This window comes from Cryobacterium levicorallinum, assembly GCF_004402405.1.
Taxonomy (GTDB): Bacteria; Actinomycetota; Actinomycetes; order Actinomycetales; family Microbacteriaceae; genus Cryobacterium; species Cryobacterium levicorallinum.
Genome location: NZ_SOFE01000011.1, coordinates 112883 through 170553, shown reverse-complemented (window position 1 = coordinate 170553; position 57671 = coordinate 112883). Strand labels below are relative to the sequence as shown.

Below are 57671 nucleotides of genomic sequence, written 5' to 3'. Positions count from 1 at the left end.
GCCGTCGGTGCGACCGCGGATTCCGGCGGTCACGATGCCGAGCGCGAGCACTCCGAGGGTGAAGGCAACGCCGAGCAAAATTGCATCCTGCGACCAGACGCCGGTCGAGTACACACCGGCGGCAACCGCGCCCGTGGCCAGGGCCAGGCCCAGCACGATGGCGCTGTAGCCGGCGCCGGGACGGCGGGCACGCACCCGGGCACGGTGTGCAGCCTGGCGGGCGCGGTTCTGTTCCTGCCAGTCCCGATTCTGCTGCGAGCGGATGTTTCGGGCCGAGTCCGATGCGTACGGGTTGGCCGGCGGATAGGTTGCACCGACCGGGGCTGCGCCGGTGACGAACGGGTTCTGGGTCGAAGTCGGCGTGGCCGCGAAGGCGACGGTCGGGGCGGTTGCCGTTGCGGTGCTCGGGGCGCTGCTCTGGTCGGTTTCGGTGGACGTGCTGGTCGCTGTCGGCGGCGGGGCCGGGGCATCCGTTTGCGCGCTGTAGCCGGTGCCGGACGGCGGTTTCGGATCGTAGACACTGCCCGGGCCGAACGGGCCGGCCGGGGGAGCGAACGGGCCGAACCCGGGGCCAGTACTGCCGGGTTTCCTGGCGCGGCGCACCAGATACACGATCAGCCAGACGATGCCGGTCAGAACGGCCAGGCCCCAGCCGAAGGAGAAGATGCCGTTGAGCCAGTCGGGGACGGCCCAGAATCCGGTCGGGCCGTTCCACCACAAGCCGCGGAACAGCGGCACGACCGTGACCAGGAGCAGCGCTCCGATGGCGATCATGGCGGGCTGGAAGCGGCCGCGGAGGGCCTCTTCGGCGTAGATGCGGCCGGCGCCGCGCGGCATGAGCGCCCAGCCCACTGCGTAGGCGAAAACGACGGGGCCGCCGAGGATGGCGATCACGACGGCGATGCCGCGCACAATCAGTGGGTCGAGCCCGGTGCGGGCGGCGATGCCACCGCAGACGCCGGCGATCCAGCGGTCGCCGTCACGGTTGAGTCCACTTCCGCGAATCCAGTCGAAGAATCGGGTGATTTGGTCGGGGTGAGGTGTTTGGGCCCTCGGTGCGTCGGTCATGATTCGAGTCTGGCAGCGCGCCCAAACCGCGGCCATGGGGGATGACCCTGATTGAACCCTGATTGATTCTGCGCGGGTTCCGTCGTGTCGGTGGGGCGTGCTTGGATAAACACGTGAGAACAGAACGGATGACTCGGCCCCGGCTGCGCCTCGTGGGCGGCGTGTGCGCGGGGTTCGCCGAGCACACAGGTTTTCCGGTGGTCACCGTTCGTTTGCTGACCGTGCTGCTGAGCCTCTGCGGCGGTTTCGGCGTTCTGCTCTATGCGTGGCTCTGGGGCACGGTTCCGTCGGGCGGGGTGGCCGCCGACCCGCTGCCCAAGTCGAGCCTAGCCCGCTCAAGTCGCGTCTCGTCGACGTCACCCCGCGGCCTGGCGCCCCTGGCCAGCTCCGCCGCGGTTCCCGGTGTCGTGTCGCCCTATGTTGTGTCGCCCTATGCTATTTCACCCGGTGCCGTGTCACCCGGCGGCTCCCGGTTCGCCAGTCCCGTTGCGCCCGCCGTTAAAACGGATGCCGACTCCGCGCGCGCCGCGCCCGTCACTGAAATCCTGCTCGGGCTCGCCCTGCTGGCCGCCGGCGGTGCCCTCGTAGCGAGCCGCCTCGGCGCCGACATTCCGCTCGCCGTGGTGGTTCCCGCGATTGTCGTACTCGCCGGAACCGCGCTGGCCTGGCGCCAGTTCGCTGACATTCGCAGTGGTGCGGCGCAGCAATCCTCGGCGTTGCTCGTGCGCATTCTCGGGGCGCTCGTGCTGGTCGCCGTCGGCATTCTGCTATTTTTCGTGACCGGCACCAACCCGAACGCGTGGACGGTTATTTTGGCGGCGGCATCCGTTTTGCTGGGAGTGGCAGTGGTCACCGCTCCGTGGCTGCTGCGCCTGTGGAGCGACCTCGCCGACGAACGCGCCGCGCGGGCGCGAGAGGCCGAGCGGGCCGACATTGCCGCGCACCTGCACGACTCCGTGCTGCAGACTCTCGCGCTCATTCAGCAGAAGGCTGGCCCGCACAGTGACGTCGCGCGGCTCGCTCGGGCTCAGGAACGCGAACTGCGCGAGTGGCTGTTCACCGGAACTCGTGGCGGCAGCGGCGAACCGGCGACCGATCTTGCCACCGCGCTGCGCCGCATCGCGGGCGAGATCGAAGAGGACTTCGCAGTGCATTTCGAGGTGGTGACGGTCGGAGTGGGTATGGGCGTGGGGTCGGCCGGCAGCTCCGACTCGCCGTCTGCCGACACCCGAGAAGCACTCGCCGCCGCCGCCCGTGAGGCCATGCTCAATGCGGCCCGGCATGCCGGCGGAGCGGTGTCGGTGTATCTCGAGACGGGCGCCCGGGGCGTTCAACTCAGCGTGACCGACCGCGGGCCAGGCTTTCGGGTTGACCAGATTTCCAAAGATCGGCTCGGCGTGCGCGAATCCATTCTCGGGCGGATGCGCCGGGCTGGTGGCAACGCCGCCGTGCGCCCGGGCCCCGGCGGCACCGGAACCGAGATTCTGCTGACCCTGCCCGCTGCGGCCGCCACGCAGGCGAATGATGAGCAGCACACCGAAACGAGCGTGCGATGACCAACCATGACCCGAGCCAAAGCGGCCCTGCGGCCACAATGCCGGCCGCGGCATCCGCTGGCCTGCCCGTACTCATCGTCGACGATCACTCCATCTTCCGTTCGGGGCTGCGCGCCGAGCTCGACGCGAACATCGTCGTGCTTGGTGAGGCGGCGACGGTCGACGCCGCGATCGCGGCCGTGATCGAACTTCAGCCGCGAGTCGTACTGCTCGACGTGCACCTGCCCGGCGGCCGCGGCGGGGGCGGCACCGAAGTCATTCGCGAGGCGGCGCCGCACGCCCCGCACACCCTGTTTCTGGCGCTCAGCGTGTCGGATGCCGCCGACGACGTGGTGAGCGTCATTCGGGCCGGTGCCCGCGGCTACATCACCAAGAGCGCCTCCGGGGCCGAGGTCTCCGAGGCCGCCCGCCGCGTCGCCGAGGGTGATGCCGTGTTCTCGCCGCGCCTGGCCGGGTTCGTGCTCGACGCCTTCGGCGCCGTCGCCGGCGAGACCGCCGAAACCACGGAGGAACTCGACCGGCTCTCCGCCCGCGAGACCGAGGTGATGCGCCTCATCGCCCGCGGCTACAGCTACAAAGAAGTCGCGAGCACCCTCTTCATCGCCGCCAAGACCGTGGAAACCCACGTGTCGGCGGTACTGCGCAAATTGCAACTGTCCAGCCGCCACGAACTGACCGCCTGGGCGCTCGCGCGCAAACTGCTTTAGCGCCCGGGCCTCAGGCCAGGCTCACGCGTCGCGTCGAATCCAACGAAACGTCACCCGGCTCAGCACAAGCCCCAGCACCAGCCAGACGCCGAGGGCGCCGGCCACCCAAGGCAAATCCCAGGTGCCGCTCTGCTCGGCAGCAGCGAAGCTTTCCGGAAGGAAGACAGAACGCATGCCCTGCGCCATCCATTTGAGCGGAAAAATGCTCGCCAGGTTCTGCATCCACTCGGGCAGCGTCGTGAACTGCAGGTAGACGCCCGAGATGAACTGCAGCACGAGCACTACGGGAGCCACAACGGCCGTGGCGCTGCGCCCCGACCGAGGCACCGCCGACAGCGCGATGCCGAGAAACGCGCTCGTGATCACGCCGAACACAAACACCCAGGCGAAGGTTGCCCACTTCTCCGGTTCGCTCGGCAGCGCGATATCGAGCACCAGCCGCGCCACGAGAAGTAGGAGGCCGGCCTGAAGAATTGCGGTGACGAACACCTGTCCGATCTTGCCGAGGAAATAGCTCAGTGGGGACAGCGGGGTGCCGCCCAGGCGTTTGAGGGTGCCGTCGCTTTTCTCGCCGGCGATATCGACGGCGAGGTTCTGCACACCGGAGAGAAGCATGCCGGCGGCGAGCATTCCCGGCAGGTAGTAGGCGCCCACGCTGACGCCGCCGGTACCGTCGGGATTGGCACCGATATTTCCGGAGGAGCTGAACGCGGCGGTGAAAATGCCAAGCATGATGAAGGGGAAAAAGAACGTGAACAACAGGGTGTCGGGGGAGCGAAAGTACAGGCGTGTTTCATAGCCGATGCGGGACAGGCCGAGCGCGAGCGTGCTCGGAGCTGTGTGCTGCGGGCGGGTGCTCATTATCGTGGCGCTCATGCTCGCACGTCCTTGTCGGTGAGCCGGCTTGGATCGGGCCGAGCCTCAGGGGCGGACGTGGCAGCTTCGTTCCCGGCGGCCGTCGCTTCGTGACCGCGCACGAGGGACAGGTACACGTCTTCGAGGCTTGGTCGGATCACCTCAAGACCTTCGAGTTCGGCGCCCTTGCCGCTGGCGACTCGGTCCGCCACGACCTGCGCCGGGCGGCTCGTGCGCTCCTCGCGCACCAATCCGTTGCCGTCACGCCAGCGCACGACCGGAACGCGGGCATCCGCTCCGCCGATTGTGTCGAGCGGGCCGATGTCGATGAGCCGGCCACCGACGATGATTCCGGCACGGTCGCCGAGTTGCGCGGCCTCGTCGAGGTAGTGGGTTGTCAGCAGGATGGTGGTGCCTTCCGCCTTGAGTCCGCGAATCAGGTTCCAAAACTGATGCCGGGCCTCGGGGTCGAAGCCTGTGGTCGGTTCGTCGAGAAACAGCAGCTCGGGGCGTCCGATAATGCCGAGGGCGACATCCACTCGGCGGCGCTGCCCGCCGGAAAGCTTGCTGATGCGGGTTTTCGCCTTCTCGCGCAGACCCGCCGCGTCGATGACCTCGTCGACGTCGCGGGGATGGGGATAGAACCCGGCGAAGTGGCGCAGCTGCTCGGTCACGGTCGCATTGCCGCTCTCGTTGCTGGTCTGCAGCACAATGCCGATGCGGGCCTTCCAATCCAAGCCGCCGTGGTGCGGATCAATGCCAAGCACGCTCACCTCACCGCCGGAACGATCACGGTAGCCCTCGAGAATCTCGATCGTCGTGCTCTTGCCGGCGCCATTCGGGCCGAGCAGGGCGAAGGTTTCCCCGGCCTCGATCGAGAAGCTCACGCCGCGCACGGCCTCGACACTGCCATACGATTTCTGCAGGTCGCGCACCTGCACGACCGGGGGTGTGGCTGTCATGGATTCATGATCTCACTTCCGCGCCCCCGTACCTCCTCCGATGGTTGTCTCCCTCATCCATCAGTCGACGGATGCCGTACTAGGCGAACAGCCGCTGCAGGCGCTGGATTCCCTCGAGGAGGGCATCGTCGCCGAGCGCGTAGGACATGCGCAGGAACCCGCTCGGTCCGAAGGCCTCACCGGGAACGACCGCCACCTCGGCCTGATCGAGGATGAGGTCGGCCAGTTCGAGCGAGGACGTCGGTGTAGCTCCGCCCCACGAGCGGCCGAGCAGGCCGGTGACGTCGGGGTAGACGTAGAAGGCGCCCTGCGGGGTGGGGGTAACCACACCGGGGATCTTGTTCAGCTCGGCGACGATGAGCTTGCGGCGGCGATCGAAGGCAACGCGCATACCCTCAGCGGCCTCCTGGGGGCCGTTCAGCGCAGCGATGCCGGCGCGCTGCGAGATGTTCGACACGTTCGAGGAGAGATGCGACTGCAGGTTCGCCGCGGCCTTGATAGCGTCAGCGGGGCCAACCATCCAGCCCAGGCGCCAGCCGGTCATGGCGTAGGTCTTGGCGACCCCGTTAACCAGAATGGTGCGGTCGGCCAAGGCCGGAACAGCTTCGACGATCGAGACGGCACGCACGCCGTCATAGGTGAGGTTCTGGTAGATCTCGTCGGAGATGACCCAGAGCCCGTTGTCCTCGGCCCACTGACCGATGGCTCGGGTTTGCTCCGGGGAGTAGACCGCGCCGGTGGGGTTCGACGGTGAGACGAACAACAGCACCTTGCTGCGCGGGGTGCGCGCGGCCTCAAGCTGTTCGACGGTCACCAGGTAGCCCTGGTCGCTGCCGGCGAATACGTCGATCTGCACGCCACCGGCCAGGCGGATGGCCTCGGGGTAGGTGGTCCAGTACGGAGTCGGCACAATGACCTCGTCGCCCGGATCGAGCAGGGTGGCGAAGGCCTGATAGACGGCCTGCTTGCCTCCGTTGGTCACCACGACCTGGCTCGGCGATACCGCGAGTCCGCTGTCGCGCAGAGTTTTGGCGGCAATGGCCTCGCGCAAATCGGGCAGTCCGGCTGCCGGGGTGTAGCGGTAGTTCTTCGGGTCACGCACGGCGACCAAAGCGGCCTCGACGATGTGCTCGGGCGTCAGAAAGTCGGGTTCCCCCGCCGCGAAGCTGATCACCGGCCGTCCGGCCGCCTGTAACGCCTTGGCCTTGCCGTCGACCTTGAGGGTCGCCGACTCCGCGATCGAGCCGATGCGGGTAGAAATTCGCTTGAGTTCGTGAGCCACACGTTGAGTTTAGCTATCCCCTCCCGGGAGTCGGTCAGTGGGAGCACTCTTGGTCGGCCGATCCGCTCCTTCTGAGGTCCTGACGGGGCCGCGGTGCTGCTCGACCGTCGTTTCGGCGGGGCGGCGTGTGGCCTCGTAGCGAGATCTCTCGCCGAGCTAGCTAGAGTGAGAAAATGCTTACGCGCCTGGTTCAAATCTCCCGACCGGTGCTGTGGGTGAACACCATCGGCACGACCGTCATCGGAATGTGGCTCCTCGGCGATTTATGGCGCTGGGACGTGCTGCCCCTCCTACTCTGGGTGACCCTGCCGTTCAACCTGCTGATCTACGGCGTGAACGACATCTTCGACCAAGAAACGGATGCCCAGAACGCCCGCAAGGGTGGACACGAGGGTGCTCGAATCCTCGGCTCGGAGACCCGCCCGATCGTGCTCGGCGTCCTCCTGACCAACGTGCCCTTCCTAGTCTTTTTTCTGGTCACGCTGCCGCCTGCAGCGCTGGCCTGGATCGCGGCGTACTCGGTCATCTTCGTCTTCTACTCGATGCCCCCGCTGCGCTTCAAAGCTCGGCGCTACTTGGATTCGCTGAGTAACGCCGCGTATGCCTTTCCGCTGGTGTTCGTGCCGCTCGCCGTCGGTGAGCAGCCGATCTGGTCGGCGGCGATCGGGCTGATGGCCTGGAGCGTCGCCAAACACACCTACGACGCGGTGCAGGACATCGACGAGGACCGCGCTGCGCGTATTCACACCACTGCGGTGCATCTCGGCGCGCGCGGCGCCACGGTGTGGAGCGCCATCTGGTGGGCGCTGTCCACCGTCGGTTTCGCCCTCATCAACTGGCCGGTAGCGCTGGTGAACGCGCTCATCGCCGGCTGGCTGGTGTGGTCGTTGGGGCGTGACCCAACACCCGTCACGGCGCACAGACTTTATCGGTACTCAATCATCTTCCCCTACGTTGCTGGTTCCGTCGCCGGAGCCCAGGTCGTGGCCGCCATTCTGTTAGGAACGTATCCATGAAGCGATCCCGCATGCCATCGACTCCCCGGCGCATCGTCGTGCTCGGTGCCGGCATTGGTGGATTGACCGCCGCCGCTCTGCTGGCCCGCGCCGGGCACTCGGTGACCGTGCTGGAAGGATCCGACTGGATCGGAGGAAAGAGCCGACGCCTAGAGATCGACGGGCAGCGCGTGGATACCGGGCCGGCTCTGGTCACCTTCCCCCCGGTGTGGGAGGAATTGCTTGCCCGTTACGACGCCATCGGCGCCCGGCGGTCCGCTCCCGCCGAGGCCGCGGCGGTCGCCGCGCTGACCCTGAAGAAACTGCCCGAAGTCGGTCGGTATTTCTATGCCGGTGACAGCGTCACCCTGCCGGTGCCGCCGGGGCATCCGTGGCATGCGGCCTGGACCCGGTTCGAACGCGAGCACGGTGGGTTGGGACCCGAAGTCACGAGCATGCTCACCGCCGACCCAGCCAGCCCGGCGTCGCTCCCGGCCGTGCGCCGGGTATTCCGCCTCTACGGCAGACGGCTGACCACACGGGGCTTTCTCGATGGCTTGACCTGGATGCCCGACGGACTGCGTGAGGTCATCGCCATCCACACCCTCAACGCGGGCGTCTCGCCCCGGCAGACCCTCGCGCTGTATGCGAGCATGCCGGCCATCATGGCCACCGATGGCGTCTGGGTCCCCGAAGGCGGAGTCAATGAGCTTCCGCTGGCGCTGCATCGGCTGGCACTCCACGCGGGCGCACAGGTGCACACGGGCGAGCCCGTCACGGCTGTGCGCAACGGACTCGTGTCGACGACTTCGGCGACCTACCCGGCAGACGTGATCGTGAGCGGGCTTGACCGGGGCGTGCTCGACGAGCTCCTTGGACGGCCGAAAGCGCGACCGCGGTCGCTGTCCTGCTCCGGAGTGGCCGTCTACGCGTCACTCGCAGCGCCGCTGCCCGCAGGGACGGCCACCCATTCTGTGGTGCTGCCCGACGACCCGGCCGCGCTGCACCGCAGCCTGGACGCCGGCGTCGCTCCAGAGCAGACCATGGCGTTCCTGAACTATTACCGCCCGAACGAGATCTATCCCAACGATCGGCCGACGGTAGCCGTGCTCCTCACCGCGCCTGCCGACGGCCGACACTACGATCTCGACACTCCCTGGGTCGCCGACGAGATGGCCCGGGTCAGCTCCGCAGTGGGACTGGACCGGCCCATCACCGAGCTGTTCCGAGACCACGTCGTGCTCGACCCGCGCTACTTCGCCGGCTGGGGCTCCGCGGGGGGTGCGCTGTATGGCGCGACCAATCCACTTTGGCAGAGCGGCCCATTCCACCGACCCGGGTATACCAGCCGGGCGCACCCGTGGCTCTGGCGGGTGGGCGCCTCGGTACACCCCGGTGGCGGCATCCCGGCCGTGCTCGGGGGAGCCATGACCGCGATGCACAAGCTGATCGGCCGGCTGGACGGTCACTGACCCGTCGCCGGCCGCAATCCCGCCGACCGCGAGAGTGTGCCAAGCTAGCACTGAAACAAGGATCGTACTTCGGCGCGAACTCGTCTCAGCTTTACAGTGGCCGGTCCGTGACCTAGACTGGTTCAAGGTAGTTGAATTCTGCCATGCTTTTCTGCGCCTTTTTCTGAGTGGTAAATCGCCGGAGAACGTAGAACTGCAGGGTGAATTTACTTCCATAGGGTGGTGGCTCAATTGGTAGAGCAGCGGTCTCCAAAACCGCAGGTTGCAGGTTCGAGTCCTGTCCGCCCTGCACATCGGTGGTTAGTCCGCCGACCATGAGAGGTGTAAACAGGTGGCCCGAAAAGTTGTCGACGAACCCGGTGAGGAAATCGTCGCGAACGCACGAATGGCACGCGAGTCAAGTCGCGGACCTTTCGCTCGGCTGTCCCTGTTTATCAAGCAGGTCTTTGCAGAACTGCGCAAGGTGGTCACTCCGACTCGTAAAGAGCTGCTGAGCTACACCGGCGTCGTGCTCGTCTTCGTTGTCATCATGATGGGCATCGTGTCGCTCCTGGACTGGGTGTTCGGCCTCGCCGTTCTCTACGTCTTCGGAACGCCGGGATAACTCCCGCCACCGGCATCCGCTTTGATCGGACCGCCAAGCATTACTGGCACCCGTGCCCATACACACTTGAACACGTAGAACAAATAAGGATTGAGATTTAGTGACTGAGACGAAGCACGACGATGTCGACTGGGCCACTGCCGCTGAGCAGTCCTCCGAGGACGACGAAGCGCAAGAGGGCAACACCCTCGCGGCCGACGAAGACTCCGTAGAGGCCGCAGAGCAGGTTGCCCTGCACGTCATCGACGAGAACAACGACGTTGAGGTCAACCTCGACGCCGCTCTCGATGCCCTGGCCGAGTCCGCCGATCCCGAAGCTGACGCCATTGTCGACGGCGCCCTCGACATTGATTCCGCCGAAGAGGCCGACGCCTCCGTCGAAGCCGTCGAAGATGAAGGCAAGCTCGTCAACGCCGAAGATGCAGAAGACGACGCCGAGATCGACCCCTACGAAGCTTTCCGCAAGGAGCTGCGCTTTCTGCCGGGTAAGTGGTACGTCATTCACTCCTACGCCGGTTTCGAGCGTCGCGTGAAGTCGAACATTGAGAACCGCAAGCAGTCGATGGCGATGGAAGATTTCATCTACCAGTGCGAAGTTCCCATGGAAGATGTCGTCGAGATCAAGAATGGCCAGCGCAAGATGGTCACCCGTGTGCGCATCCCGGGCTACGTGCTCGTGCGCATGGACCTCGACGAAGACAGCTGGTCGGTTGTTCGCCACACCCCCGGTGTGACCGGCTTCGTCGGCAACGCCCACAACCCCACGCCGCTGCGCTTCGAAGAGGCCTTCGGCATGCTCAAGGGACTCGTCGAAATCGTCGAAGCCCCGACCAAAGCTGGGGGCGCCCCCGGAAAGTCGGCGCAGCGCGTCATCGCTGCTGAGGTCGACTACGAAATCGGCGAGACCATCACGATCAAGGAAGGCTCGTTCGCGGGCCTGCCCGGTTCGATCAGCGAGATCAAGCCGGAGAGCGGCAAGCTCATCGTGCTCGTTTCCCTGTTCGAGCGTGAGACGCCGGTCGAGCTCAGCTTCGACCAGGTCACCAAGCTCTAACCAGCACCTCTTACCGGCAGAACGGATGACCCGCGCGGGTCATCCACGCTAGGTTCCCAAACCACCGGGGCCCATCCGGGCCACCGGGAGAGCAGTCCTTCGGGGCAGCTCGCACATCAATACGAAGGACAACACAATGGCACCGAAGAAGAAGGTTACCGGTCTGATCAAGCTTCAGATCAAGGCCGGCGCAGCCAACCCCGCACCGCCCATCGGGCCGGCACTGGGTCAGCACGGCGTTAACATCATGGAGTTCTGCAAGGCCTACAACGCAGCGACCGAAGCCCAGCGCGGCAACGTCATCCCCGTTGAGATCACCGTCTATGACGACCGTTCGTTCACCTTCATCCTGAAGACCCCGCCCGCAGCGGAGCTCATCAAGAAGGCTGCCGGCGTCGCCAAGGGCAGCGGAACCCCGCACACCGTCAAGGTTGCCAACCTCACGCAGGCTCAGGTTCGCGAGATCGCTGAAGCGAAGATGGTTGACCTCAACGCCAACGACATCGACGCCGCCGCGAAGATCATCGCCGGAACCGCCCGTTCCATGGGCATCACGGTCAGCGCCTAGCACTAACAACTGCGCGAACACCCCCTCGCTTCTGCGCCACACGGCGCGTGAGCACCCTAAGCAATTAGTGGAAGAGCCTGCCAGGCTCGCACCACACTCTGAAGTACATACAGGAGATTTCACATGGCAACCAAGTCAAAGGCGTACCGCGCCTCCGCCGCGAAAATCGGCGAAGACAACTTCTACACGCCCGTCGAAGCCGTCACCCTCGCCAAGGAGACCGGCTCCGCGAAGTTCAACTCCACGGTTGAGGTCGCCCTCCGCCTCGGAGTCGACCCGCGCAAGGCCGACCAGATGGTTCGTGGAACCGTCATCCTCCCGCACGGCACCGGCCGCACCGCCCGCGTCATCGTCTTCGCAACCGGCCCCGCCGCCGAAGCGGCTATCGCAGCCGGCGCCGACGAGGTCGGTGGCGACGAGCTTATCGAGAAGGTAGCCGCTGGTTACACCTCGTTCGACTCCGCCGTTTCGACCCCCGAGCTCATGGGTAAGGTCGGTCGTCTCGGAAAGGTTCTCGGCCCGCGTGGCCTCATGCCGAACCCGAAGACCGGAACAGTGACGCCCGACGTCGCCAAGGCCGTGTCCGACATCAAGGGTGGAAAGATCGAATTCCGCGTCGACAAGCACTCCAACGTGCACTTCGTCGTTGGCAAGGCATCCTTCTCCGCCGAGCAGCTCAACGAGAACATCTCCGCAGCGCTCGAAGAGATTGTTCGCCTCAAGCCGAGCTCGTCCAAGGGCCGTTACATCACGAAGGGCGTCGTCTCGACCACCTTCGGTCCTGGCATCCAGCTCGATGTCAACAGCATCTAAGCATCCGCTTCACTGAAGCAGGGCCCGTCTTCGGACGGGCCCTGCTTCATTTAAACGGATGATGATGGCCGGGTTGGTTCTCCGTGGGTCGCGCTGGCAGGGAGCACTTGCTCCTCAGCTCCTCAGCTCAACACTCGACACCCCGCGAGCAACCCGCCGCCATCGCTTGTCTCGGCCGTGCCCAGTCGGGTACGCGCTCCGGTAGCTGTGGCGTAGCGCGCAGCCGTAGGGGGCGCGCGCATCCGCTGAGAAGCTGCCGCAGCGGACGGGTCAGCCGATGCGAATCATCTTTTTGTTGACGAATTCGTCGGCACCGAAACGGCCCAGTTCGCGCCCCGAGCCGGAACGTTTGACGCCACCGAAGGGCAGCTCGGCACCGTCGGCGCCGACCAAATTGATGAAGACCATGCCAGCCTCAATGCCGTCGGCCACGCGCAGTGCCTGCTCTGGGTCGGTCGTGAAGACGTAGGAACCCAGGCCAAACGGAGTGTTGTTGGCCAATGCTAGTGCTGCGGCCTCGTCGGGGACGCTGAAGATCTGTGCGACCGGGCCGAAGAATTCTTCGTGGAAGGCATCGGACCCGGGCAACACGTCGGTGAGCACGGTTGCGGCGAAGAAGTTGCCCTCAGCGGTTCCGCCCGTGACGAGGGTGGCACCCTGAGCCACCGCGCGCGCAACCTGCTCGGTCAGAGTCTCGGTGGCCTTTTTCGAGGAAAGCGGCCCGAGTCCGGTACCGTCTTTGGTCGGGTCGCCCAGCTCGACGGCATTGATTGCCGCCGTGAACTTTTCGAGGAAGGGCTGGTATAGCTCCTCGATGACGATGAAGCGCTTGGCAGCATTGCAGGCCTGGCCATTGTTGTCGATGCGAGCAGCCACGGCGGCACCGACGGTCTCATCCAGGTCGTCGGTGGACAGCAGGATGAACGGGTCGGAGCCGCCGAGCTCGAGCACGACCTTCTTCAAGTTGCGTCCGGCCAGCTCAGCAATCGCCGCTCCGGCGCGTTCCGAACCGGTGAGCGAGACACCCTGCAGGCGCTTGTCGGCGATGACCGTGGCGATCTGATCATGGGAAGCGTAGAGGTTGGTGTAAGCACCCTCGGGGAAACCGGCGTCGAGCATGATCTGCGCGATCGCGGCGGCCGATTCTGGGCACTGCTCGGCGTGCTTGAGCAGGATGGTGTTGCCGATGATCAGGTTTGGTCCGGCGAACCGGGCAACCTGGTAGTAAGGAAAGTTCCACGGCATGATTCCGAGCAGCACGCCGAGTGAGCTGCGACGCATAAGCGCCGAACCTTCGCCGGCGAGCAGGGTGATGGCTTCGTCTTTCAGCAGGTCCGTCGCGTTGTCGGCGTAATAGGCGTAAATATCGGCGCTGAAGTCGACCTCGCCGAGGGCCTGCTCCATGGGCTTACCCATTTCGCGCACGATGATCTCGGCAAGCTCCTGGCGGCGCTCGCGGTGCAGTTCGGCCACGCGGCGGATGAGCGCTGCGCGATCATCGACGCTGACGGAGCGCGACCAGGTGTGGGCGTCGTCTGCGGCGGTGATCGCGGTGGTGAGGTCGGCATCCGAGATTGTGTCGTAGGTCTTGACTGTCGCCCCGTTGGCCGGGTTGATGACTGCGTAGCTGGTCATAGGCTTATCCTTCACTGGTCAGGCACCAAATACCGGCGCCGATGCAAACTCTGGTTTGTCAAAGATATAGCAGCGGATGATTAAAGACGACGCAGCCGCAGAAGCTACAGCGCGGGGCTCCCTGGCCACTGATTCTGCTCCGCATGCAGCAGTTCGCGGGTATGCGGATGCTTTGGCGAGCCGAAGAGTTCGGCGACCGAGGCATATTCCACGATTGTGCCGGAACGAACAACGGCGACCCGCTGGCAGGTTAGCGCCGCCACGCTGATCGAGCGCGTGACCATGATCATCGTCAGCCCGTTGTCGCGCTGCAACATCCGCAGCAGGTCCAGAATGTCTGAGCTGTCTGACGCGTCCAGGGCGTCTGTGGGGTTATCGGCCACGACGAGGTCGGGCTTGCTCGCGAGTGAAGCGGCAATGTGTACGCGCTGGGCGACCACGTGCGACAGCTGGTGCGGGTAGGACATGAACGTGTCCTCCGGGCGCTCGACCCCAGCCTGATCCAGCAGGGCCAGCGAACGCTCATAGGCGGCCGTCTTGGCCAGGCCGAGGTAACGCAGCGGTGCGGTCAGCTTCGTTCCGACGGTCACTCCGTGGTCGAGACTGCCGAGTGGATCGCGCGGCAGGTAGGCGATCCTTGCGTCCCGCGGCCGGTCGCGCGGTCGCGGGGGCAGACCAACCAGTTCCCCGCCGTTGAACAGAATCGACCCGGAACGGATGACCGCCGGAGCCGGCAGCAGACCGGCGATGCACTGGGCGATCTCGAGGGCGCCGGAATTGGCGTCGCCGACCAGCCCGATCACTTCGCCGCGGGTTATAGAAAGTGAGATGCCATTGACCAGCAGCGGTGCGTCGGGGCGGGCTCCCGCAGCAACGCGCAGTCCGCGCACGTCCAGCACGGCCGCCGAGCGAAACCAGTGCGACGGCAGCGGAACCGTGGTCTCCGCGGTCGGTGCAGTCGGCGCGGCGGGATCGAGCGACTCGTCCGGCGGCGTGAGTGCCGACTCGGCCGAGGGGATTCCTGCCCGCACGGCGAGATTGATCCGACGAAGAACGGCGCGAGCATCAGTCATGGTCAGCTCGCATTTCAGTAGGGCGAGAGCAGGGACTGAAACGTGGAACTGACGCTCACAACCGAAACTCTCTGGTGCATAGGGCTGTGAGCGTGTGCCAGACTCGACAGCACCCTCACGTCTACCCAATGCTAGCTAATACCGGTGCCAACAACGTACCGGTTTGTTTTTCTTTTTTTGAGCGGATGCTCACACCCCAGTAATCTTCCAGTTAGACCCAGTGAATCCTCCGCCGCCGGGTCATCGTGGTGCTCAGTGCGGCGAGTGGGCCTCGAGAAACTGGTAGACCTCAGTCTGGTCGACGCCGGGAAATGTTCCGGTGGGCAGTGCGGCGAGCAGGCTGGTCGGCGTGCGCGCGGCTGGCCAGGATTGCCCGGCCCAGCGGTCGGCCAGGTTGTCGGGCGCCCGGCGGCAGCACGACTCGTCCGGGCAGAGCGACACGGCGCGGTTTGACGTTTCACGCCCGCGAAACCACTTCACGTGGGCGAAGGGAACGCCCACACTCACCGAGTATTCGCCCTCCTTGGCCTTCTCGACGCGTGAGGTACACCAGAAGCTTCCGGCTGGCATGTCGGTGTACTGGTACCAGGCGCTGAAGCGATCGGCAACGTCGAATACGGTGCGGGCGGTCCAGCTGCGGCAAACCGTGGTGCCCTCGACCGCGCCGAGCGCATCGCTGGGAAAGCGCACATTGTCGTTCTCGTAGGCCTTGATGATGGTGCCCGACTCGTGCACCTTCATGAAGTGCACCGGAATTTCGAGCCGGGCGGTGGCGAGGTTGGTGAAGCGATGTGCGGCCATTTCGTAGGAGACGGCGAAGGCGTCGCGCAGGTCTTCCATCGAGATGCGCCGCAGGGTCTTCGCTTCGGTCAGCATGCGAACGGCATCACGCTCCGGCAGCAGAATGGCGGCGGTGAGATAGTTCGTCTCCACCCGCTGACGCAGAAATTCTGCATAATTTTTCGGTTCCTCGTGTGCGCATAGTTCGCTGGCGAAGGCCTGCACGATCGGGGAGCGGGAATCCCGAGAGGCCGAGCGGTTCGTCGGCAGGTAAATCCGCCCGTTGCGTTTGTCCGTGACCGACCGGGTGGAGTGCGGCAGATCGTTCACGTAGTGCAGTGAGAAGCCCAGATGGGTGGCCATGTCGGCGACGAGCTGCTGCGATACCGGGCCGCCGGAATGCCCCACCGCGGTGAGAATTTCGAGGGCCTGGGCCTCAAGCTCGGGAAAATAATTGTCCTGCTGCCGCATGATCTGGCGCAGGGCCGAGTTAGCCCGCCGGGCTTCCTCCGGGGTCGCGGCTCGTTCCCGGTTGAGCCGGTCGATCTCGTTGTGCAGGCTCAGAATGGTGTGCAGCGTTTCGTCGCTCTGCCCCTTGCTCACACGGATGCGGGGGAGGCCCAACGCCTGAAACACCGGGCCGCGCTGGGCGCGTTCGACCGAGATTTCCAGTGCGGCTCGCTCGGAGGGGGCATCCGTTCGCATCAATTCATCAACGGTCGTGCCGAGGGCGAGGGCGATCGTGCGCAGCATGGACAGGCGCGGTTCGCGCTTGCCGTTCTCCATCATCGACACCTGCGACGGCGCGCGGTCGATGGCGGCGGCGAGGGTGTCGAGCGTCATGCGGCGGGCGGTACGCAGCTCGCGGATGCGCCGCCCGAGGGTGAGAGCGTCGAGCTCGGGTTCATCGACGGCGAGGGACGACAGGGCGGCGAGGGCTTCAGCGGGAACCATTCACACAGTGTCACACGATTCAAAAGTTTCCACAATCAGAAGAACGGGGTTTCTTCTGCCGGTATATTTTGGTTTTGTAGCGTGCAGACCCGGCAGAGTATGAACACAGGCCAGTAACGACGATTTGAACACTGAACGCATCCACCCTCGCGCTCATCGGTTCGACCGAAGCAGAACCGTTCCACCACCATTCAGCCTGAGATCGGGCGCACCGCAATTCGGGTTCGCCCCCTGTCGGTTTCACCTACTTTCGCAAGGAGCCAGACCATGAACACCCCAAACCCGACCATTGATCAGACGGTCACCTCCGCGCCGATCAAGACCGACAAGGTGAAGACCACGACCGGCAGCTTCGCCACCATCCGCCCGCACCTCGAGGTGACCGGCCCGCTCGCAGACCGCTACGACGAGATCCTCACGCCGGACGCCCTCGAATTTCTCGCCGAGCTGCACGAGCATTTTGCCGGCACTCGGCACGACCTGCTCGCTGCCCGGCTGCAGACTCGAGTGGATGCCGCGAATGGTCGCGACCCCAAATTTCTAAGCGTTACCGAGAGCATCCGCTTGGATTCAACCTGGAGCGTTGCAGGAGCCGGACCCGGTCTGGAAGACCGCCGCGTGGAGATAACTGGTCCGACCGACCGCAAGATGGCCATCAACGCGCTCAACTCGAGCGCCAAGGTGTGGCTCGCCGACCAGGAAGACGCCACCAGCCCGACCTGGACCAACGTCATCGAGGGCCAGCTGACCCTGTTCGACCAGGTGCGCGGCCAGCTGAGCTACACGAGCCCCGAGGGCAAAAAATACGAGATCACGAACAAGACCACGCCGACCATCGTGATGCGTCCGCGTGGCTGGCATTTGGTCGAGAAGCACGTGACCTTCGTTGATGCAGCCAACCGTCGCATGAAGTCCTCGGGCAGCCTGATCGACTTCGGCCTGTACTTCTTCCACAACGCCAAGAAGCTCATCGAGAACGGCACCGGCCCGTACTTCTACCTCGCCAAGCTGGAGAGCCACAAGGAAGCCCGCCTGTGGAATGACATCTTCACCTATGCCGAAGAGCGTCTCGGAATCCCGTACGGCACCGTGCGTGCCACCGTGCTGATCGAGACGATTCAGGCCGGCTTCGAGATGGACGAGATCCTCTACGAGCTGCGCGACCACTGCGCCGGGCTGAACGCCGGCCGCTGGGACTACATCTTCAGCATCATCAAGACGTTTCGGGCTCGTGGCAGTCGCTTCGTCTTTCCTGACCGCAAGCAGATCACCATGACGGTGCCGTTCATGCGGGCCTACACGGAGCTGCTCGTGGCCACCTGCCACCGCCGCGGAGCTTTCGCCATCGGCGGCATGAGCGCGTTCATCCCGAACCGTCGCGACACGGCCGTCACCGAGCAGGCGCTCGCCCAGGTCGCCGCCGACAAGAAGCGTGAGGCCACCGACGGCTTCGACGGTTCCTGGGTGGCGCACCCCGACCTGATCCCGACCGCGCAGGCCGAGTTCGACAAGGTGCTCGGCGACCGGCCGAACCAGGTCGAGCGCACCCGCCCCGAGGTGAGTGTGACGGCGGCCCAGCTACTCGACGTCGCCTCGGTCGGCGGTCAGATCACCGAGGCCGGCGTGCGCGGCAACGTGCTCATAGCGCTCCGCTACATCGAGTCCTGGCTGCGCGGCGTTGGTGCTGCGGCAATCGACAACCTGATGGAAGACGCCGCTACCGCGGAGATCTCCCGCTCGCAGCTCTGGCAGTGGATCCACGAGAACTCGGTCACCGCCGAGGGTCGCCGAATCGACTCCGACTGGGTCGAAGAGGTGCTCGACGAGATCGTGGACGGCCTCGAGCGCACCCCCACCGACCGCTTCGACGACGCCCTCACCGTGCTGCGCACGTCGGCGCTCGAGCCCGAGTTCCCGACCTTCTTGACGGTCGGAGCGTACGCCCGCTTCTTATAACTCATTCGGCGTTCGCGAAAGCGGGCAAATGGATGCTTCACCCCGGCAACATCACAGGGGTGAAGCATCCGTTTGCCCGTTTTTTCGTTTTGGGCCAACCCGTGTTCCATCCCTCACTTGGTGGCGTGAGTACCCAATGGGGGAATACCTGAGCTTTTTTCAACTCTAAGGTTCTGGTTGGGAATAGTGAAAACATTTCATTATTTCACACCAAAAACCGAAAATTGAAAGGCACAATTGTGAACAGAATGATCAAGGGCTTTATCGCCGGCGCTGCTGTTGCCGCTCTTCTCCTCGGCGGCTCGGGAACCTTCGCGCTCTGGATTGACACCGCGGCGGTCGCCGGTGCGGACATCACGGCTGGCACACTGACGGTCAAAGCGGGGGAAGGCGTCTGGACAGACCAGACGGAGGCCGCGATTAATATTGCGGACTACCGCATCGTTCCGGGTGACACCCTCACCTACCAGACGCTACTCGACGTGGAAGCTCTCGGTGACAACATCAAGGCGCTGCTGTCTGTCGACAAGGGTCAGCTCACTGCGAACAGCGACTCTGCCGAAGACAAGGCGCTCGAGAAGATTCTCAAGGAGTACACCGACGTGTCCGCGGTGGAAGTGTCTCGCCACGAGGGTCCTGCCGGCCCGGCCCCCGTTCGGGGCGACCAGTCAATTGATTTCGAACTCCTGCAAGGTTCCGTTCAATACCAGGTGATCGTCACGATCACATTCCCGGCCGAATACGAAGACGACGACGCTGCGAAGACCGGATCGGTCAACCTGTCCGAGCTCGGGGTCAAGCTGACGCAGCACCTTTAATAACTCCTCGGCAGGCCAGCGAGCGGAGAGTCGCGTGAAATTTACATTCGAACGCGCGACTCTCCCCGTTGGCCGTGTAGCCAGGTCTGCCCAGGAGCAGGCTGATTCGGGCTTTGAACGGATGTCGCCGATCCTGTCCTAAACGTCGGCGCAAGACGCTAAGGGGTCCATCTCTTCTCGTTTCCCCCGAATTTTGTAAAGGAAGAACTTCATGAACAAGATCCTCACGGGATCAATAGCAGGTGCAGCCGGTATCGTACTTCTCCTCGGCGGGGCCGGGACGTTCGCGCTGTGGAATGACACCGTGGCAATCGCCGGTGCGACCATCACGGCTGGAACGCTGACGGTCGAGGCGGAGGAAGGTACCTGGGCCGATCAGGACGACGACGCGATCACCAGCATCGACGAATACCTCATTGTTCCGGGTGACATCCTCACCTACGAGTCCGTGCTTAACGTGGACGCGCAGGGCGATAATATCCTGGCGCAAATTGTCATCGACCATGGCTCGATCATTTCCGACGACGTGGAAGCGAACCTGGCGCTGGAAGAGCTCCTCACAAAAGCCACCACGGTCGAGGTGGTTGAAGGCGGAGGGGTTGGCGCCAGTGTGGGCGTTGGTCGCACGGGGTTCGACCTGACTGCTGGCGAGCATGAGCTTCTCGTTACCGTCACGATCGCATTCCCAGAAGACGCCGCGGTTGACGACGATGCGAAGACCGGGGCGGTTTACCTGTCCGGCCTCGCGGTGATCCTTTCGCAGACGTTGTAACTGCCCCTGTGCCCAGAATGGAGAGTCGCGTGAAGAGTGAAGCTTTGAGCGCGACTCTCCCGGCCGATCAATATCCGCTGCCCAAACCGGCCAGAAAGGCCGCTAGTCTGTGGCGTCAGATCAGGTTTGCCCTGAGTCTGGCCGTGTTGCTGCTCGTTATCGCGCTCGCCGTGGTGCTGATCGTGATCCCAAAGTTCACCGGATCGATCCCACTGACCGTACTCACCAGCTCGATGGAGCCGGGCTTTCCGCCCGGCACGTTGATCATCGTTCGGCCGGTTGAAGTGGATGCCCTGGTACTGGGTCATGTCATCACCTACCAAATGGAGACCGGAAAACGCGGCGTCATCACCCACCGCATCATCGCCATCAATACCTCGGCGGGTGAGCGCACGTTCGTCACGAAGGGTGACAACAACGGGGCGGCCGATGCTGACGCCGTGCTCGAAGCGCAGGTGCAAGGGCAGCTCTGGTACTCCGTTCCGCTGATTGGGTATGTCAACAGTGCGGTCAATGGTTCCAATCGGGCCTGGCTCATTCCGGTGGCCGCTTCATTGCTCTTCGCCTACGCGGGCTACGAGATCCTGGTCGGCGTCGTGGCCGGCGTGCGCAAGCGCCGACGAGGTAAACGACTGGGCGGGACACCGATCGATTCTCCTGCCGCCGATTCTGGCGTGAAGGTCGACGAACGAGGCTAAAAGATCCGTTGCGTACTCGGTTTCGATGCCGCCGTCAGCAGGCGTTCCATCCCCCAGATTGGGGGGAGAGCGGCACCCAATGGGGGGCATACACGAGCATTGCTCACCCCTAACGTTTTGGATGGGAATAGTGAAAACATCTCATTGTTCTCTCCAAACCTGACTATTTGAGATGAGACTGACGTGAAACTTATGTTAAAACGCAATAAAGCAATCATTGGGGCCGGGGGCGTCGCTGTTGCGTTGACCATGGCGCTCGCAGCATTGGGGCCGACCGGTGCGTACTTCAGCGACACCGAACAGGGCAGCATTGATGGAACGAAGGGCTCGATTAAGATCGCAGGCGTCGACAGCCTCGACTTGCACTTCACCAATATGCTCCCCGGTGAGATGCAGACTGTCTCGGAACGTTACGTGAACAACGGCCTGAGTCCCCAGGATGTCTGGGTCGTCTTCAATAACGCCGAGGCGCTACACGCGTTGAATGACGAAGGCACCTTCATGGAATTCCATCTTTCAGCCAACGGCACAGCGCTGTTTGATTCGGCGAACTTGAACGACAATGGCGATGGTGTTCCCGGATGTGCTGGATTTGACCCGGCAGGCTGCTGGCCCCTCGAGCGAGCGTACAAGCTTCAAGAAAACCTTGCGCCCGGGTCAATTGGAAAAGTTTCCTTCAGCGCTATGATCGCTGCCAAAGCTGTAGGCCAGTCTGAGGTCGGCGGCGGCGATTGGCTTCCGTACCCGGTCAAGCAGCAAAACGGAGCCCCTGTTACGCCCACAGATGCGGGGCTGCCGTACCAGATCGTCGCAACACAAGTTGGGCAGGAACCCGGCCACTAAGGCTTGATGAAACGGCTCGGATGTCGCTGTCGGGTAGCGACGTCCGGGCCATTCACCATTCCAATTCGAGCGTGAAAGGCGTACCGTGAAGAGACTCAAAGGCACCGTGATTCTGCTGCTCGTGCTCGCCGCCGTCCTCACTCCGGTGGCTCTCGTGGCCACGGGCGCCCTGCCCTACCGGGCCTACGTCGTACGCACCGGATCAATGTCGCCCACCATTTTGCCGGCCAGCGTCGTGCTTGTTGAGGCCGACCAGTACGAAGTCGGCCAGGTCATCGCCTTTCGACGCGCCGACGATCGCACCACCCACCGACTCGTGGCCATCAACGACGATGGCACCCTGACCACCAAGGGCGATGCGAACGACACGATCGACCCCTTCACTGTGCCGGCTGCCGATGTCATCGGCGGAGTGATCGCCTTCGTTCCCCGCCTCGGCTATCTCGTGGTCTACCTGCAGAACCCGCTCGCCCTCGGCTCCCTCATTATGTGCGTTCTGAGCATGTGGTACGTCGGGTCGCCGGAACAGAAGCCGGAACAGAAGCCGGAACAGAAGCCGGAACAGAAGCCGGAACAGAAGCCGGACCAGAAGCCGGACCAGAAGCCGGACCAGAAGCCGGACCAGAAGCCGGAACAGAAGCCGGAACAGAAGCCCGAGAAGAAACTGTCCAAGGATTCCAGGGGCATCGCGGCCGTTCGGGTCGCCTAGCTTGCCGACTGGGCTTTCACCTTGTCGTAGGCGGCGAGGGCGGCGCGGCGGGTTTCGCCGAGGTCTACCAGGGGCGCCGGGTAGGCATCCGTGCCGTATTCGGGCACGTTGGCGCGGATGTACTGCTGGTGCGGGTCGAACTTGGCCGCCTGCAGTTCGGGATTGAAGATGCGAAAGTAGGGCGCGGCATCCGCTCCGGAGCCGGCTACCCACTGCCAGCCGAAGGGGTTGCTGGCGGCATCGGCATCGACGAGGGTGTCCCAGAACCAGCGCTCGCCCACCCGCCAGTCGACCAACATATTCTTGATCAGGAATGAAGCGGTGACCATGCGTACCCGGTTGTGCATACTTCCGGTTCGCCAGAGCTCGCGCATGCCGGCATCGACCAGGGCGAAGCCGGTGCGGCCTTGTTGCCACGCGGTCACGGCTTCGTGGTCGAGCTCGGGCCACGGGAAGGCGTCGAAGGCGGGCCGCAGGTTCTTGGTCGCGAGCTCGGGGGCGTGAAACAGCACGTGGTAGGCGAACTCCCGCCAGCCGACCTCGGTGAGAAACCGGGTCGCACTCGCGAGCGCCGGCCCGGAGAGTGAGCGTTGCGCCTCCTGGGTGGCCGCCCAGACCTGGTGCGGGCTGATCTCCCCCCACCGCAGGTACGGCGACAGACGCGACGTCGCGTTCTGGGCCGGTTCGTCACGTTCGGCCCCATAGCGGGGGAGTGATTCGGCCAGAAAGCGCCCAAGCATTTGCTGAGCGGATGTCTCGCCCGGCTGCCACGCCGCGCGCAGCCCGTCGGCCCAGTCGGGCGCGCTCGGCTCGAGGCCCCAGTCGTCGAGGCTGTCGGTAGCGAGGCTGCCCGACCACCCGGAGACGGTGTCGGGGGAGGGGTAGGGCGCGCGCGGCGGCGGACCGGCCTGGCAGGCACGCCAGAACGGCGTGAACACCGAGTAGGAGCCGCCCTGACCGGTTTGGATGGTCCACGGTTCGAACAAGAGTGAACCCGCGAAGCTGTGGGCATCGACGCCGTCGGCGCGCAGCTCGGCCTTGATCGCGGTATCGATCATGCGTTCTGCGGAGCCGTAGCGGCGATTCCAGAAGACGGCAGCGGCATCCGTTTCACGGGCGATTTCGGTGATGATCGGTGCGGCCGGGCCGCGGCGCAGAATTAGCCCGCCGCCGAGCGCCTCGAGCGTTGCACCGAGCGATCTGAGACTCTGGTGGAGCCACCAACGGGCGGCGCCGCCGAGCGTGCGCACTCCGGGGGACTCGTCGTCGAACACATACACGGCCACGATCGGCCGGTGTCGGGCGAGGGCTGCGTGCAGCGCCGGGTGGTCGCCGACGCGCAGGTCGTCGCGAAACCAGACGACCGAGGGGCCGACGTGCTCGTTGGACTCTGCCGGGGTATGGGGAAGTGAAGTCATGGGCTCTCCTCGTGAGAACTCCAGTGTGTACCCTGCCGCGGATGAGACCAATTCGGAGGTAGAACGGTTCGTCGCGCCAGCGTCGGCCGAGGTTCGACCAACGGAGCCACACGTCGAAACGTCGGTATATCTGTGGAAAATAGAGCTAAACGGCGTAAATCTTTGTGCGTACAGACCAAATCGTCGCCATTTGCGCAAAAACTCAATTCCCCATTCTGGGGGTTGGAGCAGGACAGACAAATTTGTCTGTCCCATCTAGTGTGTGAATCGCGGATGGAGCTACAGCCGCAGAAAACACCACCGGACTGTAGCAAATTCATGGCCCAATACCCAGGGTTGTGGACGACCGGCCGCATCACCGTCGCGCTTACCCCGCGGCGATCACGTAGCGGGCTTCTTGCCGTTGCTCCACGCCTGCCGCTTGCTGGCCTGCGACCACCCGAAGTTTTCAGACCAGTACCCGAAGGGCCTCACCATGAACAAGCTCACCAAAGGCGCGATTGCCGGCGCCGCCGGTCTCACCCTCCTGCTCGGCGGTGGCACGACTTTTGCGCTATGGAACTCCTCGGCCGTGGTGGCCGGCGGCACGATCGAAGCTGGCAACCTGGTTGTTTCTCCCAGCGCCATCGACGGCGTTGAAGTTGCCGGTGTTTGGACGGACCAGAACGATGTAGTCCTGAACCTCGAAACATTCGCGGCCTCGCCCGGCGATGTGCTGGTCTATACCAAGAAAATGCACGTCCTGGCCGAGGGGGACAACCTCGTCGCCGAGCTGACGCTCGATGCGGGCTCCATCAACGCCACCACGCCGGGTCACAAAGCCGACGACGCACTGGCCGCCTACCTCATTGGGACCGCAGTTTTGACAGTGACACCCGATGGCGGCATCAAGGATAACTTCTCCCAGACTGAGCGTTCAGTGACCACCGGCCCGACGGATTACACCATCACACCCGGAGCGGGAATCGTCGAGGAAGACGTCACCGTCGAGGTCACGATCACCTTCCCGAACGGCGCGCTGGGCGCTGAGAACACCATGATGCTCGGTTCGGTCACCCTCAAGGACGTGGCGGTCAACCTCACCCAGATCTAACCGATCGGTGCCCGGGTGCCCACCAACGATGGGCACCCGGAAACGACCAGCAGGCAGCATCCACTTTTGATTTGCGAAAGCCGGTGATCTCTTGAAAACATTTCTGTTCGCGAGTGCGGCGATTCTCGGTGCGACCCTGCTGGCCACTGCGGCCGTGGGCGGAACCTATGCCCAGTTGAACTCGAGCGCTTCGGCTGGCCCGGCAGTCACGATTCAGGCCGGATCCGCCGAGCTCAGCATCACGTCAGACCTCGAGATGTCGAATACCCCGCTGTATCCCGGAGCAAGCAACGTCGGCACGGTCGACGTGCGCAACGACGGCACGGTGTCGCTCTCCCTTCGCCTCGCCGGCCTGACGCCGCCGACCGTTTCGACGCTATTCTCGGAGGCCCTGATCGTCGGGGTGAGCGCCGTTTCGACGGTGCAGGAGTGCACGTCAAACCTCACTCCCACCATTGCCGGCACCTTCGCCGACCCGCCGGCTGAGGAGCTCGGCCTCACGCTGGCTCCCGGATCCAGCGCGCTTCTGTGCGTCTCAGTGAGGCTGTCAGCGGATACCCCGAGCGGCAGCCAATCCCAGACCGCGACGAGCTTTGGACTCCTGATTGACGGACGGTAGGTCTAGCCCATGACATCGAACCGTCGTCGTTCTCTGCGGCTGCGCAGCCGGTCTGGGCGTCCGGCGCGCTGGCCCGCCGCACGATCTGCCGTGGCAATTGCGAGCCTGGTCTTTTTGACCTTTGCCGGCACCGGCGTTGCCCAGGCCGTCTGGACCGCCGCGGCGGTCAACCCCACAGCATCCGCTGTCTCGGGCGCCGTGACCATCAGCCAGGACGGGTTCGCCGCGCTCGCGACCGACTACACGTCCCATCTGCTCACGGCGACGAAGCCGGTCACCCTGACCAACGGCGCCGTGCCTGCCGCCTACGACCTGACAGTCAGTTCGGCCGCCGCGACCGCGTTTTCCGCTGCGGTCAACGTGCGCGCCTGGTCGATCGCGGCAACCGGCAGCTGCCCCATGACGCCCCCGACCGGAACAGTGAGCACCCCCCTGGCGACGGGAGTCACTCTGAGCGGCGACCTGGCGGCGAGGGCTTCGGTGCGCTACTGCGTGCAGACGTCGATCGCCAACACCACCGCCGGCACCATGGCCAGCACCTCCCTAACGGCGCAACTGGAATTGCAAGCGCGAACGGGCAACTGGATGTCACCCATCTCGCTCGTCACCGCCGCGCAATCTGTCACCAACACCGCGCCACGCGATCTGGCGGCGGTCAGGAAGACGCACAGCTCCATCTCCTTGACCTGGGCCGCTGCCCAGGACAGAACCGTGACGCGCTACGAGGTCTGGCGAAACGGCACGCGGGTTGCAAACGCACAAAGCGTCACAACCTTCACCGACACCGGCCTGACGGCGAACACGCGCTATACCTACCTGATTTACGCCGTCGATGCGAACGGCAATCACCTGGCCGCCTCGAACGAGCTCGCCGTGTCTACGAACAAGCAGCCACCGGCCCCTGGCGTGTGGTACCACGTCGTCACCGCCGCCGGGACCTGTGTCGATGCGGCCGCCCCGCAACAAAAGGGACGAGTGCTGGCGACGAAGGAGTGCTCGACCGCCTCAACCTCTCGGTTCAGCTTCGTTGCGGACAGAAACGGTTCCGAGTATGAAATCGTCGCCGCTGACGAGAACCTGGTGTGGACTGCGGAAGGCACGTCTCCGCTGTCGCTCAGCACGCAGAGTGGCCCAGCAGACAAAGCCAAGCAACGTTTCACGCTCGCCCCGATCAGCTTGGGCAGTGCCACCTTTCAGATTCGCAGCGTGAAGGACGACACGAAGTGCCTTGAGTCAGGCAACACGCTCACCTTGAAGACGTGCGACACCACGGTACCCATCCAGGAAAACCAGCTATTCACCCTCGACGAGGTGACTTCATGACCGGATTCCTGATCCGTGCCCGGATCGCAGCGACCGTGGGCGCCGTGTTCCTGCTGACCGTGAGTGGGACCGCCGCCCCGGCCCTGGCGGCGCCGGGCGCCGAGTCCGCTCCCGACGTCTTGGTCAGCAGCGATGGCGAACATTTTGCCAGCAGCCTGCCCGTCGGACTGTTCGGATCGTACGGCCTGCTGATTCCGCATGGTTCGATGCAATCGAGCCTGTGGATTCAGAACCCGAGCGACCGGCCCGCGAACGTGCGGGTGAGCCTGCGGGAGCCGGGCGGAGCATCCGCTAATCGAACGGTCTCTGACCTTCGGGAATACCTCATCCTGACCGTCGAAGACGCCGCGGCGCAGACGGTGACCACCGTTCCGCAGCTGGCCGACGCGGGCTGCGCGGTACTCGCGCCCGAGCAGCCGCTCGCGGCCGGTGACACCCTGCGGGTCGAGCTCACGATCGAGATGATGAACGTGAACGGACTGACCGCTCAAAACGCGCGCGCGGACCTCGGCGTTCTCGTTGCGCTGCGCGATGCCGAGGCTGGACCCTTCGCGGCATCGGCCTGCGACGACGATGGCGTGCTCATTCCGGCCATCGCCGAACCGTCAGTACCCCAGCGGGCGGATGCTCTGTCGCGCACCGGCGTCGACCTGCCCGTTCCGGCCATTATCGGCGGCGGCCTGCTGCTCGGCCTGGGCGTGCTGCTGGTCACCCGGCGGCGCCGTGACCGGCGTGAACCGTGACGCAGCCGGCTGACGCACCGATCGCGCCGACCGATACGCCCGCTCCCAGCCTCTGGCGTTTTCTGGGGATCGCGCTTAGCGCTGCCGTGCTACTGCTCGTCATCGGGCTCGGACTGGTGCTCGTGGTCATTCCCAAGGCGACCGGTGCGACCCCGCTGACCGTGCTGACCAGCTCGATGGAGCCGGGACTTTCGCCCGGCACTGTCGTCATCGTGCGCCCGGTCGACGCCAACGCGCTGCACATTGGAGACGTCGTTACGTATCAAATGGTGTCCGGCGACGCCAAGGTCGTGACGCACCGCATCCTCTCGATCGTTTCGAGCTCAGAAGGACCGCGTTCCTTCATCGTGCAGGGCGACAACAACAGTGCGCCCGACGACGACCCCGTGCTGGCCGAGCAGATTCAAGGTCGGCTCTGGTACGCGGTACCCTTCGTCGGCTACGTCAACAACGTGATCACCGGGGCAAACCGGACCTGGATCATCCCCGTGGTGACCGTGGCCCTGTTCGGCTATGCCTGCTTCATGGTCGTCGGCGGCCTGCTCGACCGCCGAAAAACCCACAAACGGGGAGTGGATGCCGACGACCCGGCCCTCGGGTTACGAGACGCGGAGCACGATCTTGCCGCGGGTGTGACCCTCTTCGAGCAGTCGGTGCGCGGCGGCACCGTCGGCGAGTTCGAACACGGAGTCGACGTGCACGCGCACGGTTCCGCTGGAGAGTAAAGCTGAGATCTCGTCGAGCGTGCGCGCGTCGGGGGACACCTTGAAACCGGTCGCGCGGCGGCCGACGGCGGCGGCATCCGCTGCCATGGTCGGCCAGCTGCCGGTCGGTGCGTTCACGAGCAGGCCGCCGGGGCGCAGGGCCGCGAGCGAGCGGGTGCCGGTGTTGTCGTGCACGTTGCCGATGAGGTCGATGACCGAGTCAAGATCGTGGACCACATCCTCGAAGCGGGTCGTGCTGTAGTCGATGACCTCGTCGGCGCCGAGCTCGCGCAGAAAGTCGAGGTTGCGGGTCGACGCCGTCGCGGTCACGTGCGCTCCCAGCACCCGGGCAAACTGCACCGCGAAGTGACCGACGCCGCCGCTGCCGGCGTGCACCAGCATCCGCTGCCCGGGAGCTGCCCCGGCCAACTTGACCATGCCCCAGGCGGTCAACGCCGCGATCGGAACGGCGGCCGCTTCGGCGTGGCTGAGCCTGGCCGGTTTGTGCGTGACGCTCATGCTCGAGACCGAGACATACTCGGCGAAGCTGCCGCTGGTGCGCGGCACGCGGCCCATGCCGTAGACCGCGTCGCCGGGCTGCAGCGGCGAGGCCTCGAACGCGGCGCGCACGACGATTCCGCTGAAGTCGTTGCCGAGAATGGTCGGGTAGCTCTGGATCGCGGCCGCGACGCCCTTGCCCGCACGGGTCTTGGCGTCGATCGGGTTGAGGCCGGCGGCGACGACTTTGATGAGCACCTCGTCGGAAATCTGGCGGGGCAGCGGCCGTTCGGCCAGGTGCAACACCTCGGGGGCGCCGGTCTCGTCGATGATGAGGGCGCGCATGGTCTCCGGCAGTTCGTATTCAGTAGCCATGCTCCCCATTCTGCTGCATCGCACCCGCGCCCCCGCTTTCCGGGCCCGGGCCCGGGCCCGGAAAGCGGGCCCATGATCTATCGTGGGCCCGCGGAGCGGGCCCGGGCCCGGTCCAAACATATGGAGTTGCTCGCTCCCGGATGCGCGATGACGGGTGCGCCTGAGGGATGCGCGGTGAGGACCCCTCACCGCGCAAGCCCCGCCAAACGGACCGCTAGCGGCGGGTCTGCTCGTCGAGGTTGTCGATCAGGGCGTTGGCGAGGCCGACCAGTATGGCGATCTGGTCTTCGTCGCGTTCGATCCAGCGACATTCGGGCACTGGGGCCACCGGCACGAAGCCCCGGTGCTCTTCCCAGACCAGCAGCGTGCGGTCGGCGCCGAGCACATATTGCTGCCACCACACCTGCCGCATATAACTGCGCGGAATGCTGCGCCACGGCTTGCTCGTGGTCTTGATCTCGGCCAGGTGCAGATCGCCATTGGCCGCCACGCCGACTCCGTCGGGTGTGGCCAGATGCCGTGGGTGCGCGAGCGACCGGAACAGGTTCGTGCTCGGCTCGATGCCGTAGTTCTCCAGCACCCAGGCGGCGATGACCGGTTCCCGGGCCCGCCCGTGGTCGGTGTAGCTGTTGCCGGTGAAGCTCGTGCCGTGCATTTTGTCGTGGGCCGCGTTCAGAATGGATTTCGGAGTCGACAGTTTCGCGACATCCGTTGCGGTGATTCCCTGGTTGCGCGCCCGCAGCCAGGCCACCCGGTCGGTCGAGTCAGCGACGATGCGCAGCGTGTGCGGTGCCGGCAGCAGAGCGGATGCTGCAAGGTGCGTTGAAGGCTGGTCCAGATCGAAGAGGGACAGCGTTGAATTCGGCACCCCTCTATTGTGTGCCCGCGCGCCCGGTCGGCGCGCCACCGCCACGGAGTGCCGCTCGTTTGCTGCCGCGCACGCTGCGGCCGCTCGCCGCGCCGCGTTGCACCCGACACGCCCCGCTCGGCAGCCCCGAAACTCTGAGAATCGTTATCGCGAAGTGATCTGAGTTCGCTAGCGTGAGTGCACGGCAACCAACCGGGGGAATACTATGTCGCACCGCGCACGCACAGCTGGAGGCGCAGTCGCGATCACGCTCGCCATTTTGCTCAGCGGATGCGCCGGCCTCCCCGGCTTCCCCGCCGCGACCGACGCTCCGATCGCGCACCTCGTCGAAGGGGTCGACTGCCAGGCGCCCAACCTCAATCACGACATCGCCGTGCAGGAGGGTGTTCCGACCCAAACCGACCTGACCGCCGAGCACCCCGCCGCGCCGGATCCGGGACGGGTTCCGACCGACTTCAACCCCGTCGCCGCCTATCGCTGCACCTTTTTCGGCAGCCTCGACGACGCGCAGGGCCGCTGGTCGGCCGTGCAGGTCGAGACCCTTGAGGGCGACTTCGGCGCGCTGCTGTCGGCGCTCGCCGAACCCAGCGACCAGGCGGGCCCCAACCAGGCCTGCACCGCCGACATGGAGCTGGTGCCGGAACTCTGGCTCGAAAACACCGACGGTGACGCACTTCGCGCCGCCTGGCCGCGCACCTCCTGCGGCAAAACCAAGCCGGCGACCCACACCGCTCTCGACGAGCTCGAGCTGACCGACACGACCCTGCTTCCGCTCGTGTTGCAGGTCACGCGAGAGGCGCTCGACGCCAATTGCGCGATGAGCACCGGCACGCCCGAGCAGTCGCTGCTCTTTGGCGGTATGGGCCTGCAGACCTTTCCGGAGGGCATGAGCGACGGTGCTGAACCGACCACGATTCCGGCGCCGCCGGCCGAGGCTCCGTCCCTCGCCGGCGTCGACGGCGCGAGCGTCTGCGTCTACACGGTCGATCTGCAGCAAGACCCCGGCCTCAGCGAGCTCAACTCCGTCGAGGGGATCGATGACCTCGCTCTCGGCGCAATGATGAACCTGCAGTTCGGCACCTTTGCCGGCGCGAGCACCCTTGAAGCGGATGCTGCGGTGCTCCTCGCCGCCGCAGCATCCGCTTCGCAGGCGCCCGAGTGCAGCACCGACCCGACCCGGTTTGCGGTGCTCTGGCCGGAGCGCGCAGGCACCCGGCTCGACACGTCGATTCAGGTCGAACTCGACGGCTGCCAGAGGCTGTTCCTGCCCGGCAGCCACGCGCTCGTGCCCGCGCCGGAACTGCTCAACATCCTGCAATAAACCGCGAGCGCGCTCAGTCAATCGACGCGCGAAGCGGCGGGGCCGCCGTTCGATGCGTGTGCAGCCGTCCGGCGCGGTCGAGAAAGTACAGACCACCCCGAACGATGTTGATCTCCCCACTCAGCGGCGGGGTATTCGCGAGCTCAGAGAAGCCGGTGCGGTCGAGCACCCCGAGCTTGCTCGTGCCGTAGGCCTTGGCATAGAGCACCCCGTTGTAGGCGGCCAGCCCGGTGAATCGCCCGCTCGATGCGAGGCTGAAGGTTGACCGCGCCCAGACATAGACGTGACGGCGCGTGCGAATATATAGCGCCTCATCAAGGGCGGCGAACTCGAACGGCCCGTCGGCGGGAACACCGTCCAGCCGGGTAAACGATGACCCGCGGTAGCTCGAGATGGCGCACACTTCTGAGTCATGGTGAACGATATAGAGTTCCTGACCAAACACCGTCAGGGCGAGAATGTCGATCGGGGATCCGGCTACTGGAACCAGTTCACGGCCGTTGACGTACCAGAGGCCGGACTGTAAGCGAAAGTACGCTCGTCCGCGAAAGCTGGTCAGGAGCAGTTGCGAGGCCTCGGTTGTGGCGATGAAGGTGAACCGGCCGTTGCGATAGCGATGAATCGACGTGAGACCCGGATGCCGGTCGGACTCGGCCGTCAGATACAGGTCGGTGCCCACGGCGACGATGCGCGTGATTCCTGCCGGGGCCTGAGGCACGGTGGCCAGGCTCGAACCGTCGAAGCAGAACAGCGCATCTCGTCCGTAGACCAGAAAGTAGGTCTTTCCGCCGACGTCGGTCAGATTGTGAGCATCGGCCGGGGCTTGGTCGACGAGTGCAGCAGGGCTCGAAGGTAGTGCTCGGCGGCGGAGCAGGGCTGTCAAGGTCATGGCCGGTTCCCCCGTGTCGCACCTCGTGTCTGATTGATCATGCTCGCCCCACCTCAGGATTTACGGCAGAATTCGGGACGAAACCCAAGGATTGCCCCAGCACGCGGCAAATTCGCACGCCCGGGCAAGGCTGCTCACAGTGAGGGCTAGGGCAACGCATAGTCGACTCATAGAAAAGTAGCGATACTTACTACTATGAGCACACGTGAGAGCACGCACACCGGCCACGGCCCCCGACTGACCAAGGCCGACGGCAGTGCCATTCGCGTACTCGTCGTCGACGACGAACCGACGCTCACTGATCTGCTCTCGATGGCCCTGCGCTACGAGGGCTGGGAGGTGCGCACCGCCGGCGAAGGCCGCCAAGCACTCAGCATCGCCCGCGAATTCCGCCCCGACGCCATCGTTCTCGACATCATGCTGCCCGACATCGACGGCCTGCAGGTGCTGCAGCGGGTGCGCGCCGACGGCTACGAGACACCGGTGCTGTTTCTGACCGCCAAGGATTCCCTCGACGACCGCATCATTGGCCTCACCGCCGGCGGCGACGACTACGTCACCAAACCGTTCAGCCTCGAGGAGGTCGTCGCCCGGCTGCGCGGTCTCATCCGCCGCTCCACCCTGGCCGTGGCGGACTCGACCGACCCGCGCATTACCGTCGGCGACCTCACCCTCAATGAGGACAGCTACGAGGTGTTTCGCGACGGCGACGCCATCGAACTGACCGCGACCGAGTTCGAACTGCTGCGCTTTCTCATGCGCAATCCGCGCCGGGTGCTCAGCAAAGCCCAGATTCTCGACCGGGTCTGGAGCTACGACTTCGGCGGCAAATCCAGCGTCGTCGAAATCTACATCTCGTACCTGCGCAAGAAGGTCGATGTCGGCCACGAGCCGATGATCCACACGGTGCGTGGCGCCGGTTACATGCTCAAAACTGCTTCATGACTGAGCGGATGCCCCGTCGCCGCGGCCGCACCCGCTCGCCCTGGACCCTGCAGCGCCGCCTCGTGCTCACCGTCGTCGGGCTGCTCGCGGTCGTGAGCATCACGATCGGCATCGTGAGCGTCGTCATTCTGCGCGCTTCCCTGGTCGACCGGCTAGACCTACAGCTCGCCTCGGCCGCTGACCGTTCCGGGGCCGCGCTCGGCGGCGTCGGCGACAACGACGGCGACCGTCTCGGCGACCTGCCCGGCAACCCCTACTTCGGCACTCCGACGGCCGACAGCATTCTCAGCGGCCCGGCCCAGCCGCCCGGACTACTCGCCCTCGTCTACGACGGAACCAGCATCACGACCGGCTACACCGACGACGAGAGCGGACAAATCGAGGCGCTCACGTCGGAGCAGGTGCAGATCCTCGCCGACCACGTCAACCAATCGACGCCGGTCACGGTGCACCTCGGCGGCGAACTCGGCGAGTACCGAGTGCAGGCCGAAACGTCCCGCACCGGCACGCTCTACCTGGTCGGCCTTCCGCTTTCCGGAGTTGCTGCCACGGCCGCCCAACTGGCCCTGATCGTTGGCCTTGTTTCGCTCGTCGGACTCGTGATCGTCGCCATCATCGCCGCCTGGGTGGTGCGGCTGGCCCTGCGCCCACTGCAGAGGGTCACCGCGACCGCCACCCGGGTCGCGCAGCTGCCGCTGGACCGCGGCGAGGTCTCGCTCGATGATCGGGTTCCGGCCGGCGACACCGATCCGCGCACCGAGGTCGGCCGGGTCGGCGCCGCCCTCAACCGCATGCTCGACCACGTCGACCTCGCCCTGGAGGCTCGGCAGGCGAGCGAACGCAAGGTGCGCCAGTTCGTCGCCGACGCGAGCCACGAACTGCGCACCCCGCTGGCATCCATTCGCGGGTATTCCGAACTCACCCGCCGCAGCGGCCAGGAGCTGCCGCCCGACGCCATGCACGCGCTCGGTCGCATCGAGTCGGAGTCGGTGCGCATGACCGGGCTGGTCGAGGACCTGCTGTTGCTGGCCCGCCTCGACGAGGGCCGTGAACTCGAACTGGAGCCGGTGGACCTCACCATGCTGCTCGTCGACGCCGTCAGCGACGCGCACGCCGCCGGCCCCGATCACGGCTGGAACGTCGAGCTGCCCGAAGAACCGATCGAGGCGACCGGCGACGAACCGCGCCTGCGTCAGGTCATCGCCAATCTGCTCGCTAACGCCCGGATCCACACGGATGCCGGCAGCAGCGTGGTCATCGTGCTCACCGCCATCGGCGACCAGGCCGTCATCACGGTCACCGACAACGGTCCGGGCATTCCCGATGCCCTCAAAAACACCCTGTTCGAACGGTTCGCCCGCGGCGACAGCTCACGCTTTCGCGGAACCGGCAGCACCGGCCTGGGCCTCGCCATCGTGGCAGCGGTCGTCGCTGCGCACCACGGCGAAGTCAGTGTCGAGAGCGCTCCCGGTCGCACCCAGTTTCGGGTGGCGCTTCCGCTCGTCGCGGCCTAGTCGGCTTCGTTCAGCCGCTCCAGCAGAACGGCGAACTGGTCGAGCTCGGCGGTCGTCCAGGTGCTGAGGCGTCGGTGAACGAGAGCGGTGCGCTCGCGGCGCACCTTGGCCAGCTTCGCCTCGGCGAGCGGGGTGAGCGCCAGAAACCGCGCGCGACCGTCGAGCGGATCGACCCGGGTTCCGACGAGGTCCAGCCCACAGAGCAGCCTGGCCTGGCGGCTGATCATGCTCCGATCCACCGCGAGCACCTCGGCGACGACTCCGGCGTGGGTTTCACCCCGTCGAGCGAGCACGCGCAGCACAGCCAGCCCGAACGGCTCCAGGGCCGGGTCGATGCTGGCCGCGGTCGACCGGGTGCTGGCCCGGATTCCCGAGGCGAGCAGGGCCATTTGTGCCTCAACCCGGGCGAGTTCGGGGCTCTCGCCATCCACAAATGTCGGTGCGACCCTGTCACTCATCGCGTGTTGTCCTGGTCTTGTCGCTCGCGGGCTGCACGATACGAATCGACTGGGTATCGTGGGCGCGCCCCACCGGCAGCAGGCCAGCGGACGCCGCGCTCACGTCGATCACGATGTCCTCCACGGTTTCCGTCTCGCGCAGCCGGGTCGATTTCGGCGCCGGAGTCGACTCTACGGTGGCCGAGCGCACCCGATCGATGCCGGTCTCCGTGCCGAGCGGATGATTGGGCAGCAGCGACACCATGAGGAGGGTCACGAGAACCAGCGGTGCGCTGACCAGGAAGATCAGGCCGACGCCGGAGCCGTAGGCCGTTTCAACGATGATGCGCAGCACGTCGGGCAGCAGATTGACCTGCGGGATGACACCGTCGCCCAGCAGTCGACCCGCATCCGCTTGATTGGCGGGGCTGAGATTGCCGACGCGGCTGCTGATCTGCGTGGCGACGACACTGCCCAGAATCGACCCCATCACCGAGACACCGACCGCGCCGCCGAGGCTGCGGAAGAAGGTGACCGAGCTGGTGGCGACGCCGAGGTGTCGCACCTCAATGGTGTTCTGCACGACCAGAACAAGGTTCTGCATGACCATGCCCAGGCCGGCTCCGAGGGTAAACATATAGACGCCGACGAAGACGAGGCTGGTGTACACATCGAGCGTGCCGAGCAGGGTGGTGCCGACGAGCATGAGCACGGAGCCGGAGACCATGATCGATTTCCAGGTGCCGCGCCGACTGATCACGGTTCCGAACAGCGTCGACGAGATGAGTAGGCCGCCCATCATGGGAATGGTGAGCAGGCCGGACTCGGTTGGCGTCGCGCCGCGGGCGAGCTGCATGTACTGGCTGAGAAAGACGGAGGTTCCGAACAGGGAGACGCCGACCGCGAGGCTCGCGACCGTCGCGAAGGTAAAGGTGCGACTCCGAAACAGGCTGAGCGGAATAATCGGCTCCGTGGCGCGCATCTCGACGATGACGGCCGCTACGAGCAGCAGGACGGCACCGATTGCCATGACCCACGAGGTCATCGACAGCCACTCAAACTGCGAACCGGCCAGGGTCACCCAGATCAGCAGCAGGGAGATGCTGCTCGTGATGAGCGCGGCGCCCAGATAATCCATGCGTACGACCCGCTTCGGCCGTGCCGGCAGGTGCAGGGTGCGCTGCAGCAGCACGATGGCGACGATTGCCACCGGCAGGGCGATGAAGAAGTTCCAGCGCCAGCCGAAGGCATCCGTTACGACGCCGCCGAGCAGAGGGCCGCCGATGGTGCCGAGGGCCATGACCGCGCCGAACAGGCCGGCATAGCGGCCGCGCTCGCGGGGGCTGATGATGTCGGCCATGATGATCTGGCTGAGGGCGACCAGACCGCCGGCGCCGAGGCCCTGCAGCACCCGGAACGCGATGAGGGTGCCCGCGTCCTGCGAGAAACCGGCGAGGGCGCTGCCGATCACGAAGACGGCGAGGGCCAGCTGAATGAGCAGCTTGCGGTTGAACAGGTCGGCGACCTTGCCCCAGATGGGCGTGCTCACCGTCGTAGCGAGCAGCGTCGCCGTGACGACCCAGGTATAGGCCGACTGCGAGCCCTTGAGGTCACTGAGAATGAGCGGCAGCGACGTGCTCACGACGGTGTTCGCCAGAATCGACACGAACATGCCCAGCAGCAGGCCCGACAGGGCTTCGAGCACCTGGCGGTGGGTCATCGAACCGTCGGGGGCCGGCTCTCGAGCGGTTCGACTGGCGCGGGCCATGCGACTCCTTAAGTGGTTGACAGATATCAACGATAGGCAGGTAGTGGATGCATGTCAACCATTTCGCGTCGGCAGATGCGACACTGGCCGGTAAGTGGATGCTGATTTGCGCGCGCCCGCAACCTGCCGTAGGGTGAACTTTAGCCACAGACCGCCGGTTGCTGCGCTATGTCGAAAGACAGAAGTGCAGACGAAGGTTCATTCACGTGAACGGCCCGCGCAGGTGTTCGAAGTTCAGCTACAATCTTTTGGATTGTTCCCCAAGCTCCGGCGCCCTGCGCTGGAGCTTTTTTCATGTCTGCGCCCCGGGCTACCCGGCACATGATTATTAATGAGGAGCACCATGGCGAACAAGGAAGCAACGGTCGCCGAGCTTACGGAGAAATTCCAGAGCTCGACCGCCGTTCTGCTCACCGAGTACCGCGGTCTCACTGTTGCGCAGCTCAAGAGCCTGCGTAAGTCCATCAGTGAGGACGCCACGTACGCCGTGGTAAAGAACACGCTCACCAAGATTGCGGCCAACAATGCCGGCATCACCTCGTTCGACGAGGAACTTGTCGGTCCGTCCGCTATCGCCTTCGTGCACGGAGACCCCGTCGCCGTCGCGAAGACCCTGCGTGCCTTTACCAAGGCAAACCCTCTCCTGGTGGTAAAGGGCGGTTACTTTGACGGTAACCCGCTCACCGCAGCGGAGGTTGGCAAGCTTGCCGACCTCGAGTCCCGCGAGGTGCTGCTGGCCAAGCTGGCCGGCGCCTTCAAGGCATCGCTGTTCGGAGCCGCTTATCTCTTCCAGGCACCGCTGTCGAAGGCTGTTCGCACCATCGACGCGCTGCGTGAGAAGCAGGAGTCCGCGAACTAGGCACCTGCCTGGTTCACGGTTCACGAATTTTTAAGAAACTAATAGGAGTACATCATGGCAAAGCTTTCCACTGAAGACCTGCTTGAGCAGTTCAAGGGCCTGACCCTCATCGAGCTCTCCGAGTTCGTCAAGGCGTTCGAGGAGACCTTCGAGGTCACCGCAGCCGCTCCCGTCGCCGCTGCCGGAGCCGCTGGCCCCGCCGCTGCTGCTGAAGAGGTCGAAGAGCAGACCGCGTTCGACGTCATCCTTGACGCCGTTGGCGACAAGAAGATCCAGGTCATCAAGGTTGTGCGCGAGCTCACCAGCCTGGGCCTCGGCGAGGCCAAGGCTGTTGTCGATGGCGCGCCGAAGGCCGTCCTCGAGGGCGTTGCCAAGGATGCTGCCGAGAAGGCCAAGGCTTCCCTCGAAGAGGCCGGCGCAACCGTTACCCTCAAGTAATCAACGCCCCATAGGGGCTCTGATTGAGGCGTAGCCGACCAGTTTTCGGACTGATCAGCGTGCAAGGGGCGTCGTTTCCGAAAGGAGACGGCGCCCCTTTGTCGTACCCCAGCGGGCCTGATGAGCGTTACCCACAGCGGATGCCGCGCTCGCGCAGGTGTGTTGTCAGGAACCCGAGACGGTCGGTTGACGTGGCGCGCTCGTGCTCGAACGAATAACGAGGTTCGTCTGGAGCACGGTGGACGCGTCATCGTGCCCACCAAGCGTTGGGTTCTCAAACTCGGCCAGCAGCGAAGCAACCGCGAGCTGGCCCTGCCGACGCGGATGCTGCTCCAGTGTTGTGAGACGAAACATTGTGGAATATGGATGCCCGTCGATTCCGATCACGCTGAGCTCTGCTGGCACCTGGATACCCAATTCCCGAGCCGCGACAATGAGTCCAATCGCGATCTCGTCGCTCGCCGCGAAGATCGCGGTCGGTCGCTGCCGTGGGTCGCCCAGGAGGGCCAGACCGCGCTCATGGCCGCCGGGAACGGTGAATTCAGAGGTATGAAGGCACCCTTGCACCGGTAAACCCGCCTCCGTCATGGCCGCCTCGAAGCCGCCGTAGCGGTTTCTGTGCACGTGAAAATCCATCTCATTGACCCGGCTGCCGCCGACGTGCACGATGTCGCGATGCCCGAGGCTGAGCAGGTGCTCTGTGGCCAGCCTGGCGGCGGCAACGTCGTCGATGGAAATGGTGGGCACGCCGCGAATAGCGCCGCCGATCCCGACCAGCGGGCGCCCCAGACGATGTAGATGATTGACCTCGGCGTCGCTCAGGGCAACGCCCACCGAGACAATGCCGTCGAAACGCTTGCGGGCCAGAAAGAACTCAAAGACGCGCTCGCGTTCGGGAGAGGCCAGGGGCAGGTTGTACAGGGTCATGTCATAGCCCTGCTCGAGCAGTGCCTCTTCCACGCCTTCCAGCACCTCGGCGAAGAACCAACGGTTAATAAAAGGAATGATCACCCCGACGCTCTTGGTTCGGCCGGTCACCAGGCTGGCGGCGTTTTGTGACGCAACGTAACCGAGCTGCCTGGCCGCGTCGACAACCTTCTGGCGGGTCTCGGCCGAGACGTAGCCCCGGCCGCTCAGTGCCCGGCTGGCAGTGGCCTTGGCCACATCGGCGAGGCGCGCGACATCGGCAATTGAACTCATCTGGTCTCCGTCTTTGGCGACTGGTTCTCAGACACGATAGCGCGGGTTGGCGCATCATGGAACCGGTTCCATGATAACCCCTGATTCTCTGCTGATGTTCCGCCACACATGGAGGGTTCCCAGCGGCAGGTTTTGGATCTTTGCCATTTTGTTATCTTCGCAGGGTTGCTATCGCTGATCGGGTGACGTAATTTATGGTGTGGAACCGGTTCCCGAGTTGTGGCAGAAATAGCTTATTCTGGGCCGGTGCCACTAGTCCGGAGCCACCCGCCCTGGCGGAATCTCAGCACCACCACTCGACCAAGCACCACTCAATGAGGAGAAACAAGATGCGGTCTTCCCTGCACCGTCGAATTACAGCACCGCTCGCCCTGGCGGCGATCGCGGGTCTGGCCCTAAGCGCTTGCTCCGGCGGCCCGGGAGCTACCACCAATGAGGCTGGCGCCGAGGGCGACGGCGTTGTCACCATCTATGGCACGATCGCCGACACCGAGGCCAAGCTGCTCGAAGAGTCCTGGGCCGGCTGGGCAGCAGACAACAACATCGACATTCAGTACGAATCGTCGAAGGAGTTCGAGTCGCAGATCTCCATTCGCGCCCAGGGTGGCAATGCCCCCGATATCGCGATTTTCCCGCAGCCCGGCCTCATGAAGGACCTGGCCTCCCGCGACTTCCTGAAGCCCGCCCCGGCGGCCGTCGAGGCGAACGCCGACGAGAACTGGTCGGCCGACTGGAAGGCCTACGGCACGGTCGACGACGTCTTCTACGGCGCCCCCCTCATGGCGAGCGTCAAGGGTTTTGTCTGGTACTCGCCGGCGAAGTTTGCGGAGTGGGGCGTTGAAGTGCCCACGACGTGGGACGAGCTGCTCGCCGTTACCCAGACCATCCAGGAAAAGACCGGCGCGGCCCCATGGTGCGCGGGCTTCGGCTCTGGCGACGCCACCGGCTGGCCGGGAACCGACTGGGTCGAAGACCTGGTGCTGCGCGAGGCCGGAGCCGAGACCTACGACAAGTGGGTCGCCAACGAGATTCCCTTCACCGACCCGGCCATCGCGTCGGCCTTCGACTCGGTGGGCGAAATTTTGCTCAACCCGGCCTTTGTCAATGCCACCTACGGCGACGTTGCATCGATCAACAGCACCCCCTTCGGTGACGTTGCCATCCCGGTCTCTGACGGAACCTGTGCGATGACCCACCAGGCATCGTTCTTTGATGGTTTCATCACGGATGCCGGTGGCGAGGTCGGTCCCGATGCTGACGTCTGGGCTTTCATCACCCCGTCCGTTGAGGCGGGCGGCCAGGCTGTTACCGGTGGTGGCGAAATCGTCGGTGCATTCTCCGACGATGCCGACACGCAGGCAGTTCTGGAGTACCTTTCCAGCGCCGACTGGGCCAACAGCCGGGTGGGCCTGGGCGGTGTGATCAGCGCCAACAAGGGACTCGATGCCAGCAAGGCGACGAGCCCCATCCTGCAGGAAGCGATCAAGATCCTGCAGGACCCGGACACCACTTTCCGTTTCGATGGCTCCGACCTGATGCCGGGTGCCGTGGGAGCCGGAACGTTCTGGAAGGGAATGGTGAGCTGGATCAACGGCACGCCGACCAGCGAGGTGCTCACCAGCATCGAAGCGGGTTGGCCGTCGAGCTAGCCTGAAACAGTCAACACTCAGGCATGAAACGGTGTGCCGCCCGCCTTCAGAAACGGGCGGCACACCGTGCGTGACAGGCGTACGTTGCGTATACGTTTTCACCGGTTGTCGAGCGAATACCAGGGTTCACTGCCGTACTCGAAAGGTTTCAGATGTCCGCATTCTTCTCCTGGCTGGCGCAATTACCAGCGCTGGCACAAGTTCCGATCGTCATTCTGGCTTTCGGTGTCGTTGTCGGTGCCATCTTGTTCTTTGTAGAGGTTGCCCCCCGCTCTGGCCGCATCTACACGGCCATTCGTCTCGCCGTCTGCGTTCTGGCACCCCTGATTATTCTGCTGGTGGCCAACTCCTACACCTGGGCCATCATCGGTGCCGGTGTGTTGGGCCTCGGCTTCTTCTATATCGACTATCGATCGCGCAAGGGCGCTGGGTACCTATTTCAGCTGGTTGGTTTTCTCGCTCCCGCCATGCTCCTGCTGGCCATCGGCCTGGTCATTCCGACGATTCAAACCACCGTGCAGGCCTTCATGAGCGCTCGCGGTGACCGGTTCGTCGGCCTGGAGAACTTCGTCTGGATCTTCACCCAGCCCGAAAACGTGCGCATCGTGCTCAACACGATCGTCTGGGTGCTCATCGTCCCGACCGTCTCGACCATTGCCGGCCTCGCCTACGCGGTATTCATCGACAAGAGCCGCGGTGAAAAATACTTCAAAATTCTGGTCTTTATGCCGATGGCTATTTCGCTGGTGGGGGCATCCATTATCTGGCGTTTCGTCTACACGGCCCGCCCGGCCGATCAGGAGCAGATCGGCCTGCTCAATCAGATCGTGGTGTTGTTTGGCGGCCAGCCGGTCGACTTTCTCTCCTTCTCTCCGTTCAATACCCTGTTCTTGATCGTGATTCTGATCTGGGTGCAGACCGGATTCGCGATGGTCGTGCTCTCGGCCGCCATTAAAGGCGTACCGACCGAGCAGATGGAGGCCGCCGAACTCGACGGAACCAACGCCTGGCAGCAGTTCGTGAACGTGACCGTTCCGGGCATCCGCGGCGCCCTCGTCGTAGTTCTGACGACAATTTCTATTATTTCGCTCAAGGTCTTCGACATTGTGCGCACCACGACGGCCGGCAATAACGAGACCAGCGTCGTGGCCAACGAAATGTATACCCAGTTCAAGAACTTCGAGCAGGGCCGCTCCGCCGCCTTCGCTCTGGTGCTCTTCCTGCTGGTGCTTCCGATCGTTGTGTATAACGCCCGCCAGATTAAGAAGCAGAGGGAAATCCGATGAGCGCGGTCATTCCGGTAGACGCCACCACTAAGCGCCGCAGTGCCCGGAGCACGGAAGCAACGATCGCCCGCAAGACCAAGAAGCGGTTGACCAGCCGCGGAGCGACCATCGGGGCGCTTATCATCGCGGTGCTCTGGTCTATCCCTACCTTGGGCCTGCTGGTGTCGTCATTCCGGCCGGCGCAGGAAGTGCGCACCACCGGCTGGTGGACCATCTTCACCAACACCGGGGTCACCTTCGACAACTACATCACTGCTCTGGCCGCCGGCAATAGCCAGATCAATCTGGCCGGGTCGTTCATTAACTCGATCGCAATCACTCTCCCGGCCACGCTCATCCCGTTGATGATTGCCAGCCTTGCGGCCTACGCCTTTGCCTGGATCGATTTTCGCGGCAAGAACGTGATGTTCATCGGAGTCTTCGCCCTGCAAATCGTGCCGATTCAGATGGCGCTCGTTCCGTTGTTGCAGTTCTTCTCCGGCGGCACGCTCTTCGGCTACCCGGTGGTCGCGGCGCTCAACCCGGGCAGCGGCTACTCGCAGGTCTGGATCGCGCACACCATGTTTGCCCTGCCGCTGGCCATCTATTTGCTGCACAACTTCGTCTCGGAGATACCGGCCGAAGTCATTGAAGCCGCTCGGGTTGATGGCGCTGGCCACGGGCAGATCTTCTTCCGCATCGTGTTGCCCCTGACCATGCCGGCCATCGCCTCGATCGCCATCTTCCAGTTTCTGTGGGTCTGGAACGACCTGCTGGTGGCGCTAATCTTCGCCGACGGCGCGGTTGCCCCGATGACCAAGCTGCTCGCCGAACTCTCCGGCGCCCGCGGCCAGGACTGGCATCTGCTCACGGCCGGTGCGTTCCTGTCAATTCTGGTGCCGCTGATCGTGTTCTTCTCCCTGCAACGCTTCTTTGTGCGGGGCCTTCTGGCCGGGTCTACCAAGGGGTAGGTGGGCCTGCAGATCTCCGGTGAATGGTTACCGGGGCCGACCCCGACGGGGTGGCCCTCGGTCGTTATGCCCAGCGCAAGGCGTTGGCGTTGAGGGAGTTGTCGACGACGAGGCTGATGGTGCCGGCGACGTAACGGTCGACTGACCACTCCAGAGGTAGGCCGTCGCGGCTGAAGCTAACGCGCTTGTGCATGAGCAGCGGGGACCCGCGGCGCACATTGAGCAGCCGCGCGTCTTCCGCCCCTGCGGGGCAGGCGGAAAACTGGTGCTCCGCGCGGGAGAAAGTGATGTTGGCCGTCGCCGCGAGCCAGGCAGTCACCGACGGGCAGTCGGACGAAATCTGCTCCACCTCGGCGCCGACCGAGTCCCGGTAGCGGGTGCGCTCCACCATGATGGCGCTGCCGTCAAGCAGGCGTACCCGCACAACGCAGAACACGCGAGCGGCTGTCGGTAGCCGAAGTTCCTCGCGGTCGAGCGGCGAAGCGTCCTGCCACACCCCCGAGATGACGTGGCCGGCTGGAACGCGCCCGCGCGACGACGCCCATTGGGCAAAACTTCGAAATTCTTCGAACGTGGCGGCTGGCCGCGGCTCGCCGACGACGGTGCGCCGACTGCCACGACGGGAGGCCAGGACCCCCTCGGTTTCGAGTTCGCCCAGCGCCTGCCGGATGGTACCGGGAGCAACGTCGAATTCTTCCGAGAGCTCACGTTCGCTGGGCAGCTGACTTCCGCGCTCATAGAAGCCCCGGGTAATTGCGCCTCGAACGGCTTCTGCAATGTCGTGATACCGCGCCACGCCCAACCTCACTCTGTACGGCCGCGCTCTGAGCGCCCAACCTGGATCACTGTCCAAAGTATTGCGTCACCGCAACGTGCGACGACCGCACCGGACTCACGCACTGGGGGTTCACCGAGCGTTTACCTACTCGTCACTCAATTTACCCATCCCGGCCCAACTTCTCTAGTGAACTTCGAACGTCAAAGATCAAAGTTCACTAGAGAAGTTGGGTGAGCGATGATCTTTTGTCTCGGGAGTCTCCGTCGGTGACCCACCGGTACACGATCATTCTGGCTGAAGAGGATTTCAATGAACACGTCGCACCGCCGTTACCTGCCCGCAATCCTGCTTGTCGGCGCGATTGGCCTGTCTGGTTGTGCTAGCACCTCCACTGACGCTGCCGCGGACGCAGGCTGGGCCGCCGCGACATCGGTCGAAGCCGGTGGGGGGCTGGACAGCCTTGTCAGTGCTGCGCAGGCTGAAGGAACCCTGAACGTCATGGGACTGTATCCGGACTGGGCAAACTATGGGGTGTTGGTCGAGGAATTCACGGCGACCTACGGCATTGAAGTCGACAACGACACCTCGGCCGGTTCCAGCCAGGACCAGATCAATGCCATCAAGAATCGCATTGGCCAGAGCCGGTCCCTCGACTACCTCGACACCGGAGTTTCCTTTGCCAACAGTGCCAGTGCGGAGGGGCTCCTGGCTGAGTATCGTCCTGCCACGGTTGCTGACATTGACCCGGCACTGACGGACACCGACGGTCGGTGGACGAACCAATACGGCGGTTACGTCACCATCGGGTGTGACGCGGCGGCGGTGGCGGTGTGTCCCACATCTTTCGCCGAACTCAACGATTCACAGTACGCCGGCAAAGTCGCTCTCACCGGAAACCCTGCCCAGGGCGAATCCGGCTTCAACGCGGTTTGGGCCGCAGCGATGGCGATGGGCGGCAGTCTCGACGACATCCAGCCGGGCATCGACTTCATGGCGGAGTTGTCGGCGAGCGGCATCCTCATTCCCGTCGAGGCCAACGCTGGAACGCTGGAAACCGGTGAAACCCCCATCATTATCAACTGGGACTACCTGAATTTGGCAGCCGCCGATGACACTGCCGCAGCTGGTGTCGATTTTAAAGTTGCCATCCCGACGGACGGCACTATGGCGTCTTACTACGCCGCGTCGATCAATGCAGACGCCCCGCACCCCGCTGCGGCACGCCTCTGGATCGAGTTCATGTACTCCGACGAGGGCCAGAATATCCTGCTCAATGGCTACACCCGACCCGTGCGTTTTGACGCACTGGTCGAATCCGGTACTGTCGACACGGCTGCGGCCGATAGGCTCCCTACCGTCACGAACGGCTTCGAGTTTCCGTCCGAAGCCCAGCGCAGCGCCGCCAACCTGCTCCTGGCTGAGAAGTGGGACGCAGCGGTCGCCTCGTGACGCTCACGGTGGCTAGGAGCGACGCTCCCTCCGGCACTGATTCGGTCGATCGGGCAACGGATCTCGTTCATTCGTCGCCCGCTCGGCCCGAGCGCCGAGGCGACTCCTCGTTCATGGGACTGATCCCTTTCCTAGTCTTCATCGCATTTTTTCTGGGCGTGCCGGTCTGCGGCATCGTGCTGTCGGCGTTTCGAGTCGCCGACGTCAACGACCCGGGAATCTACGTGCCCAGCCTGGCCAACTTTGTGGCCAGTTTCCGGGGGGCGTCCTGGGAGGCAATGCAGAACAGCCTGCAGATTAGCCTGATAGCCGCACTGACCGGCGGCATTATCGGTCTGGCCCTCGCGCAGGCCATTCTCACTACGCGCTCCAAGAAACTCACCGCCGTGGTCACCGTACTCACGAGCGTGCTGGCCAATTCCGGAGGCGTTCCGCTCGCGTTCTCCTTCATCGCGGCGGTCGGGAACGCCGGCATCATGACGGGGCTCCTGTCACTGACGGACCTGGGTTTCACCCTCTACAGCAGCGGCGGACTCATTCTGATGTATCAGTATTTTCTGATACCGACCATGGTCATGGTTGTTTTGCCCACCCTGGCCGGCCTGCGCTTGGAGTGGAAGGAGGCGGCAGCCTCCGTCGGGGCAACCAGCTGGCACTTCTGGAAGAAGGTCGGCTTGCCGATCGCCACTCCGGCGATTCTGGCCGGATTTGTCCTGCTCTTTGGCGCGTCGTTCGCGACCCACGCCTCGGCCGCGGCCCTGATCGGAGGCGGTGGAGTACCCCTCATTACCCTCCGCATCGACAGTGGACTGGCCGGTGGCAACTTGGCCGGACAGGAGAATGTGGCGATGGCACTGGGTGTCAACATGATCATCGTGGCCCTGCTGGTCTTACTCGTCTACATGCCGCTGCAGAAACGGAGTCTGAGATGGTTCCAATGAAGCAGCCGACGCGTGCGGCGCGCGGCATCCGTATCGTGGCGCCGGGGCTCAGCTGGGCCTTGATCATCTTGGTGGCGCTCTACATTGCGGTGCCGATGCTCTGCGCTTTAGCCTTCAGCATCTACGTGCCCACCATCGGATTCACCTTTGAGCCGTATCTGGAATCGGTGCGTGACCCCGGATTTTTCGGTGCGCTTTCGCTGACGCTGCTCATAACCGTTCTGACCGTTTTCGGGCTACTGGCCATTATGGTTCCGACCATGGTGTATCTCCACCTCAAGGCGCCCCGGTGGCGCCCCATTATTGAGATCGTCTGCACGATCCCCCTCGTCGTACCGTCAATCGCTCTAGCGGCCGGATTAGTCACCGTGCTGCGCAGCATGGCCAGTTTCGGTCGCGGTTCCGTGCCGGCTCAGATCAGCCAGCTGCTGCAAAACCCCGACCTGCCTATCGTTCTGATCGGCAGCTACATCGTCTTAACCCTGCCATTCGTATTTCGATCGCTCGATGCTGGTCTGCGCACCATTGATCTGCGTACCCTCGTCGAGAGCGCACATTCACTCGGGGCGAGCGGCGCCACAGTGCTCTGGCGGGTCATCCTGCCCAACATTAAAGGGCCGGTAATCTTCTGTGTCTTCTTCTGTATCGCACTGTGCCTGGGTGAATTCACGATGGCGGTGACGCTTGGCTATCGAACTCTGCCAGTTTGGCTCACCCAAATTGCCGGATCCAATTTTCGCGCGTCCATTTCCATGTCCCTCCTCATTAACGCACTCACCTGGGCACTGTTGATCGCCATGACCGTACTCGCCGGACGGGCAGCTCCCGCGCGCGCCCTGGCCTTGAAAGGACACGAATCGTGACGCTTACAGCAACAATCGCTCACCCCCGAAGTGCAACGGGGGCGCGTATCGAGTACACCTCGGTGAGCAAGAAATTTGGTGATACTACCGTGCTCACTGGCCTTGACCTCACTGTCGAACCCGGGGAATTTGTTGCACTGCTCGGCCCTTCTGGCTGCGGAAAAACAACAGCGCTGCGAATTCTTGCCGGGTTCGAGACCGCGTCGAGCGGTACTCTCACGGTGGACGGGCGCGATGTATTGCAGGTTGCGGCCCACCGGCGCGGCATTGGCATGGTGTTTCAGTCGTACAGTCTGTTTCCCAACCTCAGTGTGGCCGACAACGTATCGTTCGGACTCGTCGTGCGACGCGAAGGCAAGGCCAAGCGGGTAGCGAAACTGACCTCTTTGCTTGAGCTGGTCGGGCTGCCCGGTTTCGCAGATCGGTTTCCGGCTCAACTTTCCGGCGGACAACAACAGCGCGTCGCGCTCGCACGAGCGCTCGCCGTTGAGCCTCGGGTGCTGCTCTTGGATGAACCCCTGTCGGCTCTGGATGCCAGGGTGCGCGCCTCACTTCGGGAGGAGATTCGCAACCTGCAACTCCGGCTCGGGATCACAATGCTCTTTGTCACCCATGACCAGGATGAAGCGCTAGCGATGGCCGATCGGGTGGCGGTCATGCGGGGCGGTGGAATCGAACAGATTGACCAGCCGGGGGTTCTCTACGACCAACCGAGCACTGATTTCGTTGCTCGCTTCGTTGGTACGACGAACCAGCTCGCCGTCGCCCGCGGCGCGGCCGTCCCCGAGCTCTGGACGCCCCACCGTGATGGCGATCGTGATTTGCTTTATGTGCGGCCCGAATTGCTCATGCTGGAGGCGTCCGAGCGCGGATCTGCCCACATCATTTCCCACGTTTACCGCGGTGCGACGACTCGCATCACGGCCAAGATCGAGGGTGACATTAGTCACGGAAGTTCCGAGATCAAGGTCGACGTTCCCTCGGCTAGCGCAGCCAAATTAGCGATCGGCCTGAGAGTTCGGGTTCGACTTACGGGGCGCCCGGCGCTTCGGATGGAGGCATAAATGCAAGCCCAATTTCTTAACACCAGCATTGACGTGAGCGCGAGCTTGCTGCCGGGCGCAGCATCTGCGATTATTTTTGACTGCGACGGACTACTCGCGGACACCGAGGACCTCTGGTTGCGTGCCGTGGCTGCGTGCGCGAACGAGCGCGGCACAACCCTGACCGACCTGGCCGGTTTTCGGGGTGGCGCAATAGACGACGTGGCCGTGCAGCTCGTGACGATCCTCGCCGCTGCCGGGCTTCCGACCCCCTCGGTAAACAAATTGGAGGTGTCGCTGTCCGAAGAATTTCAATCCCTCATCGCCCAGGAGGCGACCGCGATGCCGGGAGCTGTGGCCCTGGTGAGTGAACTCGCGTCACGATTCCCCGTCGCGGTCGCGTCAAACAGTCCGCGTGCGCTGCTCGACCAGATTCTGGAACGTATCGGTGTGCGGGACTTGATCACGTGTTCCGTCGCCCGGGATGAGGTGTCGGCGGGCAAACCCGCTCCCGAGCTGTACGTGGCTGCCCTCCGCAAACTGCACGAACTCGATCCATTGGTAACCGCCGAGACAGCCGTCGCCTTTGAAGACTCGGCGGTGGGGGCGTTGGCTGCTATGAGTGCCGGCCTGCTCGTTGTCGGCGTCAACGCTGACCCGAAAGTGGTCCTCAACTGCCACGTGCGGCACACCACTCTGCTCGAAGAAGAACTCGTCGATTGGGCCCGTATCTTGGAACGGGAGAAGCCCGCGCAGGTCGGGCCGTACACTTTCGTCGGGGGCTCCTTCGACGCGGCGACGTCGACTTTGACCGTGCAGTGCCAATATCCGGCCGAACAAACGGCGCGGGTGCAGGTTTATGCCCAGAGTGACTGTCTGTGGAACGAGCTGCCGGCAGGTCTACCCGTGGCATCGGCATCCGTGCCCAACAATAGGGAATCACTTTCAATAGATCTGGCCCACCTGCCCGACGGGACCTATCGTTTTCTGCTGGTGATGGATGGTTTAGTACCGGAATGGAATGGGCGGACCGGTGAATTCACCGTGCGGACAACCGTGCCAGTGGCGCAGTCCGCAGCTCCTCAGACAGCGGCGCCCGCTACGTTCACTCCGGAATCGCCGGAGCAGGGTGTGACCGCCATGACCTGGAATCTCTGGTTTGGCGGATGCCACTCCAACGACGGCCACGCCAAGCAGGTCGCGTACCTTCGGGAATCTTCCCACTCGATCGTGGCCCTGCAGGAGTCTTTCGGGGATCATGGCCGTCGGTTGGCGGCGGCGATGGGGTGGAATATCGCGCAACAGGGTCATGACACCGCGGTGATAAGTCCGTATCCACTGTCGCTTCATCAGACCGAGACCGATCCCTTCGCAACCTGTGCCACCGTTTTCACACCGACCGGCGCCGTCACGGTGTGGTCAGCGCACCTGTGGCACTCGGACTACGGCCCCTATACGGCCGATGATGCGCGCATTCCTGCGCGCTATACCCTCGCCAGCCGGGGCGAACGCCGACGCACAGGCGAGCTCGCGAAAATCTTGTCTGAACAGGGCCGGCTCGAGCGCGAGGGCGTTGTGTCTGCACAGGATTCCATTCTCATCATGGGTGATTTCAACGTGCCCTCGCATCTGGACTGGAAGCCGGGACACCGCGCCAATACTGTCGAGTGGCCCACTTCACGCATGCTCGAGGTCGCGGGGTACGCCGATGCATTTCGAGTCGTTCATCCGAATGTTGGTGTCGCGCCCGGGCACACCTGGTCGCCGATCATCCCATCCGATGAGGAACCTCGGGACCGGATTGACTTCATCTTTAGCCGGGGCGCGCGCGCCGTAGCGGCCTATACCGTAGCCGGTGAGGCAGAGAGCGAGGCACCCCCAAAGCGCCGCATCGGTGAAAACCGCCAAGTTGGCCTGGGTGCGAGCGTTCTAGGCCACCACCTTGAGAATGCGTGGCCGACCGATCACGCAGCTGTCGTGGCCCGGTTGCACTGGAATTGACGGAGGTTCCTGGGCCGAGTCGGGACATCCGCCTCGCGGCGTGGTGTGCGCTGCTTTGCTGCCGACCGAAAAAGTAGTCCACAGCTGCGTTTAGAGTAAGTGCATGAGTGGAATGCACGGGGCCCCTGGCCACGGCCCGCGGCAGCAGGCGGGCGTGGAGCGCCCCCGCAAGCGAGTCAGTGGAGCGGATACCGCGGCGCAGCGCGCCGAGAACGCGCTCGCCCCGCGCATCCCGCACCTGCTCGCCCGCATCACCGATCTGTTCGCGCCGCACCGCAACACACTCATCGTCACGGTCGTACTCGTTCTGATCAGCGCAGCCCTCTCGGTCGTGCCGCCGCTCCTCACCCAGCGGGCCTTCGACGACGGCCTCTTTCCGCCCGGCGACACCCCGAACCTCTCGGTGCTTGGCGTTCTCGTGGCGCTCATGCTCGGTGTTTTTCTGGTCAACGCGCTGCTCGGCGTCTGGCAAACCTGGCTCACCGCGAGCGTCGGCAACAAGGTGATGGGCGCCCTGCGGGTGCGCCTGTTCACGCACCTGCAGGCTATGGAACTGAGCTTCTTCACCAAGACCAAGACCGGCGTGATTCAGTCGCGGCTGCAAAACGATGTCGGCGGTGTCGCGACGGTGCTGACCAACACGATTTCCAGCATCCTGGGCAACACGGTCACGGTTATCGCGGCGTTCGTGGCGATGCTGCTGCTCAACTGGCAGTTGACCATCGTGGCGGTCGTGCTGATGCCGGTTCTGGTGTTCGCCCAGCGCCGGGTCGGGCAGGTGCGGGCGCGCATCGCCGGTAAGACCCAGGAATCGCTCTCGGACATGACCGCGATCACCCAGGAGACACTGAGCGTGTCGGGAATTCTGCTCTCCAAGAGCTTCACCCGGCAGCAGAACGAGATCGATCGGTATGCGCAGGAGAACCGCAACCAGGTGCGGCTGCAGGTGAGCCAGCAGATGAGCGGCCAGTGGTTCTTCGCCACCGTGAGCGTGTTCCTGTCGGCGATTCCCGCGATCGTCTACCTCGTGGCCGGTGCGCTCGTGTTCAACGGAACCACCGAGATCACCCCCGGTACGATCGTGGCCTTCACGACCGTGCAGTCCCGGCTGATCTTTCCGCTGCTCGGACTCATGCGGGTCGCCCTCGACCTGCAAACCTCGTCAGCACTGTTTGCGCGCATCTTTGAATACCTCGACCTGAAGCCGGCGATCAGCGACAAGCCCGACGCGGTGCTCGTGCCGACGGCCGGCACCGATCGGGGCCGGGTCGAGTTCGACCGGGTACGGTTCGCCTACCCGGATGCCGGCGGCGACGCCCGCCCGACCCTCGACGACGTGTCCCTGACAATCGAGCCGGGCCAGTTCGCGGCCTTTGTCGGGCCGTCCGGCGCCGGCAAAACCACGGTTTCCTACCTTATTCCGCGCTTTTACGAGGTCTCGGCCGGCCGGGTGATGTTCTCCGGGGTCGACGTGCGGGACCTGCAGCAGGAGTCACTCGTATCGCACATCGGCATCGTCAGCCAGGAAACCTACCTGTTTCACGCGACTATCGCCGAGAACCTGCGTTACGCGAAACCCGAGGCAACGGATGCCGAGCTGGTCACCGCAGCGCGCGCCGCCAACATCCACGACACGATCGACTCCTTTCCGGCGAAGTACGACACCATGGTGGGGGAGCGCGGCTACCGGCTGTCCGGCGGCGAGAAACAGCGCATCGCTATTGCCCGGGTGCTGCTGAAGGACCCGCCGGTACTCATTCTTGACGAGGCCACGAGCGCGCTCGACTCCATCTCGGAGAGCGTCGTGCAGGCCGCACTCGACACGGCCAGTCACGGCCGCACGACCATCGCGATCGCCCACCGCCTGTCGACGATCGTCGACGCCGACGTGATCTTCGTCGTCGACGCCGGCCGCATCGTCGAGCGTGGCACCCATGCCGAACTGCTGGCCCGAGGCGCCGTCTACGCGTCTCTCTACGCCCGCCAAATCACGTCGAGCCCCACCTCCTAAACTTCCCGGGCCCAGGCCGGGGAAGGGGGCCCATGATAGATCATGGGCCCGGTTCCCGAGGGTGGGCCCGGTTCCCGAGGGTGGGCCCGGTTCCCGAGGGTGGGCCCGGTTCCCGAGGGTGGGCCCGGTTCGCGCGACACCACACACCCCTGTTCACTTTCGCGTCGACGGGGCAACGTTTCCTGTTTACCTTCGGGCAATGTGCTGGTCACCCGCATTTTGGAAGATCGGTGTGCTCCACATTGGGGCTTACCCATCGCCCAAATAGCAGACGGACAGTAATGAAAAAAACTCGACTCCTTGCCGCCACAGCCGTAGCATCAGTCGCGATCCTGGCCTTAGCCGGATGCGTGCAGAGCAGCGCCGCAACATCGCTGGACACCGATGGGTCGGCCGATCAGGCCCTCACGGTACTCATCAGTGGCGGTGAAAACATCCAGGCGCTGTGGGAAGACCACCTCATTCCCGCCTTCGAAGAGGAGAACCCCGGTTACACCGTCGCGGTCAACCTCGATCTGCACGGCGAGCACGATGCCCAGACGATGGCCAAGCTGACGAGTGCCACGGAGCAGGAAAAGGACCCGGGCTTCGACCTCGTTGACGGCGGATTCGTGCCCATGGCCGCCGAGGCCGGACTGCTGACGCCGATGACCGCGGACGAAATTCCTGCCTTCAATGACATTCCGGGTGACGTCGTCGAGGCCGGTGGTGCCGGCGGGATCGCCTACCGCGGCTCCGTCGTTCTGCTGGCATACGACACCGCCACCATCCCGACACCGCCGAAGACCCTCGACGAGCTGCTGGCATGGATTGAGGCGAACCCGGGCGAATTCACCTACAACTCCCCGAAGTCCGGCGGATCCGGCTCGGCCTTCGTCGCGACGGTCCTCGACAAGTACGTTTCTGAGGATGCCCGCGCAAAAATGACCGTCGGCTACGAGAAGGAACTGGAAAGCGAGTGGACCGAAGGGTTCGAAACACTCCGCAGCCTGAACCCGTACATCTACCAGAATGGTTTCTACCCCAACGGCAACCAGCAGACGCTGGACCTGCTGGCGAGCGGTGAAATCTCGATGGCGCCGGTCTGGTCCGACATGTTCATCTCCGGCAAGAAGAACGGCGCGATTGGCGAGTCCGTGAACTACACGCAGATCGCCGACCCGTCCTTCACCGGAAGCGCAGCCTACCTCGGCGTTCCGGCTGCCAGCCCCCGCCAGGAGGGTGCGCTCAAGCTCGCCAACTTCGTCCTGACCCCCGACGCTCAGGAAATGATCGTGAACGAGATCGCCGGCTTCCCGGCAATCAGCCTCGACCTGCTTTCGGCCGACATCCAGAACGAGTTCGAGGATGCCGATACCGGCAACCTGCGCAAGGGCTACTTCTCTCAGATGGGCAGTGACTTGAGCAACCTGTGGGATCAGGAAGTTCCGGGACAGTGACTCTCGCCCCGACCCGGGGCTCAAAGCGACGCGCCATAGCCACCCCGGCTGTGGCGCGTCGCCCGTTGGGCTTCTTCCTTGCCCTTCCCCCGATCATTTTGATTCTGCTGTTCGTGGGATTCCCGATCGTCCTGGCATTTGCGTTCAGCATCGGCCTGACCGGTGGCCTGAACCACGTGATCGCCTCGATCGGCCTGAACGTGCACGAAGCCGAGAATTGGTGGGGAACACCGGCGGCCTATATCGAGGTGCTCTCGAACTCCCGCATCCTGCGAGACCTCTCGGTCACCGTCGGCGTGACAGCGCTCAGCACGGTCATCGTCATTTTTCTGGCTCTGGGCATCGGGCTGTTCCTCAAGCTCCGTGACGGACGGATGGCCCGGCTGCTGTCCGGTCTGGCGATCATCCCGCTGTTCATCCCGGTGGTCATCGCCTCCTGGGCAATCGTCACGTTCTACTCCGGTGACGGCTTCGTGCGCAGCGTCTTTGCGCAGTTCGGTGTCGAGGCACCGGTGTGGGCCTTCACCATGGTCGCCGTGGTGATCGGATCTGTGTGGACCTCGCTGCCGTTCGCGGTACTCATGATCACCTCCGGCCTGCAGGCCATTCCCAACGCCATGATCGAAGCGGCGCGGGACGCCGGTGCCGGGTTTCTGCGCATTGTCGTATCCATTCTCATTCCCATGGCCTTCGTACCGATCTTGATCGCGGTCACGTTCACCGCGATCGGCGTGGTCGGCTCCTTCACGGTGCCGTACTTCACCGGGCCCAATGCGCCCAACATGCTCGGCGTGAGCATGTCCAACTATTTCTCGGCCTTCAACCAGCCGCAGCAATCCGTCGTGATGGCCTTCATCGTCTTTGTGATCGCATCCGGTATCGCTGCAGCGTATGTCTGGGCCAACTTTCGATCAGCAAAGGATCAGGGGAAAGTCTGATGACGATGGTCACCAAGCGCGCGCGCCAGGACGCAGCGCGGCTCAACTTCAGCGGTCCGCTCAGCGGGCTCTTTTTCGTCCTCATGGTCGTTTTCATTCTCGGCCCGCTGGCCTGGCTGGGCATTCGAGCATTTGCCGAATCCTGGACCTTCCCCAACCTCGGCCCGGACGGCTGGACCCTGCGCTGGTGGAGCGTGGTGCTCGGCGACGAAACGCTCGGCCGTGCGGTGCAGAATTCGCTCGCGCTCGCCGCGTTGACCGTGCTGGTGTCGGCCTGCATCTGTCTGCCGGCCGCGTATGCTTTCGCGCGCTACGAATTCTGGGGTCGGCGAACCTTTCTGATCGGGCTGTTCGCCCTCAACGCCTTCCCGAAAATGGGTCTGTACGTCACCATCGCCTCGCTGTTTTACGCGTTCAACCTAATGAGCACCGTGCTGGGCGTGTTGATAGTGCACGTTTTGGGAACCGTAGTGTTCATGACCTGGATTCCCGCTGCGGCCTTCGCCGCGGTGCCACGCAGTCTCGAGGAAGCCGCGCGCGACGCCGGGGCCTCGAAACTGCAAGTGTTCCTCAGCGTGACCTTTCCCCTGGCCCTGCCCGGAATTTTGGTGGCCGCGGTGATGTCGTTTCTGGCGTCGTTCGACGAGGCGCAGGGGACCTATCTCATTGGCGCACCCGACATTATGACCATGCCAACGCAGATGTACACCCTAGTGCTCAACTACCCGAATCAGGTGGCGGCTGTGTTCTCCATTCTGCTGGCCATCCCCTCGGTCGCCCTGCTGCTGGCGGCGCACAAGCACATCGTCGGCGGCACGCTCGCCGAGGGATTCCAAATCAAATAGCTCCGCTCCGGCAATCGCAAGAAGTGTAGAGAAGACCATGACTTTGATCGAAGAAATACATTCCACGACACCCACACACCGTGAAACGGATGCCGGCGGCTCGCGCGGTCTGCGCGTGCGCGGCCTCCACAAGGTGCTCGGCGGTCGCACCATCATCGACAATCTCGACCTGACCGTGCAGGACGGGGAGCTGGTCTCCCTGCTTGGCCCCTCCGGCTGTGGAAAAACCACGACCCTGCGCATGATCGCCGGATTCCTCGCGCCCGACGCCGGCTCGATCCAGGTGCACGACCGCGAGGTGTCCGCCCTCGGTGCCGAGAAACGGCCCAGTGCCATGGTGTTTCAGAACTATGCGCTGTGGCCGCACATGACGGTCGTGAAGAACGTTGGCTTCCCCCTCAAACTGCGTCGACTCGGCAAAAAAGAGATCGAGCAGCGAGTGGATGCTGCCCTCGCGCTGGTCAACCTGCTGCACCACAAAAACTCACGTCCGGCCCGCATCTCCGGGGGTGAGCAGCAGCGCGTTGCCCTGGCGCGCGCCCTGGTGCAGGAGCCGGAGCTGCTGTTGCTGGACGAACCGCTCAGCAACCTGGACGCGAAGCTGCGGGTGAAAGTGCGTGAGGACATCCGTGAAATTCAGCAGCGCCTGGGCATCACGACGCTGATCGTGACGCACGACCAGGACGAGGCGATGTCGATGTCCGATCGAATCGCCGTGATGAACGCCGGAAAGATTGAGCAGTTCAGCCGCCCGGCCGAGCTGTATTCCCGGCCGGAAACCGAATTCGTCGCCACCTTTATCGGCAGCCTGAACCGGATCGAAGGTTCGCTGGTGAACGGCGCCGTCGTGCCCGGTGACGACGTCATCGGCATTCGCCCGGAAGACGTGGTGTTCACCCTGCACGCATCATTCGATGCACGCCCGGCCGTCGTCGAGCGCGTCGTGCCCCACGGGCATTTTCACGAAATCTACCTGAAGCGCGATGACGCCACTCTTCGCGCCTTCGCCTCCGGGCTGCCACCGGCGCCCGGCGATCGCGGTCACGCCGCCATCCAGAAGGCGCTTACCTTTCGGCAGGGCCGGCTCGTCACGGCCGCCGGGGTGGCGGCATGAGCGCGCCCAGCGCGGCCGCCCAGCGGGTCGCCGCCGTCACCGCTCACCGCGGGGATTCCCAGAATTTTCGGGAGAATACCCTCGCAGCGATTCGATCGGCGATTGCGGCGGGGGCGGACTACGTCGAGGTCGATGTTCGGGTCACCCGTGACGGCCAGGTGGTGTTGCTGCACGATGCGAGTCTCCTTCGGTTGTGGGGCTTCGACGCCGCCATCGCGGACCTGACCTACGCGCAGGTCGCCCTGTTGGGCGGCGACGATCTTCGTGTCCCGTTGTTGCGAGACGCGCTGAAGCTGTTCGAAGATTCCCCCGCCCTGCTGCTTATCGACATGGACGAGGAAGCGCCGGCCGCGCAGGCTTTTGACGTAGTGCGAGAAAGCGGCCTGGACGTCGCGTGGTGTGGAAGTTTGGCCGGGATGCGGCGCATCCGTTCTCTGGATGCTGCGGCTAGCATCTGGCTGCCGTGGCACCGGCGCGAGGCGCCCCCGCTCGAGTTGATCGATGAGCTCCGGCCGGATTTTGTGAACGCGGAGTATGTCGTGCTCAGCCGAAAGCTCGTGGACGACATTCATGCCCTGGGCTTGCGGGTCGCCTGCTGGACGGTCGATAGCGCCGCGATCATGCGGTGGGTGCTCGCGCTGGGCGTGGATTCCGTGACCTCCAATCGGTTGGCTCTGCTCGCCGAGACCGTGCGCGAGGCCGTCGGGCCTGAGCCGGCGGCTTTCTCTGCGGTTTCGGCGTTCTCGGCGGACGAGCTGCGCGAGGCCAGTGCGATTGCCCGGGAACTCGCGATCTGGGCGCAGGACTATAGCCGATCCGCCGACAAGGGAACAATTTCGACCAAGGCGAACCCAGGCGACCTCGTGACCGAGGTGGACGTTGCCGTCGAGGCACATGTTCGCGCGCGGATTGCTGCCAAATTTCCCGGCCACAACTTCGTCGGCGAAGAGATGGGCGGCGAGGCGCAGGCCGGCGTGCCGTGCTGGTACCTCGACCCGGTCGACGGCACGACAAACTACGCCAACCTGATTCCGTGGACGTCGTTTTCACTCGCCCTGGCGGTGGATCACGTTCCCTACGTCGCCGTCGTGTCCGAACCCTGGCGCGGCGACCTGTTCGAAGCGGTGGCCGGGCAGGGCGCCCGGCTCAATGGCGCTGCCCTGGCGCTGCCCCGAGCC

The 57671-nt window shown here is 64.2% G+C and carries 52 protein-coding genes, 1 tRNA gene and 1 pseudogene (2 of these 54 running past the window's edge); 39 read left to right on the top strand and 15 right to left on the bottom strand.

Annotation, left to right across the window (positions count from 1 at the left end):
• Positions 1-1068, bottom strand: the 5' portion of a protein-coding gene (locus E3O11_RS06160; protein WP_166787507.1) for a PspC domain-containing protein. 471 nt of this gene lie to the left of the window's left edge; only the first 1068 of its 1539 coding nucleotides appear in the window; it begins with the start codon at positions 1066-1068; the stop codon falls past the left edge of the window.
• A 113-nt stretch (positions 1069-1181) separates the two neighbouring features.
• On the opposite strand from E3O11_RS06160, the gene E3O11_RS06155 reads away from it, so the two are divergent.
• Together E3O11_RS06155 and E3O11_RS06150 are read left to right on the top strand one after the other, a co-directional pair.
• A complete protein-coding gene (locus E3O11_RS06155) occupies positions 1182-2624 on the top strand; it encodes an ATP-binding protein (RefSeq protein WP_092448390.1) in 1443 nt (480 codons plus the stop codon).
• 38 nt (positions 2625-2662) lie between these two features.
• On the top strand, positions 2663-3331 hold the full coding sequence (locus tag E3O11_RS06150) for a LuxR C-terminal-related transcriptional regulator (protein WP_092448474.1): 669 nt from the start codon (positions 2663-2665) through the stop codon (positions 3329-3331).
• A 21-nt stretch (positions 3332-3352) separates the two neighbouring features.
• Here the strand turns inward: E3O11_RS06150 and E3O11_RS06145 are convergent, their stop codons facing one another.
• The 3 genes from E3O11_RS06145 to E3O11_RS06135 all read right to left on the bottom strand — a co-directional run bounded on the left by E3O11_RS06145 (position 3353) and on the right by E3O11_RS06135 (position 6430).
• Positions 3353-4207 carry an ABC transporter permease gene (locus E3O11_RS06145; protein ID WP_092448389.1) on the bottom strand — a complete coding sequence of 285 codons (855 nt, stop codon included), beginning with the start codon at positions 4205-4207 and terminating at the stop codon, positions 3353-3355.
• Positions 4204-5148: an ABC transporter ATP-binding protein gene (locus tag E3O11_RS06140; protein WP_092448388.1), complete on the bottom strand. Its 945-nt coding sequence runs from the start codon at positions 5146-5148 to the stop codon at positions 4204-4206. Before E3O11_RS06140 ends, E3O11_RS06145 begins: the two co-directional genes overlap by 4 nt.
• Before the next feature lie 79 nt (positions 5149-5227).
• On the bottom strand, positions 5228-6430 hold the full coding sequence (locus E3O11_RS06135) for a pyridoxal phosphate-dependent aminotransferase (protein ID WP_092448387.1): 1203 nt from the start codon (positions 6428-6430) through the stop codon (positions 5228-5230).
• A 173-nt stretch (positions 6431-6603) separates the two neighbouring features.
• Between E3O11_RS06135 and E3O11_RS06130 the strand changes: the two genes are divergently transcribed.
• The 7 genes from E3O11_RS06130 (at position 6604) to rplA (ending at position 11936) form a co-directional block, all read left to right on the top strand.
• Entirely contained in the window at positions 6604-7446 is an 843-nt protein-coding gene (locus E3O11_RS06130; protein ID WP_092448386.1) for a UbiA family prenyltransferase, read from the top strand.
• Positions 7443-8897 (top strand): phytoene desaturase family protein, encoded by a 1455-nt coding sequence (locus E3O11_RS06125; RefSeq protein WP_241994665.1) that lies wholly within the window; start codon positions 7443-7445, stop codon positions 8895-8897. Before E3O11_RS06130 ends, E3O11_RS06125 begins: the two co-directional genes overlap by 4 nt.
• Positions 8898-9113: 216 nt before the next feature.
• Positions 9114-9186, top strand: a tRNA-Trp gene (locus tag E3O11_RS06120).
• Between the two features lie 42 nt (positions 9187-9228).
• Entirely contained in the window at positions 9229-9501 is a 273-nt protein-coding gene (secE, locus tag E3O11_RS06115) for a preprotein translocase subunit SecE (protein ID WP_092448385.1), read from the top strand.
• 100 nt (positions 9502-9601) lie between these two features.
• On the top strand, positions 9602-10555 hold the full coding sequence (gene nusG, locus E3O11_RS06110; RefSeq protein WP_092448384.1) for a transcription termination/antitermination protein NusG: 954 nt from the start codon (positions 9602-9604) through the stop codon (positions 10553-10555).
• A gap of 136 nt (positions 10556-10691) precedes the next feature.
• Positions 10692-11123 (top strand): 50S ribosomal protein L11, encoded by a 432-nt coding sequence (gene rplK, locus E3O11_RS06105; protein WP_092106326.1) that lies wholly within the window; start codon positions 10692-10694, stop codon positions 11121-11123.
• Positions 11124-11246: 123 nt separating this feature from the next.
• Positions 11247-11936, top strand: a complete 690-nt coding sequence (gene rplA / locus E3O11_RS06100) for a 50S ribosomal protein L1 (RefSeq protein WP_092448383.1) — start codon at positions 11247-11249, stop codon at positions 11934-11936.
• A 270-nt stretch (positions 11937-12206) separates the two neighbouring features.
• Here the strand turns inward: rplA and E3O11_RS06095 are convergent, their stop codons facing one another.
• From E3O11_RS06095 to E3O11_RS06085, 3 genes are all read right to left on the bottom strand, one after another.
• Complete coding sequence (locus E3O11_RS06095; RefSeq protein ID WP_092448382.1) at positions 12207-13571, bottom strand: NAD-dependent succinate-semialdehyde dehydrogenase; 1365 nt, start codon at positions 13569-13571, stop codon at positions 12207-12209.
• Positions 13572-13675: 104 nt separating this feature from the next.
• Positions 13676-14644: an ATP-binding cassette domain-containing protein gene (locus tag E3O11_RS06090; protein WP_092448381.1), complete on the bottom strand. Its 969-nt coding sequence runs from the start codon at positions 14642-14644 to the stop codon at positions 13676-13678.
• A gap of 252 nt (positions 14645-14896) precedes the next feature.
• Positions 14897-16378: an XRE family transcriptional regulator gene (locus E3O11_RS06085; RefSeq protein ID WP_092448380.1), complete on the bottom strand. Its 1482-nt coding sequence runs from the start codon at positions 16376-16378 to the stop codon at positions 14897-14899.
• A 267-nt stretch (positions 16379-16645) separates the two neighbouring features.
• On the opposite strand from E3O11_RS06085, the gene aceB reads away from it, so the two are divergent.
• From aceB to E3O11_RS06055, 6 genes are all read left to right on the top strand, one after another.
• The gene (aceB, locus tag E3O11_RS06080; protein WP_092448379.1) at positions 16646-18334 is read left to right on the top strand and encodes a malate synthase A; all 1689 of its coding nucleotides are present in this window, start codon (positions 16646-16648) and stop codon (positions 18332-18334) included.
• Between the two features lie 248 nt (positions 18335-18582).
• Entirely contained in the window at positions 18583-19152 is a 570-nt protein-coding gene (locus E3O11_RS06075) for an alternate-type signal peptide domain-containing protein (RefSeq protein WP_092448378.1), read from the top strand.
• A gap of 211 nt (positions 19153-19363) precedes the next feature.
• Complete coding sequence (locus E3O11_RS06070) at positions 19364-19924, top strand: alternate-type signal peptide domain-containing protein (RefSeq protein ID WP_092448377.1); 561 nt, start codon at positions 19364-19366, stop codon at positions 19922-19924.
• A gap of 44 nt (positions 19925-19968) precedes the next feature.
• Entirely contained in the window at positions 19969-20622 is a 654-nt protein-coding gene (locus E3O11_RS06065) for a signal peptidase I (protein ID WP_166787506.1), read from the top strand.
• Between the two features lie 183 nt (positions 20623-20805).
• Positions 20806-21465 carry a hypothetical protein gene (locus E3O11_RS06060; RefSeq protein WP_134478140.1) on the top strand — a complete coding sequence of 220 codons (660 nt, stop codon included), beginning with the start codon at positions 20806-20808 and terminating at the stop codon, positions 21463-21465.
• 85 nt (positions 21466-21550) lie between these two features.
• Complete coding sequence (locus E3O11_RS06055) at positions 21551-22174, top strand: signal peptidase I (protein WP_092448374.1); 624 nt, start codon at positions 21551-21553, stop codon at positions 22172-22174.
• On the opposite strand, the gene E3O11_RS06050 is transcribed toward E3O11_RS06055, so the two are convergent.
• A complete protein-coding gene (locus tag E3O11_RS06050; protein WP_092448373.1) occupies positions 22171-23592 on the bottom strand; it encodes a cryptochrome/photolyase family protein in 1422 nt (473 codons plus the stop codon). The two genes, E3O11_RS06055 and E3O11_RS06050, sit on opposite strands and share 4 nt — an antisense overlap.
• 475 nt (positions 23593-24067) lie before the next feature.
• Here E3O11_RS06050 and E3O11_RS06045 point away from each other — a divergent pair, with 475 nt between their 5' ends.
• The 5 genes and pseudogenes from E3O11_RS06045 to E3O11_RS18070 form a co-directional block, all read left to right on the top strand.
• The gene (locus E3O11_RS06045; protein WP_092448372.1) at positions 24068-24685 is read left to right on the top strand and encodes an alternate-type signal peptide domain-containing protein; all 618 of its coding nucleotides are present in this window, start codon (positions 24068-24070) and stop codon (positions 24683-24685) included.
• Positions 24686-24776: 91 nt separating this feature from the next.
• Positions 24777-25304 carry a hypothetical protein gene (locus E3O11_RS06040; RefSeq protein ID WP_092448371.1) on the top strand — a complete coding sequence of 176 codons (528 nt, stop codon included), beginning with the start codon at positions 24777-24779 and terminating at the stop codon, positions 25302-25304.
• A 90-nt stretch (positions 25305-25394) separates the two neighbouring features.
• Positions 25395-26627, top strand: a complete 1233-nt coding sequence (locus E3O11_RS06035; protein WP_166787505.1) for a fibronectin type III domain-containing protein — start codon at positions 25395-25397, stop codon at positions 26625-26627.
• Positions 26624-27370 carry an LPXTG cell wall anchor domain-containing protein gene (locus tag E3O11_RS06030; protein ID WP_092448369.1) on the top strand — a complete coding sequence of 249 codons (747 nt, stop codon included), beginning with the start codon at positions 26624-26626 and terminating at the stop codon, positions 27368-27370. Before E3O11_RS06035 ends, E3O11_RS06030 begins: the two co-directional genes overlap by 4 nt.
• A pseudogene (locus tag E3O11_RS18070) lies at positions 27367-27849 on the top strand (signal peptidase I); the annotation flags it as partial. The gene E3O11_RS06030 and the pseudogene E3O11_RS18070, both read left to right, overlap by 4 nt.
• 120 nt (positions 27850-27969) lie before the next feature.
• Here the strand turns inward: E3O11_RS18070 and E3O11_RS06020 are convergent.
• On the bottom strand, positions 27970-28947 hold the full coding sequence (locus tag E3O11_RS06020; RefSeq protein WP_241991095.1) for an NADP-dependent oxidoreductase: 978 nt from the start codon (positions 28945-28947) through the stop codon (positions 27970-27972).
• A gap of 214 nt (positions 28948-29161) precedes the next feature.
• Positions 29162-29749 (bottom strand): YqaJ viral recombinase family protein, encoded by a 588-nt coding sequence (locus E3O11_RS06015; RefSeq protein WP_369828660.1) that lies wholly within the window; start codon positions 29747-29749, stop codon positions 29162-29164.
• 271 nt (positions 29750-30020) lie between these two features.
• Here E3O11_RS06015 and E3O11_RS06010 point away from each other — a divergent pair, with 271 nt between their 5' ends.
• Positions 30021-31136, top strand: coding sequence for a hypothetical protein (locus E3O11_RS06010; protein ID WP_092448366.1), 1116 nt, complete (start codon positions 30021-30023; stop codon positions 31134-31136).
• A 13-nt stretch (positions 31137-31149) separates the two neighbouring features.
• Here the strand turns inward: E3O11_RS06010 and E3O11_RS06005 are convergent, their stop codons facing one another.
• Positions 31150-32025, bottom strand: a complete 876-nt coding sequence (locus tag E3O11_RS06005; protein ID WP_092448365.1) for a hypothetical protein — start codon at positions 32023-32025, stop codon at positions 31150-31152.
• A 195-nt stretch (positions 32026-32220) separates the two neighbouring features.
• On the opposite strand from E3O11_RS06005, the gene E3O11_RS06000 reads away from it, so the two are divergent.
• Both E3O11_RS06000 and E3O11_RS05995 read left to right on the top strand, forming a co-directional pair.
• Complete coding sequence (locus tag E3O11_RS06000) at positions 32221-32970, top strand: response regulator transcription factor (RefSeq protein WP_092448364.1); 750 nt, start codon at positions 32221-32223, stop codon at positions 32968-32970.
• On the top strand, positions 32967-34484 hold the full coding sequence (locus tag E3O11_RS05995) for a sensor histidine kinase (RefSeq protein ID WP_198415555.1): 1518 nt from the start codon (positions 32967-32969) through the stop codon (positions 34482-34484). The genes E3O11_RS06000 and E3O11_RS05995 overlap by 4 nt, the downstream gene beginning before the upstream one ends.
• Here E3O11_RS05995 and E3O11_RS05990 read toward each other — a convergent pair.
• Together E3O11_RS05990 and E3O11_RS05985 are read right to left on the bottom strand one after the other, a co-directional pair.
• Entirely contained in the window at positions 34481-34942 is a 462-nt protein-coding gene (locus tag E3O11_RS05990) for a MarR family winged helix-turn-helix transcriptional regulator (RefSeq protein WP_092448363.1), read from the bottom strand. The two genes, E3O11_RS05995 and E3O11_RS05990, sit on opposite strands and share 4 nt — an antisense overlap.
• On the bottom strand, positions 34935-36689 hold the full coding sequence (locus E3O11_RS05985) for an MDR family MFS transporter (RefSeq protein ID WP_134495436.1): 1755 nt from the start codon (positions 36687-36689) through the stop codon (positions 34935-34937). Before E3O11_RS05985 ends, E3O11_RS05990 begins: the two co-directional genes overlap by 8 nt.
• A 343-nt stretch (positions 36690-37032) precedes the next feature.
• Here E3O11_RS05985 and rplJ point away from each other — a divergent pair, with 343 nt between their 5' ends.
• Together rplJ and rplL are read left to right on the top strand one after the other, a co-directional pair.
• A complete protein-coding gene (gene rplJ / locus E3O11_RS05980) occupies positions 37033-37548 on the top strand; it encodes a 50S ribosomal protein L10 (protein WP_092448362.1) in 516 nt (171 codons plus the stop codon).
• A gap of 54 nt (positions 37549-37602) precedes the next feature.
• Entirely contained in the window at positions 37603-37986 is a 384-nt protein-coding gene (rplL, locus tag E3O11_RS05975; RefSeq protein ID WP_092340409.1) for a 50S ribosomal protein L7/L12, read from the top strand.
• 165 nt (positions 37987-38151) lie between these two features.
• Here rplL and E3O11_RS05970 read toward each other — a convergent pair whose 3' ends face one another.
• Entirely contained in the window at positions 38152-39186 is a 1035-nt protein-coding gene (locus tag E3O11_RS05970; RefSeq protein ID WP_092448361.1) for a LacI family DNA-binding transcriptional regulator, read from the bottom strand.
• Between the two features lie 329 nt (positions 39187-39515).
• On the opposite strand from E3O11_RS05970, the gene E3O11_RS05965 reads away from it, so the two are divergent.
• From E3O11_RS05965 to E3O11_RS05955, 3 genes are all read left to right on the top strand, one after another.
• The gene (locus E3O11_RS05965; RefSeq protein WP_092448360.1) at positions 39516-40835 is read left to right on the top strand and encodes an ABC transporter substrate-binding protein; all 1320 of its coding nucleotides are present in this window, start codon (positions 39516-39518) and stop codon (positions 40833-40835) included.
• 152 nt (positions 40836-40987) lie between these two features.
• Positions 40988-42121 (top strand): carbohydrate ABC transporter permease, encoded by a 1134-nt coding sequence (locus E3O11_RS05960; protein WP_092448359.1) that lies wholly within the window; start codon positions 40988-40990, stop codon positions 42119-42121.
• Positions 42118-43071 carry a carbohydrate ABC transporter permease gene (locus tag E3O11_RS05955; RefSeq protein WP_092448358.1) on the top strand — a complete coding sequence of 318 codons (954 nt, stop codon included), beginning with the start codon at positions 42118-42120 and terminating at the stop codon, positions 43069-43071. Before E3O11_RS05960 ends, E3O11_RS05955 begins: the two co-directional genes overlap by 4 nt.
• A 64-nt stretch (positions 43072-43135) precedes the next feature.
• On the opposite strand, the gene E3O11_RS05950 is transcribed toward E3O11_RS05955, so the two are convergent.
• Positions 43136-43867 carry a GntR family transcriptional regulator gene (locus E3O11_RS05950; protein ID WP_166787504.1) on the bottom strand — a complete coding sequence of 244 codons (732 nt, stop codon included), beginning with the start codon at positions 43865-43867 and terminating at the stop codon, positions 43136-43138.
• A 291-nt stretch (positions 43868-44158) separates the two neighbouring features.
• Between E3O11_RS05950 and E3O11_RS05945 the strand changes: the two genes are divergently transcribed.
• From E3O11_RS05945 to E3O11_RS05895, 11 genes are all read left to right on the top strand, one after another.
• Positions 44159-45298: an extracellular solute-binding protein gene (locus tag E3O11_RS05945; protein WP_092448356.1), complete on the top strand. Its 1140-nt coding sequence runs from the start codon at positions 44159-44161 to the stop codon at positions 45296-45298.
• Between the two features lie 113 nt (positions 45299-45411).
• The gene (locus tag E3O11_RS05940) at positions 45412-46239 is read left to right on the top strand and encodes an ABC transporter permease (RefSeq protein ID WP_092448355.1); all 828 of its coding nucleotides are present in this window, start codon (positions 45412-45414) and stop codon (positions 46237-46239) included.
• Positions 46236-47102, top strand: coding sequence for an ABC transporter permease (locus E3O11_RS05935; protein ID WP_158251608.1), 867 nt, complete (start codon positions 46236-46238; stop codon positions 47100-47102). The genes E3O11_RS05940 and E3O11_RS05935 overlap by 4 nt, the downstream gene beginning before the upstream one ends.
• Positions 47099-48166, top strand: coding sequence for an ABC transporter ATP-binding protein (locus tag E3O11_RS05930; RefSeq protein ID WP_092448353.1), 1068 nt, complete (start codon positions 47099-47101; stop codon positions 48164-48166). Before E3O11_RS05935 ends, E3O11_RS05930 begins: the two co-directional genes overlap by 4 nt.
• On the top strand, positions 48167-50146 hold the full coding sequence (locus E3O11_RS05925; RefSeq protein WP_092448352.1) for an HAD family hydrolase: 1980 nt from the start codon (positions 48167-48169) through the stop codon (positions 50144-50146).
• Positions 50147-50249: 103 nt separating this feature from the next.
• Positions 50250-52157 (top strand): ABC transporter ATP-binding protein, encoded by a 1908-nt coding sequence (locus E3O11_RS05920; RefSeq protein ID WP_369828659.1) that lies wholly within the window; start codon positions 50250-50252, stop codon positions 52155-52157.
• A gap of 281 nt (positions 52158-52438) precedes the next feature.
• Entirely contained in the window at positions 52439-53596 is a 1158-nt protein-coding gene (locus E3O11_RS05915) for an extracellular solute-binding protein (protein WP_092448351.1), read from the top strand.
• Positions 53597-53646: 50 nt separating this feature from the next.
• Positions 53647-54534: an ABC transporter permease gene (locus tag E3O11_RS05910; protein WP_233197200.1), complete on the top strand. Its 888-nt coding sequence runs from the start codon at positions 53647-53649 to the stop codon at positions 54532-54534.
• Positions 54534-55379: an ABC transporter permease gene (locus tag E3O11_RS05905; RefSeq protein WP_241994664.1), complete on the top strand. Its 846-nt coding sequence runs from the start codon at positions 54534-54536 to the stop codon at positions 55377-55379. Before E3O11_RS05910 ends, E3O11_RS05905 begins: the two co-directional genes overlap by 1 nt.
• 37 nt (positions 55380-55416) lie before the next feature.
• A complete protein-coding gene (locus tag E3O11_RS05900; protein ID WP_092448350.1) occupies positions 55417-56493 on the top strand; it encodes an ABC transporter ATP-binding protein in 1077 nt (358 codons plus the stop codon).
• Positions 56490-57671, top strand: partial view of an inositol monophosphatase family protein gene (locus E3O11_RS05895; protein WP_092448349.1) — the 5' portion only. The gene runs 369 nt beyond the window's last position; the window shows 1182 of its 1551 coding nt (coding positions 1-1182); the start codon lies at positions 56490-56492; its stop codon lies off the right edge, out of view. The genes E3O11_RS05900 and E3O11_RS05895 overlap by 4 nt, the downstream gene beginning before the upstream one ends.

Coding starts and splice junctions, on each gene's coding strand:
- E3O11_RS06150 (WP_092448474.1), top strand. CDS start 2,663: ATGCCGGCCGCGGCATCCGCTGGCCTGCCCGTACTCATCGTCGACGAT.
- E3O11_RS06145 (WP_092448389.1), bottom strand. CDS start 4,207: ATGAGCGCCACGATAATGAGCACCCGCCCGCAGCACACAGCTCCGAGC.
- E3O11_RS06140 (WP_092448388.1), bottom strand. CDS start 5,148: ATGACAGCCACACCCCCGGTCGTGCAGGTGCGCGACCTGCAGAAATCG.
- E3O11_RS06130 (WP_092448386.1), top strand. CDS start 6,604: ATGCTTACGCGCCTGGTTCAAATCTCCCGACCGGTGCTGTGGGTGAAC.
- E3O11_RS06125 (WP_241994665.1), top strand. CDS start 7,443: ATGAAGCGATCCCGCATGCCATCGACTCCCCGGCGCATCGTCGTGCTC.
- rplK (WP_092106326.1), top strand. CDS start 10,692: ATGGCACCGAAGAAGAAGGTTACCGGTCTGATCAAGCTTCAGATCAAG.
- rplA (WP_092448383.1), top strand. CDS start 11,247: ATGGCAACCAAGTCAAAGGCGTACCGCGCCTCCGCCGCGAAAATCGGC.
- E3O11_RS06095 (WP_092448382.1), bottom strand. CDS start 13,571: ATGACCAGCTACGCAGTCATCAACCCGGCCAACGGGGCGACAGTCAAG.
- E3O11_RS06090 (WP_092448381.1), bottom strand. CDS start 14,644: ATGACTGATGCTCGCGCCGTTCTTCGTCGGATCAATCTCGCCGTGCGG.
- E3O11_RS06085 (WP_092448380.1), bottom strand. CDS start 16,378: ATGGTTCCCGCTGAAGCCCTCGCCGCCCTGTCGTCCCTCGCCGTCGAT.
- aceB (WP_092448379.1), top strand. CDS start 16,646: ATGAACACCCCAAACCCGACCATTGATCAGACGGTCACCTCCGCGCCG.
- E3O11_RS06075 (WP_092448378.1), top strand. CDS start 18,583: ATGATCAAGGGCTTTATCGCCGGCGCTGCTGTTGCCGCTCTTCTCCTC.
- E3O11_RS06070 (WP_092448377.1), top strand. CDS start 19,364: ATGAACAAGATCCTCACGGGATCAATAGCAGGTGCAGCCGGTATCGTA.
- E3O11_RS06050 (WP_092448373.1), bottom strand. CDS start 23,592: ATGACTTCACTTCCCCATACCCCGGCAGAGTCCAACGAGCACGTCGGC.
- E3O11_RS06045 (WP_092448372.1), top strand. CDS start 24,068: ATGAACAAGCTCACCAAAGGCGCGATTGCCGGCGCCGCCGGTCTCACC.
- E3O11_RS06030 (WP_092448369.1), top strand. CDS start 26,624: ATGACCGGATTCCTGATCCGTGCCCGGATCGCAGCGACCGTGGGCGCC.
- E3O11_RS06020 (WP_241991095.1), bottom strand. CDS start 28,947: ATGGCTACTGAATACGAACTGCCGGAGACCATGCGCGCCCTCATCATC.
- E3O11_RS06010 (WP_092448366.1), top strand. CDS start 30,021: ATGTCGCACCGCGCACGCACAGCTGGAGGCGCAGTCGCGATCACGCTC.
- E3O11_RS06005 (WP_092448365.1), bottom strand. CDS start 32,025: ATGACCTTGACAGCCCTGCTCCGCCGCCGAGCACTACCTTCGAGCCCT.
- E3O11_RS06000 (WP_092448364.1), top strand. CDS start 32,221: ATGAGCACACGTGAGAGCACGCACACCGGCCACGGCCCCCGACTGACC.
- E3O11_RS05995 (WP_198415555.1), top strand. CDS start 32,967: ATGACTGAGCGGATGCCCCGTCGCCGCGGCCGCACCCGCTCGCCCTGG.
- E3O11_RS05990 (WP_092448363.1), bottom strand. CDS start 34,942: ATGAGTGACAGGGTCGCACCGACATTTGTGGATGGCGAGAGCCCCGAA.
- E3O11_RS05985 (WP_134495436.1), bottom strand. CDS start 36,689: ATGGCCCGCGCCAGTCGAACCGCTCGAGAGCCGGCCCCCGACGGTTCG.
- rplJ (WP_092448362.1), top strand. CDS start 37,033: ATGGCGAACAAGGAAGCAACGGTCGCCGAGCTTACGGAGAAATTCCAG.
- rplL (WP_092340409.1), top strand. CDS start 37,603: ATGGCAAAGCTTTCCACTGAAGACCTGCTTGAGCAGTTCAAGGGCCTG.
- E3O11_RS05970 (WP_092448361.1), bottom strand. CDS start 39,186: ATGAGTTCAATTGCCGATGTCGCGCGCCTCGCCGATGTGGCCAAGGCC.
- E3O11_RS05965 (WP_092448360.1), top strand. CDS start 39,516: ATGCGGTCTTCCCTGCACCGTCGAATTACAGCACCGCTCGCCCTGGCG.
- E3O11_RS05960 (WP_092448359.1), top strand. CDS start 40,988: ATGTCCGCATTCTTCTCCTGGCTGGCGCAATTACCAGCGCTGGCACAA.
- E3O11_RS05955 (WP_092448358.1), top strand. CDS start 42,118: ATGAGCGCGGTCATTCCGGTAGACGCCACCACTAAGCGCCGCAGTGCC.
- E3O11_RS05945 (WP_092448356.1), top strand. CDS start 44,159: ATGAACACGTCGCACCGCCGTTACCTGCCCGCAATCCTGCTTGTCGGC.
- E3O11_RS05940 (WP_092448355.1), top strand. CDS start 45,412: ATGGGACTGATCCCTTTCCTAGTCTTCATCGCATTTTTTCTGGGCGTG.
- E3O11_RS05935 (WP_158251608.1), top strand. CDS start 46,236: ATGAAGCAGCCGACGCGTGCGGCGCGCGGCATCCGTATCGTGGCGCCG.
- E3O11_RS05925 (WP_092448352.1), top strand. CDS start 48,167: ATGCAAGCCCAATTTCTTAACACCAGCATTGACGTGAGCGCGAGCTTG.
- E3O11_RS05920 (WP_369828659.1), top strand. CDS start 50,250: ATGAGTGGAATGCACGGGGCCCCTGGCCACGGCCCGCGGCAGCAGGCG.
- E3O11_RS05915 (WP_092448351.1), top strand. CDS start 52,439: ATGAAAAAAACTCGACTCCTTGCCGCCACAGCCGTAGCATCAGTCGCG.
- E3O11_RS05905 (WP_241994664.1), top strand. CDS start 54,534: ATGACGATGGTCACCAAGCGCGCGCGCCAGGACGCAGCGCGGCTCAAC.
- E3O11_RS05900 (WP_092448350.1), top strand. CDS start 55,417: ATGACTTTGATCGAAGAAATACATTCCACGACACCCACACACCGTGAA.